Raw genomic sequence first — 57,671 nt, 5'->3', positions numbered from 1 at the left:
CATGGCTTCCCCACCTGGGCCGCCCTGACGCAGGAGCTGGCGGACCGCGCCCGCACCATGGAAGAGCGCGTCCGCCTGTTCCTGGAAAAGGCGGTCAACCGCTACGGCACCGATCCCGCCACCCGGAAATGGGGTGACTATGAGCGCGATGGCGGCAGCCGGGGCGTTGTGGCCGCCCGCCTGCTGGCGCGGCATCCGGAGATCGCGCGGGCCAGCATCCACACCGCGGTGGTGGCGCACGACCTGGACACGGTGCGCGCCTTCCTGGCCAAGGACCCCGCCCTGGCGCGAGACCGCAGCGACTTCGACGGCTGGACACCCCTGGCCCACCTGGCCTATGCGCGCCTGCCCCTGGAAACCGTGGAGCCCAACGCGCTGGTCCTCGCCACCCTGCTGCTGGACGCCGGCGCCGACCCGGATGCCGGCTGGTCGGAAAGCCCCGAGTTCACGCCCCTGGTCGGGGTTATTGGTGAGGGCGAAGGCGGCCAGGCGCCGCACCCGCAGGCGGAGGCCTTTGCCGGGCTGTTGATCGACCGTGGCGCCGATCCCCTGGCCGCCCAGGCGCTATACAACACCTCGCTGGCCGAGGATTCGATCCGGTGGCTAGAGTTCCTGTGGACGCGATCGGTCCGGCGGGGGGAGACGGCCAAATGGACCGGCCCCGCGCCCCAGGCCCTGGGCGGGGAAAAATCCCGCAGCGCCGTCGCCTATCTGCTGGGCAATGCCGTGGCCAGCAACCACCCGCGCCGCGCGGCATGGCTGCTGGAGCATGGCGCCAGGGCAGACGACATCAACTTCTACTCCCGCCAGCCGGTCATGAAGCATGCCGTCATGGGTGGCCATGGCGCCATGGTGGACCTGCTGGTGCGGCACGGCGCGCGGCGTCCGCAACTGACCGAGGACGAGGTGTTCGTGGCCGCCGTCGCCACCGGCGACACCGCCACCCTGCGCCTGCTGGCAGAGGCGCATCCGGAGTTCCTGCGGGCCATCGCCCCGGTGAAGGTCGCCCTCGACACCGGCCGCACCGACATGGTGGAGGTCCTGCTGGACCTGGGCATGTCGCCCGACGTGGCCGACGACCACAACTGCCGCGCCCTGCATTTCGCCGCCCATGCCGGCGCGGTGGCGGCGGCGCGGCTGCTGATCGCCCGGGGCGCGGAGGTCGATCCCTTCGATGGGCGCTATGGCGGCAGCCCCCTCACCCACGCCGTCTATCATGGGCAACGGGAGATGGTGGATTTCCTGGCCGGGCACAGCCGCAATTTCCGAGGGCTATGTTTCGCTGGCAAAATTGATCGGCTGCGGACGCTGCTGACCGAGGAGCCTGACCGCGCCAACCGCCAGGACCGGCCGGGCGAGCCCGCCCTGTTCTGCCTGCCGGATAACCAGGAGACGGCGGTGGAGCTGGCGGGCCTGCTGCTGTCCTTCGGCGCCGATCCCACCTATCGCAACCCCCTGGGCCAAACGCCGGCCGAGGCCGCCCGGCGCCGGGGCCTGGACGATGCCGCCGACGTGATCGAGATGGCGGCGGAAGAATGGACCCCTCGCTAGAATGGTGTCCTCCTTCCGCCTGTGGTGGCAGCCGATGCGCCTTCCCGTTGTTGTCCTCTGCCTGGTCATGGCGATGCCCGCGGCGACAGTCGCCCGGCCGTCGCCCTGGCCGGGCGGTGCGCCTGAGGTCGACCCGGGACAGGATTTCTTCCGCCACGCCAATGGCGGCTGGCTGGATGAGGTGGCCATACCGCCGGACCGCCCCGGCTATTCCACCGCCACCCAGCTGACCGAAACCGCCGAAGCCCGGGTGCACGAACTGCTGGAGGGCGCCGCCCAGGCGGGAGCGCCGGCGGACGGCGAGACGGCGCAGGTGGGCGCCTACTACGCCGCCTTCATGGATGAGGCCCGGGTGCAATCGCTGGGCGGACGGCCCCTGCACCCCGATCTGATGCGACTGCGCCTGGCCGCCACCCGCACGGCACTGGCGGAGGTGATGGGCCAAGCCAACGCCAGTTTGCACGGTTCGTGGTTCCAGCTATCGGTGGATCGCGATAGCCGCGACGCCGCGCGCCACGCCCTGTACCTGGGCCAGGGCGGGTTGGGTGGCCTGGACCGGGCCTTTTATACGGAGGCAGGCAACGCACCCCGGCGCGCGGCCTATCGCGCCTACATCGCCCGGCTGCTGACCCTGGCGGGGTGGCCGCAGGCGGACTCGCGGGCCGAGGACATCCTGGCGCTGGAAACCAACATCGCCGCCGCCAGCTGGACCCCGGCGCAGCAGCGGGACGAACGCGCCATCTACAACCCCATGAAACCGGCGCAACTGGCGCGCATGGCGCCCGGTTTTCCTTGGACGGCGTACCTGGCGGCCGCCGGCCTGGGCGGCGTGGATCGCATCGTGGTGGTGGAGCGGACCGCCCTGCCGGCCCTGGCGCACCTGTTCGCCGTCACGCCCCTGCCGGTGCTGCGCGCCTGGGCCGCCTTCCATCTGGTGGACAATGCGGCGCCGTTCCTGGCCAAGGAGTATGCCGACGCCTGGTTCGATCTGCATGGCCGCACGGTGGAAGGCAAGAAGGCGCCGCCGCCCCGCTGGCGCCAGGCCTTGGCCCAGGTGTCGGGCGGCGGCTGGAAGGACATGGCCCACAGCCGGGGCGCCCTGGGCGACGCGGTAGGGCGGCTTTATACCGCCCGCTGGTTCGATCACGCGGCGCAGGCGACGCTGGCCGCGCTGGTCAACCGGATCAAGGCCACGGTGAAGGAGCGCATCGCCGCCTCCGCCTGGATGTCGGGGCAAGCCAAGGCCGAGGCGACGCGAAAGGTGGACGCCTACCGCGTCCTGATCGGCGCGCCGGCCACGGGCGACCGGTACGACGGTCTGGTCATGCGCAAGGACGACCTGTACGGCGATGTGGTGCGGGCCACGGCCTTCACCTGGGAGCAGGACCGGCGCCGGTTGGCGCAGCCGGTGGACCCGCAAGCATGGGCCATCACACCGCAGACGGTGAACGCCTACAACGACGGCGCGGCCATGACGGTGGTGTTCACCGCCGCCCTGCTGCAGCCGCCCGCCTTTGACGCCAAGGCCGACCTCGCGGTCATCTACGGCGGCATCGGGGCTATCATCGGGCATGAGCTGACCCATGCCTTCGACGACCAGGGCCGCCTGTTCGATGCGGCCGGCCACGCCCGCGATTGGTGGACCAAGGCGGATACCGCCCGCTTCACGGCGCTGGCCGACCGCCTGGTCAGCCTTTATGGCACCTGTCAGGTGGCCCCGGGGCTGACGGTCAACGGCCGCCTGACCCTGGGGGAAAACCTGGCCGACGTGGGCGGCCTGCAACTGGCCTTTGAGGCCTACCACGCCGCCCTGGCGGAGGGGGAAGCGCCCGTGGTCAATGGCCTGACGGGCAACCAGCGCTTCTTCCTGGCGTTCGCGCAGCTGCGCCGGGGCAAGCGCCGGCTGGAGGCGCTGCGCAACGACGTCGCCAACGATCCCCATACCCCGGACACCTGCCGCGTGAACCAGGCCGTGCGCAACCTCGACGGCTGGTATCAGGCCTTTGGCGTGGGACCGGGCGCCCCCCTGTACCTGCGGCCGGAAGACAGGGTGCGGATCTGGTAGGCGGTCACAGCCACGAGAAATCGAAGCGTGGGCGGAAGCCCAGCACGGCGGCGGCGCGGCTGGCGTCGTACACCCGGTCCAGCCGCGCGGGCAGCGGCCAGCCCCGGCGGTCGAACAGGGCCGCCACCCGGGGCAGACGGGCGCGAATCAGCCCGGCGGCCTCCGTCGCCAGCGCCGGGGCATCCTCCCGCTGGAAGGGGGTGAGGGCTGAGATGAGGAAGGTGCCGGGCACGATCCCCGCCGCCGCGTGCACATGCGCCGCTGCGGCGTCGGCCATGCTGAGCCCCCGGTGCAGACGGTGGGCGGCACGCACCGGGACGGCCTCGCGGAAACAGCGGGCGATGCGCAGGATCGCCAGGCCTCGGGCGTAGCGGGGGCCGGCCTGGGTGCATAGGTCCTCAGCCGCCCGCTTGGTCTCGTCATAGATGTCGCGCGGCCGGACGGGCGTCCCCTCATCCACCCAGACCAGGCCACCCGGCGGCGGCACCAGGCTGTGACCGTAGAGGGAGGTGGTGGAGGTGTAGACGACGCGCCCCACCCCAGCCTCAGCCGCCAGGCGCAGCAGCGTCGCCGTCGCCCGGACGTTCACGCGGTGGAAGTCGGCATCCGGCAGCCGCCCCACCTGGGGCGCATGCAGCGCCGCGACGTGGATGACGGCATCCTGGCCTTCGACCGCCCGTGCCAACGCGTCGGCATCGGCCACGTCAGCCTGGATATCCGTGGTGGCGCCGGGCCGAACGTCCAGCCCACGCGCCGTCCAGCCGCGCGTCCGCGCCTGGCGGACGATGGCGGCGCCCAGCGGGCCGGAGGAGCCGGTGACGAGGATGCGCATGGTGGCGGAACCCCAAAAAGCGAACGGGGGACAGGTTTCCCCGCCCCCCGTCTATACCAGGAACGTTTCCCTCAATCGCCGGGCGCCGACATCCGTCGGCTAGGCTTCCTCAGTTCCCAGTCCACTGCGTTCCCCGGAAACTTCCGGCGGCCCCACTTGGGGCCTACAGCGGCATGAGTCACAACCCCCTGCCGCTGTGCACCTATACGCCGCGGCGGCGCTCAGCGGCGCCAGGCCACGACCGTCTGCTGCTGCGTGCCCAACAGGTCAGAGCCCAGGCGCATGACGTCGCCGGCCTTCAGGTACTCAGGCGTCGGCTTCACGCCCATGCCCACGCCCGGCGGGGTGCCGGTGGTGATCAGGTCGCCCGGCTGCAGGGTGATGAAGCGGCTGATGTAGCTGACCAGCGTCGCCACGCCGAAGATCATGGTGCTGGTGTTGCCGGTCTGGCGGCGGGCGCCGTTCACGTCCAGCCACAGGTCGATGTTCTGCGGATCGGCAATCTCATCCGCCGTCACCAGCCAGGGACCGACGGGGCCGAAGGTGTCGCAGCCCTTGCCCTTGTCCCAGGTGCCGCCCCGCTCGATCTGGTACTCACGCTCGGACACGTCGTTGACCAGGACGTAACCAGCCACATGGCTGAGCGCATCGGCCTCGTCGACATAGCGGGCGGTCTTGCCGATGACGATGCCCAGCTCCACCTCCCAATCGCTCTTCACGCTGTCCTTGGGCAACATGACATCGTCATTGGGGCCGTTCAGGCAGCTGATGGCCTTGGTGAACAGCACCGGCTCCTTCGGCAGGGGCAGGTTGGATTCAGCGGCATGGTCGGCGTAGTTCAGGCCCACGGCCAGGAACTTGGGCGTCCCGGTGTAGGGCACGCCCAGGCGCGGGCTGCCGGACACGACGGGCAGGCTGGCGATGTCCAGCGCCGCCAGGGCGGCCAAGCCCCCGGCCGACAGCTGGGCGGGGCCGATGTCGGCCACATGGCCCGAGAGATCGCGGATCTGGCCGGCGGCATCCAGCAGGCCGGGTTTCTCCTGGCCCACCGGGCCGTAACGCAGCAGCTTCATGGGAAGTCCTGTCCCTGATTAGAAAGGCGCTCTGTTAGCGGTCGCAGTTTTCTTCCAATCTGACACCGCTGGCAATGCCGATCCTTTCATGGCGCCCCCCGCGTTACTGGCCGTTGCGGATGTAATCCGCCAAGCCCTGCGCCAGATGATCGTACAGCAGACGCACGCGCCGGCTGGACTTCAGGTCCGGATGCATGACCAGCCAGGTGTCGAGGTCGAAGCCCAGGGTGCCGGGCAGCAGGTGCACCAGGTCAGGGTCGCGGCGTCCCAGCCCCACCTGGCAAATGCCGATGCCGAAACCGGCGCGGATGGCGGCCAGCTGGGCCACGTCGCTGTCCGCGCGGAAGGCGAAATGCTCGCGGCCGAAATACCGCCCCCGGGCGCGCAGGGTGCGGATGACAGCCGTTTCGGTATCGAAACCGATCAGGCTGTGGCTGGCGAGATCGTCCCAGCAGGCCGGGGTGCCGTGCATTTCCAGATAACGTCGGTGGGCATGGAGCCCCAACGCGATGACGCCCAGGTGCCGGGCCACCAGCGCGCCTTGCGTGGGGCGCACCATACGGACGGCAATGTCGGCGTCGCGCCGCAGCAGATCCTCCGTCTCGTTGGACAGGGACAGCTCAATCGCCACCTTGGGATGGTCGCGGCGGAAGGCGGCCAGGATGGGGGGCAGCACCTCCACCCCCACCACCACACTGGCCGTGACACGCACGCTGCCCGCCACCTCATCCGCCGGGCCCGACGCCGCGCGCAACAGGGCGGCCGCGGCGGCGGCCATCACCTCGGCATGGGCGCGAAGCTCCAGCGCCGTCTCGGTCGGCGTCAGGCCTTGGGGAGAGCGGGTGAACAGGGTGGCGCCCAGCGTGCGCTCCAGCTCCTCCACATGGCGGCCGACGCTGGGCTGAGTCAGCCCCAGCGCGCGCCCCGCCGCCGACAGGCTGCCCTCGCGCAGCACCGCGAGGAAGGAGCGGTAGAGTTCCCAACCGGGTTCGTGCTTAGCCATAAATTTACGTATATCAACTCAACGGCCTTACGCAATTCCGTTTATCTATCCGACCCGTCACCTTCCCGGCATCGCAATGACGCCGACGGAGGAAAAGATGGCGACGACGAACGGCAAGACGGTTCTGGTGATTGGGGCCAGGGGCGGCGTGGGGGGTGCCGTGGCTGCCCGCCTGCTGGCCGATGGCTGGACGGTGAAGGCCCTGGCAAGGGGCCAGGGAGCGGGGGGTCGCGGGTCACGGCCGGACTTGGCCGCCGCCCAGTGGATCCAGGGCGACGCCATGAACGCCGCCGACGTGGCCCGGGCCGCCGCCGGCGCCGATGTCATCGTCCATGCCGTGAACCCGCCGGGCTACAAGGACTGGGACAAGCTGGTGCTGCCCATGATGGACAACACCATCGCCGCCGCCAAGGCCGTGGGCGCCCGCATCGTCCTGCCGGGCACAGTGTACAACTACGGCCCCGACGCCCAGCCCGACCTGACCGAGGAGTCGCCGCAGAACCCAGTCACGGTGAAAGGCGGCATCCGCGTGGCCATGGAGCGGCGGCTGCGCCAGGCATCGACCGAGGGTGCCCGCGTCCTGATCCTGCGCTGTGGCGACTTCTTCGGGCCCCACGCCGGCAACAACTGGTTCGGCCAGGGGCTGGTGAAACCAGGCAAGGCGGTCACGTCCATTCCCTACCCCGGCCCACACGCCGTCGGCCACGCCTGGGCCTATCTGCCCGACGTGGCGGAAACGGTGGCCCGCCTGCTGGCGCGGGAAAACGAGCTGGCGACCTTCGAGACCTTTCACTTCGGCGGCCATTGGCTGGAGGCAGGGGCGGAGATGGCGGCATCCATCCAGCGTGTGGTGGTGGCGCGGGGCGGCGCGCGGCCGGCCGTCACGGCCTTCCCCTGGTGGCTGGTGACCCTGGCCTCCCCCTTCGTCACCGTGTTCCGCGAAATGCGGGAGATGCGTTACCTGTGGCAGCGGCCGGTGCGGCTGGAGAACGCCAAGCTCAAGGCTTTCCTGGGGGCCGAGCCCCATACGCCGCTGGACGTGGCGGTGGCCGCAGCCCTGACGGATTTGGGGTGTGTGCCGGCGTGACGGCGCAGGGTCCGGGCTGGACAAACGTACCTGCTTCCACCATCAAATTTTTATTGGATACAAAATCCATGGGCAGGAGCAGGGAATGAAAAAGATGGCAGGAGCGAAATGGGCGGCGGCGGCGCTCGCCGCGGTGCTGATGACCGGCGCGGCGACCCAAGGCTGGGCCGAGGACAAGAAGGACAAGGGCGGCGAAGACGCGCCCAAGCCGGGCAAGATCGCGGAGCAGATCGAGGCGGCCACCGCCCGCGCCCCCATCACGGAGACGGCCAAGAGCAGCGCCCACAGCGTCACCATCCGGGGCAAGAGCATCCGCTACCAGGCGACCGCCGGCACCCTGACCATCCGGGACGACAACGGCAAGCCGACCGCCAGCGTGTTCTACGTCGCCTACACGGCCGAGGGCGCGCCGGCGACCAAGCGGCCCGTGACCTTCCTCTACAACGGCGGCCCAGGCTCGGCCAGCCTGTGGATGCACATGGGGCTGGGGCCGGTGCGCGTGCGCACCAGCGCGCCGGACAACACGCCGCCGGCGCCCTATGTCTATTCCGCCAATGAGGACAGCATCCTGGACAAGACCGACCTGGTCTTCATCGATGCCGTCGGCACCGGCTATTCCCGCCCGCTGGGCGACGCCAAGGACAAGGACTTCTGGGGCGTGGACCAGGACGTGGACGCCTTCGCCCGCGCCATCAACCGCTACGTCACCATCAACAACCGTTGGAACTCGCCCAAATTCCTGTTCGGCGAGTCCTACGGCACCACCCGCTCGTCCGCCCTGGCCAACCGGCTGCAGCAGGACGGCATGGACCTGAACGGCGTCGTGCTGCTGTCGTCCATCCTGAACTACGGCATCCGCCAGCCGGGCTTCGACAACATCTTCATCTCCTACCTGCCCAGCTACGCCGCCACCGCCTGGTACCACAACCGCATCGCCAACAAGCCCGCCGACCTGGCCGCCTTCCTGCAGAAGGTGCGGGACTACGCGCGCGGCCCCTACACCGTGGCGCTGGCCAAGGGCCAGGACATCACCCCGGAGGAAGAGGACGCTGTCGCCAAGCAGCTGTCGGCCTACACCGGCCTGCCGGTCCCCTTCCTGAAGCAGGCCAAGCTGCGCGTCAGCCTGCAGCGCTTCCGCAAGGAACTGCTGCGTGACGAGGCCAAGACGGTGGGCCGCCTGGACAGCCGCTTCCTGGGCGTGGATATCGATTCCGCCGGCGAGGGACCGGAGTACGACGCCTCCTCCAACGCGGTCACCAGCGCCTTCATCTCCAGCCAGCGCGCCTACATCAACGGCGACCTGGGCTATAAGACCGACCTGGACTATCGCCGCAGCGCCGACGGCGCCATCGGCCAGTGGGACTGGCACCACAAGATCGAGAACCGGCGGATGGAAATGCCGGACGTGGCCCTGGACCTGGCGCAGGCCATGCGTCAGAACCCGCACCTGCAGCTGCTGTCGCTGAATGGCTGGTACGACATGGCCACCCCGTTCTTCGGCACGGAATACGACATCGGCCACATGGAGCTGGAACCGGCGCAGCGGAAAAACGTGACGTTCAAGTATTACCCCTCCGGCCACATGGTGTACCTGAACCCCGAGGCGCTGAAGCAGATGGTGGCCGACCTGGACGCCTTCTACGACAAGGCGGCGCCAGCCGCGCCGTAAGGCTTCCCAAGAGGCACCGCGACCAGCCAGCGGCATGGGAGCCATGCCGCTGGTAGCCCGCGACTGCGGGCGCCGGAGCGAGCACCGCAGGGCGCAGCGAGGAAGCCAAGCCAGCGGATGCTGGCGCCCGGCGCATGAGGGAACACTAAAATAAGGTCACGATGTCGCCCCCCAAGCAACGGGCTGGACAGCGGGCTTGCCATCAAACATCAAACAATTTGATGACAACCCGCAACAGGGAGCTTGGGGATGCGTAAGACGATCGTGGCGTTGACGGCAGTGCTGCTGACCTCCGTCGCCGTGGCCGGATGGGCTGATGACAAGAAGGACAAGGGCGGCGACGACGACGCGCCCAAGGGCAAGGTGGCGGAACAGATCGAGGCGGCCACCGCCCGGGCACCCGTGACCGAGACGGCCAAGACCACGTCGCATACCGTCACCATCAAGGGCAAGAGCATCCGCTATCAGGCGACGGCCGGCACCCTGACCATCCGCGACAATGACGGCAAGCCCACGGCTAGCGTCTTTTACGTCGCCTACACGGCCGAGGGCGCACCGGCGGCCAAGCGGCCGGTGACCTTCCTCTATAACGGCGGCCCCGGCTCGGCCAGCCTGTGGCTGCACATGGGGTCCTTCGGGCCCATCCGGGTGCGCACGGCCAGCCCGGACAACAACGCCCCCGCGCCCTATACTTTCACCGCCAACGACGACAGCCTGCTGGACAAGACCGACCTGGTGTTCATCGACGCCATCGGCACCGGCTATTCCCGCCCCCTGGGTGAAGCCAAGGGCAAGGATTTCTGGGGCGTGGACCAGGATGTGGACGGTTTCGCCCGCGCCATCAGCCGCTATGTCAGCCTCAACAACCGCTGGAACTCCCCCAAATTTCTGTTCGGGGAGTCCTACGGCACCACGCGGTCGGCGGCCCTGTCCAACCGGCTGCAGCAGGATGGCATGGACCTGAACGGCGTCATCCTGCTGTCGTCCATCCTGAACTACGGCATCCTGCAGCCGGGCTATGACGAGGGCTACATCGCCTTCCTGCCCAGTTACGCCGCCACCGCCTGGTACCACAACCGCATCCCCAACAAGCCGGCCGACCTGGCCGCCTTCGTGCAGCAGGCGCGTGTCTTCGCGCGCGGCCCCTATGCCGCCGCCCTGGCCAAGGGCCAGACCATATCGGCGGAGGAAGAGGACGCCGTGGCCAAGCAGCTGGCCACCTTCACCGGCCTGTCTCCGGACTACCTGAAGCGCGCCAAGCTGCGCATCGACCTGTTCCGCTTCCAGAAGGAGCTGTTGCGCGACAAGCGGCAGACGGTGGGCCGCTTCGACAGCCGCTTCCTGGGCGTGGACACGGACGCCGCCGGTGAGGGGCCGGAGTACGACCCCTCCGACAGCGCCATCAACAGCGCCTTCATCTCCAGCCTGCGCGCCTATCTGGCGGGCGACCTGGGCTATAAGACGGACCTGGAGTATCGTGCCGGGTCCGACGACGCCAACGAGCAGTGGGACTGGCACCACAAGGTGCCCAACGTCGGCAAGCTGGAGGTGCCGGACGTAGCGTTGGACCTCAGCCTGGCCATGCGCCAGAACCCGCACCTGCAGCTGCTGTCGCTGAACGGCTATTACGACATGGCGACGCCGTTCTTCAACACGGAGTACGACATCAACCACATGGCGCTGGAACCGGCGCAGCGAAAGAACGTGACGTTCAAGTACTATCCGTCCGGGCACATGATCTACCTGAACCCGGACGCGCTGAAGCAGCTGGTCGTCGACCTGGATGCCTTCTACGATAAGGCTACCTCGGGCGGCGCATAAGAGCGGACCGCTTTACCCTGGCCCAACAAGCACTTGCCCGGTGATGGGCTTGGCCTCATCTTCGATCCATTCCGCCGCCGACGTCCCCCGGGATGCCGGCGGCCAACAACGATTGGGGTAAGCGATGCGCGCTGCCGTTCTGGCATTGACCGTGATCCTGGGCACGACCTCCCTCACGGCGGCGGCCCCGCCCCCGCCGGCCACCAGCCCGGCCGCCCCCCTGATCGAGCGCGCCAAATTCTTCGGCAACCCCAGCCGCACCCAGGGCAAGCTGAGCCCCGACGGCAAATGGCTGTCCTGGATCGCGCCGCGCGACGGCGTGCTGAACATTTGGGTGGCCCCCGCCAGCGACCCCACCAAGGCCAAGGCCCTGACGGCGGAGAAGACCCGCCCCATCCGCCAGCATTTTTGGTCCCCCGACGGCAAGATGATCCTGTTCGTCAACGACAAGGGCGGGGACGAGAATTTCGTGTTGTACGGCGTCAACGTCGCCACGGGCGAACAGCGCACCCTGACGCCGCAGGAAAAGACGCGCGTCGACATCATCGGCACCAGCCACCACATCAAGGACCGCATCCTGGTTGGCCTGAACAACCGCGATCCCAAGTGGTTCGACGTCTACAGCCTGGACTTGGCCAAGGGCAAACTGACCCTGGTGTTCAAGAACGAGGGCTATGCCGGTTTCGTCGCGGACGAGTCCCTGAAGCTGCGCCTGGCGGCCAAGTCGCGGCCCGATGGCGGAACCGACTTCTTCCGCGTGGCCGACAATAAGGTTGAAGCCCAGCCGCTGGGTGCGGTCGGGCTGGATGACAGCCTGACCACCAACCCCCTGGGCTATACCGAGGACGGCAAGACGCTGTACTGGATCGATAGCCGCGGCCGCGACACCGCCGCGCTGATCGCCCAGGACGCCGCCACCGGCACCACCCGGGTGGTGGGCCAAAGCGACAAGGCCGATGTGGGCGACGTCCTGGCCGATCCCAAGACGGGGGTGATCCAGGCCTATGCCATCGACTATCTGCGCACGGAATGGACGGCGCTGGATCCCAAGATCGGCGCGGAACTGGACTTCCTGAAGTCTCAGCTGAAGGGCGACATCCACGTCACCAGCCGCACCGACGACGACGGCGCCTGGACCGTGGTGGTGGATCCGGTCACGGCGCCGGCGGCGACATACCGCTTCGACCGCAAGGCCCACACCCTGACCAAGCTGTTCGTGAACCGGCCGGAGCTGGAGGGTGCCGACCTGGCCGCCATGCACCCGGTGGAGATCAAGGCGCGCGACGGTCTGACGCTGGTGTCCTACCTCACCCTGCCGGCGGGCAGCGACGGCAAGGGCGATGGGCATCCCGACCAGCCCCTGCCCATGGTGCTGTTCGTGCATGGCGGCCCTTGGGCGCGAGACGGTTACGGCTACAACGGCTATCACCAGTGGCTGGCCAACCGGGGCTATGCCGTGCTGTCGGTCAACTATCGCGGCTCCACCGGCTTCGGGAAGAACTTCATCACCGCCGGCAACCTGCAATGGGGCCGCAAGATGCATGACGACCTGATCGACGCCGTCGACTGGGCGGTCAAGCAGGGCATCACCACCAAGGACAAGGTGGCCATCATGGGCGGGTCCTACGGCGGCTATGCCACCCTGGCCGGCCTGACCTTCACCCCCGACGCCTTCGCCTGCGGCGTGGACATCGTGGGCCCCAGCAACCTGGCCACCCTGCTGAAGACCATCCCGCCCTATTGGGAGGCGGGCAAGCAGCAGTTCTACAAGCGCATGGGCGACCCGACGACGGAGGACGGCCGCCAGCTGCTGCACGACGCCTCCCCCCTGTTCAAGGCGGCGGATATCAAGAAGCCGCTGCTGATCGGCCAGGGCGCCAACGATCCCCGCGTCAACCAGGCGGAGTCGGACCAGATCGTGAAGGCGATGAAGGAGAAGAACATCCCCGTCACCTACATCCTGTTCCCCGACGAGGGCCACGGCTTCGCCCGGCCGGAGAACAGCATCGCCTTCAACGCCGCCGCCGAACAGTTCCTGGGCGCCTGCCTGGGCGGCCGGGCGGAGCCCTTCGGCGCCGCCTTCAAGGGCTCCAGCATCACCGTGCCCGACGGGGCGCAGTTCACGCCGGGACTGCAGGCGGCGCTGGCGGCCAAGTAAGCGTGTGACGGGGGAAGTAATGGGGCACGGGGGGGTGATGGGTATGGCGGGGGGTTGGGCGCGGGCGCATCGGGTAGGCATGGCGGCGGCCCTGCTTCTTTTCCTGTCCCTGCCGACCCTATCCCTGCTGGCGGCGGCGCAAACCGCCGCCGACAGCCCACCCACCGTCACCATCACCGGCAACCGCTTCACCGTCGAGACGCTGACCCAGGCGACGGAAGGTTTCGTCCAGGACCATGGTCATCCCTCCCCCCGGTTGAACCAGCTGACCCGGTGGGAACGTCCCGTCTGTCCAGAGGCGATCAACGTGCCGGCCGACGTGGCCGCATTTCTCACCACCCGCATCAAGACGGTGGCGGGCCAAGTGGGCGCGCCGACCCGGGACGGCTGCAAGCGTGATATCGAGATCATCTTCTCCGATACGCCCCAGGCCGTGATGGATGCCGTCGCGGATAAACGCTCATTCCTGCTGGGCTATCACTTCGTCAACCAGACCAAGGCGTTGAGCAAGGTCACCCAGGCCATCCAGGCATGGTACGTGACCGCCGTGCGCGACGGCGCCGTCACCGTGGTGGACGACCCGTATTACGCCTCAGGCATGCATTCCGACGATCCCTTGAAGGACCAGTTCCACGGCAACGGCGGCAGCCGGCTGTCCCACGACATGGCCAGCGTCTTCGACAATATCGTCGTGATCGTGGACACCACCAAGATCGAGGGAGAGACGTTCGGCAGCCTGGCCGACTACCTGGCCATGCTGGTCCTGGCCCAGCCGGCCAGCGCCGTGGACCAGTGCAACCCCCTGCCCAGCATCCTGAGCCTGTTCTCCGACGCCTGCCCATCGGCACAGCGGGTCCGGTCGCTGAGCCCGGCGGACAAGGCCTATCTGGAGGGGCTCTATTCCGTCGCCCCGGACGCGACCGGCAGCCTGCAGCGCGCCACCATCGCCACCCATATGCTGGACAGCCTCAAGACCAGCACCCTCGCCGCAGACGGCGGGACACCCGCGGCGAAATAATCCATGCCGATGCACCCCCTGCATCCGGCGCGCCAAACGACTTTTACCACGTCAGCGGGTTGACGCCGGATAGACGGCGATAGAGCTGAACGCGCGACCGTCATGCGCGGGAACGGCCGTGATCTGGGGATAGAGCGCGGTTGCGGCGCGAATGCGCGCGATGGCCGTCTGTATTTCGGAGCGGTTTTCGCCAATCAGGAACCGCATCATCCAAGGCTTCTCCGCCGGCCGCGCCAGCCCTTCCATCTGCCAAACGAGATCACCGACGAAGGCATAGCGCTTCCCCGAGGGCAAGTTGACGAAGACGACGACCGAGTCCGGCGTATGGCCGGGCGCCGGTACGATCACGACCGAGCCGTCGCCGTAAACATCATGGCTGCTTGGGAAACCGAGATAGGCACCGCCGTCGAAGTGATAGGCCTGATAGCTGACCGCGTGGAAGCTGTTGAGCACCTCGGTACCCTCACCATGCGAGTCGATAAAGCGCTGGCCGGCATCATCCACCAGTACGGGTATACCGTGGAAATCATCCACGCCGCTGATGTGGTCCCAGTGTGCATGGGTTGGAATGATCGCGGTAATCGTGTCGGCCTGCACCCCGGCCAACTGATCGATGATGGGCGTGCCAAGGTGGTGAGGCGACTGTTGGAGCGATGGCAGCAGTTTGAGTTGCTGCTCGACATTCCGCCCGAACCCCGTGTCGATCAGCAGGTTTCCCTTGGGATGCCGCACGAGCACGCCGCTCGCGGCGAATGCGCGCTTCTCGCTCCACGAACCGCCCCGAAATGCCAACGCCGCGGGGGTTTCGTATGTCCCTGTCGGCATCACGCTGATCGACATGGCCGCCGGAGGCGTGGCTGACGGCAGCGCCCCGACATCGACTTGCGGCACGTCGAGCCGGATCGGAGCGAAAGTCCAGGCGAACGAAAGCAGCGCCACCATGAGCACTATCGCGAGCCCGATCAGCGTGCTGTTGATCGGGCGGCGGCGCATCCGCGCCAAGAGCGCGTTCCCGCCTTCGATAGCTTGAGCCATTGATCTGCCTTTCGTGTAACAATAACGCATATTATCGCTACAACGATAATGACGACTATCGTTAGGAGTCAACACGCATGAGGGATTGGTCCCCCGATCATCCGCGAGCGAAGGTGATGGCGCGCAAGCGCGCTGCGATCGTGGCGGCCGCCGAGCAGGCGTTCGTGCGGGACGGCTATGCGGGCAGTGGAATGGAGAGCATCGCCCGTGAGGCTGGCGTTTCCATCATGACGCTGTACCGCCATGCTCGAACCAAAGACGATCTGTTCGCCGCGGTAATGGAAAGCGCGTGCCACCCGGCCGATATGGAAGAGTCGGTCAGGATCGAAGATGTTTTGAAGAAGTCGCTCGCGGACATTCTTCTCTTTGTCGGCGTGATGTTCCAGGAGCGTATTCGTGGCGCGAAGACGACCAACCTGCTCCGGGTCGTCATGACCGAGATACGACGATTTCCACACCTTGGTGCGCTGGCATACGATGGCCTGATCAATGCACACGTCGAAAGGCTGGACTCTTTCCTGTCAACTCGGGCCGAGACATCCGGGGTGCCGGCGGAGCGACGGCGCAAGATCGGCCATGATTTCTTCGAGCGGTTGGTCGGTCTCGATGACTATCGTGTGCTGCTTGGGCTGCCGGCCCCGTCGGCGCAGGACATGCGCAGGCGGGCGGAACTGGCCGCCCGGGAAGCTGTTGCGGAGTTGGGGAGGGAGCAACCCGCTTCCAATCCGCACGAACCTTGAGGCGCCAATCCCTTCCTGACCTGATCGGTCCCGAGCGCCGGTTCATCCCCGCCCCCGCCAAAAGCGCCTAACGATCTTGTTAAAATCGATGTTGCGATCGTTTCTCATTATCAGTATCAGGGTGCCGACCGATCCTGACTGAATAATGGAAACACGATGAAAAAGTGCGCCGTGTCGATGCTTGCCCTGTTGGCGGCGATGCAGGCCCCCTTGCGGGCCCAGGCCACGGAAGCGATGGACGCTGCCGTGGACACGACGGCCGCCGCCACCGACGCCGGCCAGGAAAAGACCCTGGACGACATCATCGTGAGCGGCACGCAGGCCCCCTCCTTCAAGGCGGAGGTGGTGCAGGTCGGCGCCTTCCGGAATCAGTCGCTGCTGGACACGCCGCTGACCGTCGCCATCCTGCCGCGCGCCTTGCTGGACGCGCAGGGGGCGCAGGGGCTGGACGACGCGCTGCGCAACACGCCCGGCGTGACGCAGCAGTCCACCAGCCCCCTGACCAGCAACAACTTCGTCTCGCGCGGCGTGCTGATGAACGCCCGCACCAACTATCGCCTGAACGGGTCCTTGCCCATCATCAACCTGGGGCCCATCCCCATCGAGAACAAGCAGCGGGTTGAACTGCTGAAGGGCGTGTCGGCGCTGTACTACGGTATCAGCACACCGTCAGGCATCGTCAACGTGGTGACCAAGCGGGCGGGGTCCGACCCCGTCACCAGCTTCACCCTGAACGGCGACAACAACGGCAGTTTCGGCAGCGGCTTCGACATTGGGCGGGAGTTCGGCGACCACAACGAATACGGCGCCCGCATCAACGGCTATGCCTCGCGCATCGGCACGCCGGTGAATGATGTGGACGGCCGGCGCTGGTTGATGAGCGGCGCCTTTGACTGGCGCGCCAATGAGCGCCTGACCTTCAAGCTGGACACCGAATACTACCGCCGTGAGATGGATGAGCCGGGTGGCATCACCCTGCCCAGCGCGGTGGGTGCCAAGGGCGGCAACGGGGGCACCATCATCCTGCCGTCCATCCCGGACCCCAGCCTGCGCTTCGCCCCACTGAACGCGCCCTACAACACCTGGGCCACCAACGTGGTGGGCCGGGCCGACTACGCCATCACCGACGACTGGTCGGCCCGTGCCGAGTTCGGCGTCGCCTCCACCAGGCGGCAGCGCACCATCGCCAACCTAGGGTCCATCAACCTGGCCACCGGCGCCGGCACGGTGAGCGGGACGTACACGCCCGACCAGGAATATCGCAACCAGAACCTGCGGTTGGAGGTGTCTGGCAAGCTTGACACAGGCCCGGTCAGCCACGAACTGCTGGTGGGCTTCAGCCGGAACCGGCAGACCCAGGAGGACCAGCACCAGCAATCCTACACGGCGGTGAAGCAGAACCTGTACGACCCGCTGACCATCCCCTATGACAGCCTGAAGTTCACCACCACCAAGCTGAACGCCGGCAGCGTGAACATCGATACCGGCGGCTACGTCATGGACATGGCGCACCTGGGCGATCACTGGCTGCTGATCGCCGGCGCCCGCTATGTCGATTACGACACCGCCTCCGCCGCCCGAAACTATGCCGTGCAGACGGTCACCCCGACCGCCGGGCTGGTTTACAAGCTGACGCCCAAGTCCAGCCTGTACGCCACCTATATCGAGGGCCTGGAAAGCGCGGGCACGGCACCCGACGGCACGACCAACGCCGGCACCATCCTGGACCCCGTGGTCAGCAAGCAGGTGGAGGTGGGCGGCCGCATGGAAGTGGGCGGCGCCATGATGTCGCTGGCCTGGTTCCACATCGACCGGGGCCTGGCCTACACCGACATCCACAACACCTACGTCCTGAACGGACAGGCCATCCATCAGGGCGTCGAAGCCTCCGCCCAGGGGGAGGTGCTGCCCGACCTGTCGATCATGGTCAGCGGCCAGTACCTGAACGCCCTTCAGGAGAACACCGGCAGCGTCTACCAGGATGGCCGGCGGGTGGAGAACACGCCGCGCTGGTCCGGTTCCATCTTCGCGGAATACCATCCGGACCTCCTGGACGGCGTCGGCCTGAACGCGGGTGTCTACTACACCGGCGATCGCGCGGCGGATGCGCAGAACCGCGCCACCTTGCCCGCCTACACGACGCTGAGCCTGGGGGCCAGCTACAAGACCCAGGTGCAGGGGAATGGCCTGACCCTGCGCGTCAACGCCGACAACGTGACCAACGAGCGTTACTGGGCCACCGGCGGCCCCACGCTCTACTCGGGCATGCCGGCCACGGTGCGCTTCTCCGCCACGCTTGATTTGTGAGGTCCTCAGGCGCCGGAGTTGTTCGTTTTCCTCGGGCGCCGGCAGGCCCGTCCAAGCCTTTGGCCGCCCTCGTTCCGCTCCTCCGGTGCTCACTCCGGCGCCTGCGGTCACAGGCCGAGCGACCAAAGATTGTCGTCAGCGCCCCCGGCATCGATTCTTTGATGCTGGGGCATGGCTGCCCTTGAAATTTCATGAGCGTGTTCGCTTGACACGCCCGGCCGATGCCGCTTTTATCCTGGGCATCATGACCGACACCACGACCACCCTGCTGCTTCTTATGAACCCGGCCTCCTGAGAGGACCGGGGATTTCGTCATAAGTTTGCGCAAGGTTCGTGAGTTTACCACATGTCGTGTCACGTCGCCCCCAGGGGCTCTTCTGCCAAGACCAGCATCGCCGCCGCCAGCGCCCAGCCGCTGACCCTCGCCGCGCGCCTGCTCCTTACCGGCGGTCGCCGGGCCTGACGGCCATCCGGCGGCTGTACCCTTGGCCGTATTCACCCCCCGACTGAATACATTGCAGCAGAGACGCCCTGACCATGTTGCGCGATCCCTCCACCAAGTACCGCCCCTTCGCCCACGCCGACCTGCCCGACCGCACCTGGCCGTCACGCACCATCACCCGGGCGCCGCGCTGGCTGTCCACCGACCTGCGCGACGGCAACCAAGCCCTGATCGACCCCATGGACGCGGAGAAGAAGCAGCGCTTCTTCGACATGCTGGTGAGGATCGGCTTCAAGGAGATCGAGGTCGGCTTCCCCTCCGCCTCGCAGACCGAATTCGACTTCGTGCGCAGCCTGGTGGAGGGCGGCAAGGTGCCCGACGACGTCACCATCCAGGTGCTGACCCAGGCGCGGCGCGACCTGATCGAGCGCACGTTTGAGAGCCTGCGCGGCGCCCCCCGCGCCATCGTCCACATGTACAACGCCATCTCCCCCTCCTGGCGCCGCATCGTCTTCGGCATGGACCGGGCGGGCATCAAGGACATCGCCGTCAAGGGCGTGACCATCATGCGCGAGCAGGCGGAGAAGTATCCCGAGACCGACTGGATCTTCGAATATTCGCCCGAGACCTTCAGCACGGCGGAGCCCGATTTCGCCCTGGAGGTGTGCGAGGCGGTGCTGGACGTGCTGCAACCCACGCCGGACAAGCCCGTCATCCTCAACCTGCCGGCCACGGTGGAAGCCGCCGGCCCCCACATCTACGCCGACCAGATCGAACGCTTCTGCCGCCAGATCAGCCGCCGCGACAGCGTCATCATCAGCGTCCACCCGCACAACGACCGGGGTACGGGCGTGGCGGCGGCGGAACTGGCGGTGCAGGCCGGCGCCGACCGTGTCGAAGGCTGCCTGTTCGGCAATGGCGAGCGCACGGGCAATGTCGATCTGGTGACCCTGGGCCTGAACCTGTACACCCAGGGCGTGGACCCGGGCCTCGACTTCTCCGACATCCAGTCGGTCGTCCAGACGGTGCAGTACTGCAACCAGATCCCGGTGCACCCCCGCCACCCCTATGCCGGCGAACTGGTGTTCACCGCCTTCTCCGGATCGCACCAGGACGCCATCAAGAAGGGCTTCGCGGCGCAGGCCGGCCGCAACGATCAATTCTGGGACGTGCCGTACCTGCCCATCGATCCGACCGACTTGGGCTGCGGCTATGAGGCGGTGATCCGCGTCAACAGCCAGTCGGGCAAGGGCGGGATCGCCTGGGTCATGGAACAGGACAAGGGCCTGAAGCTGCCCCGCCCCCTGCAGATCGATTTCAGCCGGGTGGTCCAGGGCTATGCCGACGAGACCAGCCGCGAGCTGACGGCGGCCGACATCTGGTCCATCTTCCAGGACACCTACTGCCTGACCGGCCTGCAGCGTTTCGAACTGATCGACTATCAGGAGACCGGCACCGCCGGCAGCAAGGAGCGCGTGTTCGCCGGCCGGATCAGCGTGGGCCGCGAGGAACGCAGCATCAGCGGCCGGGGCAATGGCCTGCTGTCCAGCGTGCTGGCCGCGCTGAAAGCCGACTGCGGCGTGGACCTGGACATCGTCGATTACCAGGAACACGCCATCGGCCACGGCGGCGACGCCCGCGCCGCGGCTTACGTCGAATGCCGCACTGGCGACGGCCGCAAGGTCTTCGGCGTGGGCATCGACACCGACGTCGCCACCGCCTCCGTCCGCGCCGTGCTCAGCGCCGCCAACGGAGTGGGCTGAGCAACCAGGGTTCAGGGCCGTCCCGCTTGCGGACGGCCCTGCCCCGGCGCCCGCGCGAAATCGATGAAGGCGCGCAGGGCGGCGGGCAGGTGCCGGCGGCTGGGGTAGTAGAGGAACAGGCCGGGGTAATAGGGGCACCAGTCTTCCAGCACCCGCACCAGGCGGCCCGACGCGACCAGTTCGGTTATCCGGGCGTCGAACACATAGGCCAGGCCCATGCCGGCCAAGGCCGCGTCCACCATCAGATCCTGGTCGCTGAGGGTCAGGGGGCCATCGACCTCCACATCCAGCGCCACGCCCGCCCGCTCGAATTCCCAGCGATAGAGCACGCCGTTGAGGAAGCGGTAGCGGATGCAAGGTAGGCCGCGCAGATCGTGCGGGGTGGCCGGCACCGGATGGCGTTCGAAATAGGTGGGCGATCCCACCACAGCGAAGCGCTGGCGGGGGCCTAAAGGTACCGCGATCATGTCGCCGGCGATGCTCTCGCCGAAGCGCACGCCGGCGTCGAAGCCGCCGGCCACCACATCGACCAGCGCGTCATCCACTACCATCTCCACCCGCACGTCGGGGAAGGCCGCCAGGAAGCGCAGCACGAGGGGCAGCAGCACCAGCCGCGCCGCCGCCTGCGAGGCATTCAGGCGCAAGGTGCCCACGGGCTGGCCACGCAAGCTGTTCAAATCCTCGATGGCGTCATGGATGTCCAGGAAGGCCGGGCGGATGCGGACGTACAGCCGCTCTCCCGCCTCGGTCAGGGCGACGCTGCGCGTGGTGCGGTTGACCAGGCGCAGATCCAGCCGTTCCTCGATGGCGCGCAAGGCGTGGCTGAGGGCGGATGGCGTCACGCCCAGTTCCACCGCCGCCTTGCGAAAGCTGCGATGGGTGGCGATGGCCAGGAAGACGGACAGCTCCGCCGGATCGATGCGTTTCATAGGCCGATATTATTGATGAAGTTGTCTCATCAGGCTAACGCAAATTCCTTGGATTAATTCATCAGATGCGCGGCGCTAGCTTTCCCTTCGTCAGCCGGCGGCAATGGGCCCCGGCCCCTAAGCAAAGGAGAGCATCATGCGTGTCTGGTTCATCACCGGGGCGTCCCGGGGTTTCGGCGCCCTGATCACCGAGCAGGCCCTGGCCGCCGGCGATGCCGTGGTCGCCACCGCCCGCGACCCGTCCACCGTCACCGCCCGCTTCGGATCCCTTCCCCGCCTGTTGGCCGCCAAGCTGGACGTGACCGACGAGGTGCAGGCCCAGGCGGCGGTGGACCAGGCCGTCAAGACCTTCGGCCGCATCGACATCCTGGTGAACAACGCCGGCTATGGGCTGCTGGGCGGCGTGGAGGAAGCCAGCGGGGCGGAGGTGGAACGCCTGTTCGCCACCAACGTCTTCGGCCTGCTGGCCGTGACCCGCGCCGTGCTGCCGCATATGCGCCGCCAGCGCGCCGGTCACATCATCAACCTGTCGTCCATCGGCGGCTATCAGTCCTTCATCGGCTGGGGCGCCTATTGCGCCACCAAGTTCGCAGTGGAAGGCCTGACCGAGGCGCTGGCGCTGGAGGTCGCCCCCCTAGGCATTCATGCAACCGTGGTGGAGCCCGGCTTCTTCCGCACCGACTTCCTGGATGACCAGTCGCTGTCGCGCACCAAGGCGCAGATCGAGGATTATCACGCCACGGTAGGCGGCATGCGCGACTTCGCCGCTGGCGCCAACCATGCCCAGCCGGGCGATCCGGCCCGCCTGGCCCAGGCCTTCATCGCCCTGGTGAACGCGCCGCAGCCGCCCGTGCGCCTGCCACTGGGCAGCGACACGGTGGCCGCCATCGAGAAGAAGAACGCCTTCGTGGCCGGCGAACTGGCGCAGTGGCGGAAGGTGGCGCTGTCCACCGACTTTCCGGCCGGCGCGTGAGCAGACGGGGCGGCCCTTCGAGGAGGGCCGCCCCGTCGCTATTGCGCCTGATCGCGCGCGAACTGCTGCGCGCACAGCCCTTGCGGCTGCCAATCCTGGATCAGGGTGGTCGGCGGCCGGGCGGCATCGTGCAGGATGAGGGCGAAGCCATGGCGCGGCGCCGTGCCGATGGCCATGAGCAGCATCGGCGGGCCACCTTCGATGACCAGGCTGTTGCCCGGTCCCCGCTCCTGCCGGGCACCGGCCGGCGTCTCCAGGCATGTATCCCCGGTCAGCGCATAGAAGGCCTCCGGCCCTGAATGCACATGCAGGGGCGCCGTCATGCCGGGCGTGAAGACCGACCGCAGATATTCCGCCGAATAGGAGGCAGCGGAGGTCACCGGTAGGGGCCCGATGTCCGCCATGTGCGTACCACCCTGCGGGGGCCGCCATCCTCTCCCTTCGATGGTGAACAGCCAGACCTTGCCGAAGGCGGCGACGACGCTGCCCGTCTTGCTGGCCACCGCCTCCGCCGCCGCCTTGGAGGGGAAGGTGTCCAGGTGCCAATAAATGTCGCCCCCCGGCAAGGCGGCGATGTTCTGGTGGGCCATCAGGCAGGCGGGGCCGGCCGCCTCCTCCACGCCGCAAGGCCGGGCGGTCGCCTGTCCGAAGGCTGGACCAGCCATCAGCGTGGCGGCGATAACAGCCCCGACAGCATATGCTTTGCCCATAAGCCACTCCCCTCTATGGATGGCGCAGCATGTCCATCCCAAGGGCGGGGGCGCAATATCTCCGGGTAGATACAACTTTTCGTGGGGTCATGAGGTGGGGTAGGTCGCGCCGCGCAAACCTGCCTCCTGCCCGCCACCACTTGCCTACGCCGCGCCCTTTTCCGCCTTGCGCGCGGTGAAGCGGTTGACCGGAACCTCCAACCCCAGATTGTCGCGGAAGGTCTCGCCCTCATACTCCCGCCGCAGCAGGCCACGGTCCTGGAGGATGGGCACCACCGTTTCCACGAACACGTCCAGCTGCTTGGGCAGCGCCTCGAAGAAGACGAAGCCGTCGGCGGCCTTGGCGTCCAGCCACTGCTGGAACTTGTCGGCGATCTGTTCCGGCGTGCCGACGAAGTTGCCGCGCGGTGTGGCGAAGCGCTGGGCCACCTGGCGCAGGGTGAGGCCGTCGCGCTTGGCGGCGCTGACGATCTTCAACACGCTGCTCTGGTTGCTGTTGAGGCCGACGGCGGTCACGTCCGGGAAGGGCGCGTCCAGGTCGTACTGGCTGAAATCGTGGTCGTTGAACGGCCGGCCCAGCATGGACAGGGCGTTCTCGATGGACACCAGGTTGGCCAGTTCCTGGTACTTCGCCTCGGCCTCCGCCTCGGTGGCGCCCACCACCGGCGCCACGCCCGGCAGGATGAACACCTTCTCCGGGTCGCGGCCGAAACCGGCCGCCCGCGCCTTCACGTCGGCGTAGTAGGCCTGCGCCTCCGCCAGATCATCCTGGCCGACGAAGATGGCGTCGGCGTGCCTGGCGGCGAAGTTCTTGCCGTCCTCCGACGCGCCGGCCTGGAAGATCACCGGCTGGCCCTGGGGCGATCGGGCGATGTTCAGGGGGCCCTTCACCTGGAAGAACTCCCCCTTATGGTCCAGGGTGTTGAGCTTCTTCGGGTCGAAGAAGACGCCGCTTTCCTTGTCATGGACCAGGGCGTCATCCTCCCAGCTGTCCCACAGGCCCTGGACCACATCCAGGTATTCGGCCGCCAGGCGATAGCGCTGGTCATGGGCCAGGTGCTGGGCCTTGCTGTAGTTGGCGGCGCTGCCCTCCAGCCAGCTGGTGACCACGTTCCAGCCCGCCCGGCCGCCGCTGATATGGTCCAGCGAGGCGAACTGGCGTGCCACGTTATAGGGCTCGCTGTAGCTGACGGTCAGGGTGCCGACCAGGCCGATATGGCTGGTGGCGCCGGCCAGCGCCGACAGGATGGTCAGCGGCTCGAACCGGTTCAGATAGTGGGGGCTGGACTTCTCGGTGATGTAGACGCTGTCGGCCACGAACAGGAAGTCGAACTTGCCCTTCTCCGCCACCTGCGCCTGGCGCTTGTAGAAGGCGAAGTTGGTGCTGGCGTCGGGCTGGGCGTCCGGATGGCGCCAGTCACCCCAGGTGCGGCCAACGCCGTGAAGGATGAAACCCAGTTTCAACTGCTTGCCCGCACTCATGATCGCCTCCGCTGAAATCAAGGCGGTCAGCATCCGGGCGGGACCGGCGCCACACAAACGAGTCTTCTCAATGAGACCGTTGAGTGGCGCCGGAACCAGTCGTGTTCCCTCAAACGTCGGGCGGCCACATCCGTGGCCTTGGCTCGTCCTCACATTCCGGTCCGCTCCGCTCCCCAGAATGCTCCGGCGGCCGCCGTCGCGGCCTACAGCGTCCCTGGACCTAGGCCCAGGGACGCTGAGGTCAGAACTTCTCCACCCACGGGCGCAATTCCACCTCCCAGGTCCAAGCGCTGCGGTGCTGGGTGTGGATGTGCAGGTATTCCCGGGCGATGGCGTCAGGGTCCAGCCATTTGTCCGCCGGCCCGTCTTCGCCGGGTTTGGACCAGCTGCTGGCCACGCCACCGTCGATGACGAAGTGGGCAACGTGGATATTCTGCGGCGCCAGCTCGCGCGCCAGGCTTTGCGCCATGCCGCGTAAAGCGAACTTTCCCATGGCGAAAGGGGTGGAACCCGCCAGGCCCTTCACGCTGGCGGTGGCGCCGGTCAGCAGGATGCTGCCCCGGCCCAGCACGCGCATCCGCACCGCCGCCGCCTGGGCCACCAGGAAACCGGCGTAAGCGGAGACGCGCAGGGATTCCAGGACCTGGGCAGGGTTCAGGTCCTGCACCGGCCCGCGGGCACGGGCACTGGCGTTGAACACCACCAGTTCCGGCACGCCCAGGTCGGTGTCGACCTGTTCGAAGAGGCGGGCCACCGCCTCGGGTTCGGCGGCGTCGACGGCGTAGGCTTGCGCCCCCGTCTCCGCCACCAGGTCCGCCAGCTTGTCCGTGTTGCGTGCGGCCAGCGCCACGCGGAACCCTTCCCTGGCCAACAGGCGGGCGAGCGAAGCGCTAATGCCCTTGCCCGCGCCAACAATCAGTGCCGATTTCCCCGTCATGATGCGTACTGCGCCTCACCGTTGCCGAAGGACCAGTTCTCCTTGGGTACCTCGACCAGGTTGATGAACACGTCCTCGCGCCGCAGCCCCAGCCGGGCGTGCAGGCCATCGGCCACCGCCTTGTAGAAGGCCTTCTTCACCTCCAGCGTCCGGCCCTGGTTCAGGGTGATTTGGATGATCACCGTGTCGCGGGTGCGGTGGATGCCGAGGTAATTGGCGTCGGCCACGAAGTCGCTGTCACCATGTTCGGTGATTATCTGGAAACGGTCATCCTTGGGCACGTTCAGGGTGCTGAGCATGGCCTCATAGATCACCTCGCCGATGGTGTGGCGGTATTCGGCGGACTTGCCTTTGACCAAGTCGATGCGGGCGAGCGGCATGGGATGTTCCTCCGGTTGTGGGCGGCCCTCAGCGGGACACCCAAATACGAGCATGCCGCATTTATGGGTAATTGCCCATATGATCGTTGACAGCGCCGCCGCGGGCGCGCCTGATACGCTGGTGCCCGTCTCCACCAGGACCATTCATGCCTAACACCGCCCCCCTTGCCGCCGACCTGTCCGAACCCACGCAGTGCAACTGCGCCGCCCTGCGCCAGGCCTCCCGCCGCCTGACCAAGTTCTATGACGCCGCCCTGGCGCCCACGGGGTTGGGCATTAATCAGTACTCCATCCTGTCCCGCCTCAACCGCCATGGACCCAAAAGCATTCAGGATTTGGCGGCCCTGCTGGCCATGGATCGGTCCACCCTAGGGCACCTGCTGCGCCCGCTGGAGAAGCGCAACCTGGTGCGCCTGACGATCACGCCGGCGGATAAGCGCCGCCGGGTGCTGGTGCTGACGGCGGAGGGGCAGGATCTGATCGCCCAGGCCCAGCCGCTATGGGCAGCGGCGCAAGCGCGGTTTGAGTCCGCCTTCGGCGGCGACAACGCCCTGACCCTGCGCGCCGTGCTGCGCCAGGTGGAAACGGCGGAACTGTCGGAAGCGCCTAGTAACACCACCAGTTCCGATCAGTTCTGATTGAATAAAATGCCATGTAATTGATAGCAAGATAGCGGCAGAACGCCGCAGGCCGCCGGCGCGCGACAGGATACAAGGTTAACGGGGGTAGCAATTGGACAGGTGCACCCCATGTCCTCTTCCTACAATGGGGTATCTCTTGTGGGAAATGGACAGGGGCCCCAGCGCAATCCGCTTCAGGAGCCGCCATGCCGCGTCTTGTCGATCTTTCCTTGCGCACCCGTATATTCTCCGCCTTCGCTTTGGTCTTGCTGGTGACCTTGGGCCTGGGGCTGTTCGCATTGGAGCGCCTTTCCCGCATCGAGGCGGCCGCCGCCGACCTGGGAACCGACGCCCTGCCCTCCATCGTCGCCAGCAATGAATTGCTGCAGGGCGTGCTTGAGGCCCGCCGCTTCCAGCAGGGCATGCTGCTGTCCACCGATGACGCGGCCCGGGCGGAACAGGAAAAGACGGTGACCCAGGAACTGGACCGCGTGGCCAAGGGCCGCCGGGCCTACGACCCGCTGATCACCATCGAGCGGCCGCAGATGGACCAGTTCGATACGCTGTGGCCGCGGTTCCTCGCTTCCTCCACCCAGGTCATCGACGCCTTGCACAAGGGCGACCGGGAAACGGCGCTGAAGCTGTACGCCGGCGAAAACCGCGAGCAGACCCGCGCCCTGGTCAAGGTGCTGACCGAGGCGGCGGACCTGAACTACCGCGCTGGACAGGACGCTTACGCCCAGCTGAGCCGCACCACCGGCATCTCGCGCCTGGGCACGCTGCTGGCGCTGGCCGTGGCATTGGCCGTGGCTTTTGCCGCCGGCGCCATCATGGTGCTGACCACCGGCCGCCCCACCCGTCAGCTGACAGCCGTCATGACCCGGCTGAGCCAGCGCCAGCTGGACACCGCCATCCCCGGCGCCGACCGCCAGGATGAGATCGGCGCCATGGCACGCGCTGTCCAGGTGTTCCGCGACGGCCTGGTGGAGGCCGAGCGCCTGGCCACCGTCCAGCGCGAGGCGGAGGCGGCCAAGGCCCGCCGCGTGGCCGCCATCGACAGCCTGGTCAGTGATTTCGACCGCCAATCCTCCCACATCCTGCGCCAGTTCAGCGGGGCGGCCGCCGAGTTGGATACGGCCGCGCAGAGCATGTCCGGCGTGGCGGAGGAGACCAACCGCCAGTCGGCCAGTGCCGCCGCCGCCGCGGGCCAGACCACCGCCAACGTCCAAACCGTGGCCGCGGCGGCGGAGGAGATGGCGGCCAGCATCGCGGAGATCAACCGCCAAGTGGTGCACGCCCAGGCCATCGCCGGCCGCGCCAGCGCGGACGCGCGCGAAACCATGGCCACCGTCGCCGGACTGACCGACGCCACCCAGCGCATCGGCGAAGTGGTGACCCTGATCCAGACCATCGCCGAACAGACCAACCTGCTGGCGTTGAACGCCACCATCGAGGCCGCGCGCGCCGGGGAGGCCGGCAAGGGCTTCGCCGTCGTGGCGGCGGAGGTGAAGGGCCTGGCGAACCAGACGGCCAAGGCGACGGAGGACATCGCCGCCCAGATCACGGCGGTGCAGCAGGTGTCATCCCGCACCTCCACCGCCATCCAGGCCATCGGCGCGGTGATCGAGGAGGTAAACAGCATCTCCACCTCCATCGCCGCCGCCATGGAACAGCAGGGCGCCTCGACCACGGAAATCAGCCGCAACGTGGGCCAGGCCGCCACCGGCACCCAAGGCGTGGCAGATGCGCTGGGCGCCGTGACAGAAGCCGCGGGCCAGGCCGGTGCCGCCGCCACCCAGGTGCTGGGCGCCGCCCATGACCTGTCGGAACAATCCGGCGTGCTGCAGGACCACGTCAGCCGCTTCCTGGCGGCCATCAAGGCGGCTTGATAACGGAACCCGGCGGGGGGGCGATCACCCCCGCCGGGTTCACCTGTCAGGGCAGCGACACCACGTTATTGGCCAGTGTCAGTTCCGGCTGGTCCAGCCCCACCCGCACGGTAGCACCCTGCGCCTTGAAGCTCTTGGGCAAGGGCAGCGTCACCTCCGCCGTGCGCGGCACCAGATCCAGGGGTGCCGCCAGCGCCGGCACGGGCGCCGTCGCCACCACCGTGCCGCTGGCGTCGACCAGTGACAGGATGCCGGCCGGCGCGGCGGCCCCGCCCAGGCTGTGCACGGTGGCGTGCAGCACGCCTTTTTCCACTCGCACATCGTCCCGGCCGATGCCCAGGTCGGGCCGGGTTTCCACCGGCGTGGTCGCCTGGTCCAGCGTGAACTCCAGCACCGTGGTCTGATGCGGCTGGAACACCAGGTCCACGCCGGCGCTGCGTTCCAGATCCACCGCCTTGGTCGTGGCCTCACCGGTGATGGCGTCACCTTCTCCGGTCGCCGCACCACTGACCATGCGCCAGTGGCCGGCGGTGACGTTCCAGGTGGTCATGCGCGCCGCCTGCGGCCGGTCGGACAGGTTGTGGGCCACCACCTTGAAATGGTCGCGCGTGGCGCCCGGCAGCAGGATCGCCACCTGCTCCGCCCCATCCGGCTCAGCGAAGCGCCAGCTGACGGTGTGGCCGGGGTAGAGATAGTTGCGGCGCAGCGCCACGCCGCCCAGGCGTTCCCGCTGCAGGACATCGTTGGGCAGGTCCACCCGGTCGGACCACCAGTGCCCTTCGGTGTTCATGTACATCGTCTGCGACTTGGACTGGATGGCGGCGGCGTGCAACTCCTCCAGCCAGCGCTTGTCACCCGTCATCTGCCAGGCAATATAGGGCGCGAACCCGCTGTCGCCCCGCAGGGTCGCCGGCCCGGCCTTGTCGGCCTTGGCGGTCATGGCTTCGCCCCAGTCGTCACGGCGGCCCAGCACGTCGATGGCGTTCTCGTTCAGCTCATCGACGGCGCGCGGTCCCGCCTGGGCCACGCGCGACAGGATGGGGCTGAGGTACTTGGCGTCACCGGTCCAGCGGTAACTGGCCCAGAAGGTTTGCATGGCCCCGACCTCCCCCACCGCCTTGGCGAGGTCCCCATCCCGCTCCGCATCCGTGCGCCAGTTGATTTCCGCGGGGAAAGACAGGGTGCCGTCCTTGCCACCCGGCTTGCCGTGAGCGAGATAGCCGTCGGCCAGCCCTTGGATCAACGCGCGGGCCTTGGGGTTGGCGTTGTAGATGCCCATGAGGATGGCGGGATGGGTGATCATGAAGGAATGGGGCTTTTGCCACTCCCACGGCCCCTCACGGTAAGCCTGGGTGCCGCTGAACCAGTTGGTGGCGAAGTGCACATGGCCGTTGGGATTGGGCAGGATGATGCGCTCCGCCAGCGCCTTGGTGGTGGCCATCAGCCGCTCCACCGTGCGCGGCTCGCCCCAGTTCAGGTACAGCGCCTCACTGTTGCTGTTGATGCCTTCCTCATAGGAATGCAGCTCATCGGTGGCGATCGTGCCCAGGCCGTTGGTGATCATGCCGTTGCGGTACTGCGCGTCGATCAGGGCGCGCAGCGAGGCGGTGATCTTGTCCGGCTCCACGCCCATCAGGGCCAAACCGGGCCACTGCTCCGTCAGGTCGGTGTCGTCGGAGATGCCGCCGCCGAAATCGCCGTAGGGCACCTGGCGCTCATCGATCCACCAATCGACAAAGCGGCGCACCAGCTTCATGTCTTCCACTTGGCGGAAGGCCCACAGGGGCACGCCGGCCGGCGCCTGTGGCTGGGCGAAGGCGGGCCAGCCCTGCGCGCCATAGCTCATGTCCGCCCAGTAATAGCGGCCCAGCAGGTTGTCCGGATCCACGCGCAGCAGGTCGCTGACATCACCGAAGAGGCGGCGGTACAGGCGCTGGCGCTTGGAGGTGGTGTGCTCCTCCACCAGAAAGCCCCAGTTGTCCTTCACCTGGTTCAGGCGGTCGGCGATGTGCTCCACCTTCGCCTGCTGCCGGTCCTTGAACACCAGGCGGATGCGGGCGCCGTCCAGGCTGTGGGCGGTGAAGTCGGGAGCGGCCGAGGCGACGGTCAGGTAAAGGCTGTCGTTGGTCAGGATGCGATCGCGCGTGTCCAGCCACAGGGTGCGCGCCTGGCCCGGCTTGACCGAGACCGACACATCGATCAAGTCGCGATCCGGCCAGATAGGGTCCTTGACCTGAATGTTCAGGGGGATCAGCCCGTCCTTGCCCGGGGCGACACTCAGCGCCGGCAGGTCGATGGCGATGCCGTCCAGACCGTCGTGCATATTCTCCCAGCCATAGGCCCAAGCGCGCATCAACGGCTGCGCCACCGGCGGATCGCCGAAGCCGGAGGGGATGAGGACATGCACGATGGGCATGCTGGCGCCGGCTTCCGCCGCCCGCTTGCGCACCGGCGCCTCGTTGGGCAGGGCCACAACCGTGCTGCGCTCGTTGGCCGGATAGCGGCCGGCGATGTAGCCGCGCAAGGCCGCCAGGTTGTCATAGTCGGGGGCCGCATCGGCGCGAATGGTGTAGCTCAGCTTCACCGTGCCTTGCGGCTCCGCCCCCGCCGTCACGTTGTAGGCCCAGATCTCCTGGATGGGGGTTTCCTGGGCCATGTTGGTGAAGCGCAAGCGGCCGCCCTGGCGGGTGTCGAATTGATCCACCGTTCGCACCGGCCCCTGGCGGCGCTTGGCCAGCAGGGTGAACGCGCCGTCCGCGCCGGCATAGTCCAGGCTGCCGTACGCGGCCCCCCTTATCTCCACACGGTTGAAAGGCTCATCGGGGAGCGCCAAGTCCAGCGCCTGTCCACCCTCCACATAGGTGTTCCAGTCCGGCAGGGTAAAATAGTCATTGCGGCCGGGCAGGCGGGACCGGTTGTAGACACCCGGCCAAGTCGTCTCATTGATGCCGTCGGTGGCCTTCCACATCCATTCCTTCTTGTCCTTGGCATCGGCGAACTCGACCTTGCGGATGGCTGTCACCGGCGCCGTCAGCAGGGGCGGCGCCTTGTCCTCCCAGCCATAGCGATGCAGCCAGGCCTGGCGCGTGGCCGCGTCGGGCCCGGCGCCGGGTGCCGCGCCCAACATCTCGTTGCGCGCCAACGCCGCCATGTCGGCCGGCGCCAGCATGTGGTCGTAGATGCGGATTTCATCGACATCGCCGCCGCGCATGAAGCTGTAGCGGCTCTGCACCTGGTGGGGGGAAATGGTGCGTCCGGCCAAGCCGAACTGGTCCAGCCCAACGTCGTAATCGCCCTTGGCATCCTGGCGCGCCACTTCCTTGCCATTCAGATACAGGCGCACGCCCGTCGTCTCATCCCAGGCGAAGGCGATGTGGGTCCAGGCGTCGGGGGCCGGCGGCGTGTCCAGTGTGAAAGAGACGCGGGTGCGCGCCAGGTTGGCATCGGTGACGAAGGCGTCGAAGCCGTGGCCGTTCCAGTCAATGCGCAGCCAGGCCATGTCCCAGCTGGTGTGGTCGGCGAAGCCCACGCGGAAGATGACGAAGGGCGCCACCCCCATCGGATAGCGCGACCGCCAGAAGAAGGAGAGCGTGCCGCGCTGGGCGTAGATGTTGCCCGGCGCGTCCCAAGCCAGCACGCCATCGTCCGGCCACTCGATGGCGCCGCCGGACACACCGGTGGGGACGATCTTCACCTTGTCCTGGAAATTCGGCACGGCCTGCCCGCCGGCGACATCGGCGACGAAGCCGCTGTCGGCCGATACGCGGAACAGCAGGCCGCCGGCCTCGGCAGCCGCACGCACCGGCAGCGGCAGGATAGTTGTGGACAGCAGGCACGCAGCCAACGCCCGGCTGGCCTTGGTCATCCCGGACATGATCCCTCCCCTGGGTCCCGGCACGTCAGGGCGCCGGCTTCTTCTGGTCGGAAGCAAGGCTAAGCCATAATTGACACCGGTGGCAATTACCGGTTTCGGCCCCGAAGCGGGTCGCTTCGCCGCAGGGGTTGGCGTGCCGCCCCAGCCCTCGCCACCTGCATCCAGGCTCAAAGAAAAAGGCTCGCCTATTGGGGTAGCCAGAAAGAAACGGACGCGCATCAATGCAAACAAGCAACATTAATACGTTAATTAATGAACGCTTAAGGCCGCCTTCCAATACTTCACATCATCTTGACCACCCGGAGGCCCTTGATGTTTTCCAACATCCGAATCCTGTGGAAGATTGTCATCATCGTCGCTGCCATGGCCCTGGCGGCGGGCGGCATCGCCGCCGCCGGCCTGCTCGGGTTACGCACCATGGCGGACAACGCCACCGAGATTCAGGCCGCCGGCAACGCCGCCACCCTGAGCGCCCGCATGAGCCGGGAGCTGTCGACCATCAACCGGCTGGAATACCGGGTACTGGCCCTGCCGGAGGAATGGGAGGACGCGGCCAAGGCCAGGGACGTGGCCACGGCCACCCTGCAGGGCCGGCTGGACGCCCTGGAAAAGCTGGTGACCCCGGATGAGCGGCCGCAGCTGGACGCGGTGCGCGCGGCCTATGCCGACTACGCCCCGGTGATGGCGACGCTGTTCGACAAGGTGCGACAGGCCCGCGACGGTGGCGGCGGCTCCCGCACTGGCCTGGTGGACGCCATCCACGACTCGCGCGCCCATGTCGCCGCCTTGCAGGACAAGATGAAGGCGCTGGTCGATACGCTGGAGCAGCGCTCCGTCGCGGTGAATGAGCATGCGCAGCGCGCGGCCCGCATGGCCACCCGCCTGATGGTGCTGTTCGCGGCAGTGGGCATCGCCGCCGGCCTGGCGGTGGGCTGGCTGGTGGCCCGCCACGGCTTGCTGCGTCCCATCACGCTGGTGGTGGGCAGCCTGCGCGCGCTGGCCGACGGGAAGCTGGAGGCCGAAGTGCCCTGCGCCGACCGGGGGGATGAGATCGGCGACATCGGCCGCGCCGCGCTGGTGTTCCGCAACAACGCGCGGGAGGCTGACCGCCTGCGCGCCGCCCAGGCCACCGAGCAGCAGGCCAAGGCCCGCCGCGCGGAGGCGCTGGAGGGCCTGGTCGCCCATTTCGAGGCGCAGTCGGCCGACCTGGTGCACCTGCTGGCCAGCGCCGCGACGGAGATGGAGGCCACGGCCACATCCATGGCCGGCCTGGCCGACCAGACCAACCAGCGGTCTGGCGCCGTGGCCAGCGCCTCGCATCAAGCGGCGCTAAATGTGCAGACGGTGGCCGCCGCGACGGAGGAGCTGGCCTTGTCGGTGAAGGAGATCGCGCAGCAGGTCAGCCATTCCCGCGACATCGCCGACAAGGCGCAGGTGGAGATGGAGGACACCCGCACCACCGTGGCCCAGCTGGCCGACGCCGCGCAACGCATCGGCGGCATCGCCCAGCTGATCGCCGGCATCGCGTCGCAGACCAACCTGCTGGCGCTGAACGCCACCATCGAGGCAGCACGGGCCGGAGACGCCGGCCGGGGCTTCGTCATCGTCGCCAACGAGGTGAAGTCGCTGGCGACGCAAACCTCCAAAGCCACGGATGAGATCGCGGGCCGTATCGCCGAGATCCAGGCCCTGACCGGCCGCACCGTGGGCGCCATCGACCACATCAACGGCACCATCGCCACCCTGTCGGAAATCGCCGTGGTCATCGCTTCGGCCGTGGAGGAACAGACCGCCGCCACCAACGAGATTGCCCGCAACGTGAACGAGGCGGCCCAGGGCGTGGGCGACGTCTCCACCACCATCACCGACGTGAACCACGCCGCCATCACCACCGGCGACGCCGCCGGCCAGATCGTCAACGCGTCGGGCCAGCTATCCCGCCGGGCGGAAACACTGAACCGTGAGATCGCGACGTTCATCAGCGGTGTGAAGGCGGCTTAGTCCACCCCCAATCGCCGGGCGGCAGTCGCGGCTCAGGTTTTCCGTCTTCGCTTGCGGCCAAGTGGCCTTAACCAACTCCCGCCTTGGAGGGCGCCGGCGATCCCCGTATGGTGCCACCGGTTACCGCCCCATAGCTGGAGCCCACGACATGCAGTCCCTCTATCGCGCCGCCGACGACCGTTACGAAACCATGCCCTATCGCCGCTGCGGGCGCAGCGGCCTGGATTTGCCCGCCATCTCGCTGGGGCTGTGGCACAACTTCGGCGGCGCCGACGTCTTCGAAACCGGCCGCGCCATCCTGCGCCGCGCCTTCGACCGGGGTGTCACCCATTTCGACCTGGCCAACAATTACGGCCCGCCCTACGGCTCGGCCGAGGAGAACTTCGGCCGGGTGATGGCTGGCGACTTCAAGCCCTACCGGGATGAGATGATCATTTCCACCAAGGCCGGCTACGACATGTGGCCCGGCCCCTACGGCATCGGCGGATCGCGCAAGTACCTGATCGCCAGCCTGGACCAGAGCCTGCGCCGCATGGGCCTGGACTATGTCGATATCTTTTATTCCCACCGGGTGGACCCGACCACCCCGCTGGAGGAAACCATGGGCGCGCTGGCCCAGGTGGTGCGCCAGGGCAAGGCGCTGTACGTCGGCATCTCCTCGTACTCAGCCGACATGACGGCCAAGGCCGCCGCCCTGCTGAAGGAAATGGGGACGCCCTGCCTGATCCATCAGCCCAGCTATTCCATGCTGAACCGCTGGATCGAGGGCGGTCTGTTGGAGACGCTGGAGGGCAGCGGCATCGGCTGCATCGCCTTCTCCCCGCTGGCGCAGGGTCTCCTGTCCAAAAAGTACCTGAACGGCGTGCCGGCCGACGCCCGCGCCGCCAAGGGCGGGTCGTTCAAGGAAGACCTGCTGACCCCCGAGGCGCTGGAGCATGTGCGCGCCCTGAACGCCATCGCCGAGCGGCGGGGCCAGACCCTGGCCCAGATGGCGATCGCCTGGGTGTTGCGCGACCCCCGCGTCACCTCCGCCCTGATCGGTGCCCGGACCGTGGCCCAGTTGGACGACAGCCTGGACGCCCTGAACAACCTGGCGTTCACGGACGCGGAACTGGCGGAAATCGACGCCCACGCCGTCGATACCGGCCTGAACATCTGGCAGCGCTCCTCCGACGCCAGCACGCCGGAGTGAGCAAATAAAGAGATGCCCGCGCCTCAGACGGGGCGCGGGCATCCAGTATGGCGGTGCGGGCGGGGGGCCGCAGGTACCGCCCATGGGGAGGAAAGCGACGGGTGATGGGGAGTGGGGGACATCCCGTCGCCGCAAGGGAAAGCTACCTCAGGTGGCGGGGGGTGTTCTTGCACGCCTCAGGGATATTTTGTCTGAAAGGAGCGCCATGTCGGGCCCACAGGGTCAGGCCAGGAGACGCGCCATCTCCACCTTCACGGCCGGCGCCTGGTGTAACAGCGTCCGGTCCTCTTCGTCGTTCAGGTCCTGACGGCGGAAATACTCGTCATCCAACTGTTCCCGCTTGTGCGGATGGCCATCGGCCACCTGGGCGCGTCCCCGCGCCCGCTTGCGCTCGAACTCGGCCCGCGACTTGACGGAGTAGTGGTGGATGTAGAGCCGGTCATGGGAAATGGCGGGGGTGAACCCGTCGTCGCGCAACGTGATCGGCTGCCCTCCGTCATCGACATAGTGGAAACCATCCCGCAGGCGGCCGGAATGGATGATCATGCGATCCAGCGCCGCGGTCCGCACCAGACTCTTCATATGGACATGGCCGTGGTACGTCGCCGGAGCGCAGCGGGTGAAGCGCTCGATCACCAGGCGCCCATCGGGTTCCTGGTGACCGCTGGATCCGAAATACCGCCAGTTGAGCGCCACCGCCCCCACAGCCGGATCCCGGCCGTAAGAGGTCGCCAGCGTGGGCAAGGGCAGCCCCGCCCGGCTGACGACGAATTCATCGGCGTCGATGAACAGGGCCCAGTCCGTCTCCGCCGCGTAGTAGGTCACGAAATGATTGTAGGCCCGCAACTGCGGCCCCACCCTCATGTCGCCCCACCAGTTGAACTCCCGCAGATCGGAAAGCGACAGGACCAGATCCCGTGCCTCGAAGTGGGTCAGGGCGCTGCTGCTGGGCGCGGACGGCCAGTCAATGACGGTGATGCCGGCCCGGCTGGCGATGCGGTCCAGCACGGCGCGCGTATCGTCGGTGCTGCTATTGTTATAGATGACGAAGTGCTCGATGCCCAACAGGCGGTAGTACGCCACCCATTCCAGCAGGAAGGCGCCTTCGTTCTTGACGATGGCGCAAATGGTGACACGAGGCGGGTTTGCATCCACGCCTTGCCTTATCCGTGTCGCCTGCCCACGCCACTGCCAATCATCCGCAAATTTTATTGTTGGCATATTGTTTGTAAAGCGGGGGCGCCGCGCGTGGTTTATTCCAGGTATTTTATAAGTCGCCTCCGAATGGCGGGACCATCACCCCTTCGCCCTAACCCACATTGCATAATAATGACAAATTTGCGACGGCCCGCCCTTGGCCGGGCCCCGACTTAGCGTTCAATGCGGTAGACGAAAGCGTAGTCACCCGGTGCCCGCTTCGGCACCGCCAGATGCAGACCATCCTCATCCTGATGGAAGGAGAGGGCCTGGCCGGCCCCACCATCCAGCAAGGTGACAGCCTTCACCGCCACACCGGCCGGAAGAGCGTGGATGGTGGCCTCCCCGCCCTCGGGCCAGCCCAGCTCAATGGCGTAGAGGGTGTCGCCCTTGGTGGTGAAGCGGAAGTCCCCGGGTCCGAAAGGCCTGTCGGTCTGCCCTTCCTTGAACGAGCCGCTGGCCATCCGGGCGGGGCCCTCGCCGAACTGGCGCCAGGGCCGGGTGCCGTAGATCGCCTCGCCATTGGTCTTCAGCCAGGCGCCTATGGCCAACAGCCTGTCCTGCGCCTCCTGCGGGATGGTGCCGTCGGCGCGGGGACCGATGTTCAGCAGCAGGTTGCCGTTCTTGGACACGATGTCGGCCAGCAGATGGATGATCCGCTCCGGCGACTTGTACTGCTCGCCCTCGATATAGCCCCAGCTGTAGTCGCCCAGCGAGGTGCAGGTCTGCCAGACGCGGGGCTGGATGTCCGGCATCAGCCCCCGTTCCACGTCGGCCACGCCGCTGCCCGCCGCCAGCGCCCCCTCTTTGTAATTCACCACCGCCGAGGCGCCGCGCCGCCCTTGGGTATTGTAATAATAAGCCAGGAACTTGGGCAGGGTGGCGCGAAAAGCCGGGTGGCTGATCCACCAGTCGAAATAGATGAGGTCGGGGTGGTAATCCTCCACCAGCTCCGCCGTGCGCGCCGTCCAGTCGTCCAGCCATGCCTGCGAGACATAGGTGAAGTCACCCGTCAGCTGGGCATCGCCCGTGTCTTCCGCCGTCAGCCGCGCCTCCGCCGGGCCATAGAGGTCGGCGTAGCGCGGGTCGTTCACGTCGGAGGGGATCTTGCGCCCCTCACCGAAGAACCAGTCATGCTCCGCCCGGTGTGAGGACAGGCCCAGGTGCAGTCCCTGCGCCCGCACCGCCCGCACCAGGTCGCCGATCAGGTCGCGCTTGGGCCCCATGCGCAGCGCCGACCAGTCGGATAGGCGTGTGGCGTACATGGCGAAGCCGTCATGATGTTCCGCCACCGGCACCACGTAGCGGGCGCCGGCCGCCCGGAACAGGGCGGCCCAGGCGCGGGGGTCGTACTTCTCCGCCTTGAACAGGGGGATGAAGTCCTTATAGCCGAACTTGTCCGGGGTGCCGTAGACGGCTAGGTGATGCTGGTATTCCTTGCTGCCCTGGATGTACATGCGGCGCGAATACCATTCGCTGCCGAAGGCAGGCACGGAATAGACGCCCCAGTGGATGAAGATGCCGAACTTGGCATCCGCATACCATTCCGGCACCCGCCAGGTCCTCAGGGATTCCCAGTCCGGGCGGAAGGGACCGGCGGCATCGCCCGCCGCCACCTTCTTCAGCAGAACCTCGCGCTCATGCGCCGCCTTGGCCGAGCCCTGGCGCCAGGCCGCGTCCTTCTGCGCCGGGGTCAGCGCGACTGCGGTGGGGGACACACCCTGGGCAAGGGCCGGGGCCGGCAGGCAGATCATCGCCAGCAGGCCGATGGCGTGCCACGAGCGGCGCCAGCGGATGGAGGGGCGCGTCATGGGTCGGTGGTCCTCCTGCGTCATCAATGGGCCTTCATCACCAAACGGGGCCAGCCTCGCATATCCGCGCCGCTCAGCGAACCCGGACCGTCGCCTTGGCCCGTTGGCCGGCGGCGTCGATGACGGCGATGTCGGCGAAACCGATGCCATCGGGAATCCAATCCGCCCCCTCACCGCTCGCGCTGTCCGGAAGCGGCAGGCCATTGACCAGCCAGCGCAGCGGTGGCCGACCGCCCAGAGCCTCCAGCGGCACCGGCACGGGCGCGCCGTCGCGGCCGGGCGTGCGCTCGAGCTCCGCCCCATCCGGCGGGAAGGCGATGCGCAGCGGGGCGGCGGCCGCGGCCAGGCTGCCACCAGGCGTCCCCCGATCGAACAGGGCCAGGGCCGGCGGCAGGGCGTGGCCGGGCCCGGCCTCCAGCACCCCGGGTGGCGGCTCGGGCGGCGTGCCCCGGTCGGGCAGCAGGTCCACCAGGCGGAACAGCAGGGGGGCCGCCATGTCGCGGCCGGCGGCGCCGGGCCGGGGCGTGCCGTCCGGCCGCCCCACCCAGACCCCCACCACATGGGTCGGGGTGAAGCCGACCGCCCAAGCATCGCGGAACCCGTAGGACGTGCCCGTCTTGTAGGCGACCCAGCGCTCGCCCACCGCCGCCCGCCCATCCGGCCGGGGCGTGCCCGACAGGATGTCCGCCACGTACCAGGCGGCCACCGCGCCCATCAGCCGCTTGGCCGGCCGTTTGGTCCCCGGCGCCTCCGACGGCGTCAGCACCAGCGGCCGGGCCTGGCCGCCATCGCCCAGGTCAGCGTAGAGATTGGTCAGATCGGCCAGGCTGAGCCCCAGGCCACCCAGCGCCAGGGGCAGGCCGGGGGCTGCGTCCGGCCGGGGCAACATCACCTGCGCCCCCACCTCACGCAAGCGGCCCAGGAAGCGGGCGGGCCCCAGCCGATCCAGCACCTTCACCGCCGGCACGTTCAGCGACTGCTGCAAGGCCTCGCGCACCGTGACCAGGCCATGGAACCCGCCGTCGAAATTGCGCGGCGCGTAGTCGCCGAACACGGTGGGCACATCGTTGATGCGTGTCTCGGGATGCAGCGGCAGCGCCTCGAACCCTAGGCCGTAAAGGAAGGGCTTCAGCGCCGACCCGGGGGAGCGTGGCGCCGCCGCCATGTCCACCTGGCCGAAGGGGCCGGTGAAGCTGCCCCCGACATAGGCGCGCACCTTGCGGCTGCCGATCTCCATCACCAGGACCGCCACCTCCGCCGCCGGCTCCAGCGTATCCTGGGTTCCCCGCACCGTGGCCTCCACCCGCCGCTGCAGGCCGGCGTCCAGCGTGCTGGCGATGACGCTGCCCGGCAGCGCGGCACGGCGCAGACGATCGGCCAGGTGGGGCGCGAGGAACGGCAGCGGGCGGCGGTCCGTCGGCAGCGGCTCCGACATGCCTTCGCGCGCCGCCTGCCGGCTCAGCACACCCTTGGCCGCCATGCGGCGCAACAAGGCGTCGCGCCCGGCCCGGGCCGCCGCCGGTGCCAAATCCGGCCGGCGCTTGGTGGGCGATTGCGGCAGGGTCACCAGCAAAGCCGCCTGCCCGGGGGTCAGCGCCGCCGGCGGCCGGCCGAAATAGGCCAACGATGCCGCCCGCGCGCCTTCCAGATTGCCGCCGAAGGGCGCCAGGGTCAGGTACATGCCCAGGATGTCGCTCTTGGAATAGTGCGCCTCCAGCTGCAGGGCCCGGGCCATCTCCACCAGCTTGGACACCACGGTTCGGGGACGCGGTTCCAGCAGGCGCGCCACCTGCATGGTGAGGGTGGACCCGCCGGAGACGATGCGGCCGTGACGCAGGGCCTGACCCGCCGCCCGCGCCAGGGCCAGCGGATCGACACCGGGATGGTGATAGAAGCGATGGTCCTCATAGGCCAGCAGCATCGCCAAATAGGTGGGGTTGGCCTCGGTGGCACTCATGGGCAGCCGCCAGGCGCCGTCCGCAGTGATGAAGGCGCGCAGCACCTCCCCGCCCTCGTCCGTCACCAGGGTGGACCGCTCCTGCCAGCGCCGCAGGTCCGGCGGGAACAGCCGGTCCAGCGCCACGACCAGCAGGGCGAGCGCCAGCACCCCGGCGCCCAGGCGTGTACCCCAGGGGACAAAGCCCTGGCGGGCCAGCCCCCAGCGGGTCAATCGGGCACGCCATTCCGGCGTCACGGCACGGCGTCCACCACCGTCCGGCCGGCCGCGGTGCGGGCGATGGCCGCCGGGTCGTACATGTCCTGGGTGGAGGCCGGCGGCAGGGCGAACTGCCCCGGGGTCACCGCCCGCACCACATAGGCGAAGCGGAAATTCTGGCTGGGCCCGGTATCCTCGTCCGCTTCTCCACCGCCATCCTCGTCCTCATCCTCGTCCCGGTAGATCCAGGAGGGCTGGCCAGCGTCCAGCACGCCGACGAAGCGGTCGTCGCGCGCCTCCGCCACGGCGGCGCGGCTGAGGTTCTTCAGCCAATCCAACGCCTTCCTGCCCTTCTTGGCCGGGCGCAGCACGCTCTCGATCTCCCACCCCGCCGGCAGGGGATCGACCGTCACCAGGGTGCGCTTCACATGCTGCTGCAGCACACCGGTCAGCACCACCACCAGCCGCGTGTTGCGGGCGACGTGGTCCGTGCCGGCGGGCTTGCCATCCATGGTGTAGACCTCCTTGGTCAGGCTGATGCCCTCCGACACCGGGCCCGGGCTTTCCTTGGGCACGCCGCGCATCTGCACCGTGCGCCAGACGGCGGCCGTACCGCTGTTGACGACGCCGAAGCCGGCGGCCAGCTGTGCCGGCGTGGGGCTGTAGCTGAGCGCGCGGCCGGTGGCGGCCTTGGCATAGCCGGTAGTGGTCAGGGAAATGGGCTGCCCCTTGGCCAGGATGGCCTGCGAGGCCAGCAGCAGCCAGCTTTTCTGATTGGTGTTGTAATACCAGGGCTCCTTCAGGCTCAGCAGCGCGAGGTGCAGTGCCGCCTCCTGCAGGGGGGCGTTTCCCGCCTCGGCCGCCACCGCCAGGGTGGCGGCGGCGTCGCGCAGCGGGCTGCTGTAATAGTCGTGCGAGCCCTGGCCCAAGTGCTTGCGCGCCCGTTCGAACGCCACCTCCGCCCGTGCCTTATCACCGGCGGCCAGCAGGGCGGCCCCCAGCTGGGCGTAGGCCAGCGGGCCGTTGGACAACTGCTCCGCCGTCACATCATGGATGTAGCGCAGGTTGGCCGGGGTGGCGTGGCCGCTCCGGGCCAGCAGGTACTGGCCGTAGACCATCGCCTCGCCGTCCGCCCCCCGCGCGTCCACGCCCCGGTCGGTCGCTTGCGTCACCCAGTCGGCCAGGGACTGCATGGCCACGTCCGGCACGAAATAGCCGGCGGCCCGCGCGCGGGTGAGGAAATCGAACACATACATCTGCAGCCAGGGTCCGCCCAGGCCGTCGCCCGCGGACCACAGCCCGAACTCCCCGGTGCTGTCCTGGCGTTGCAGCAGACGATCGATGGCCGTGTTCACCCGGTTGTCCGGATCCTTGACGTTGCCTTCCAGGCCCAACTGACGCGCCAGATCGCGGAAGGCCACCAGCGGCAAGGCGCGACTGGTGGTCTGCTCGGTGCAGCCATAGGGGTAGAGGTCCAAGTCCTTCATCAGGCCGGGCACGTCGATGCCGGGCAGATTGGAATAGGATAGGGCGACGCTGCCCGTGCCGGGCAAGAACAGGTCCAGCAGGTTGGACGGCAGGGTGTAGGCCTCGCCCGGGGCCTGCTGGCGCTGCTCGGCCATGACGATGGGCGCCTCCGCCGGACGGATGGTAATGGGCCAGGACCGTTCCAGCCTCACCCCGCCCGGCCCCTCAACCGCCAGGGTCAGGCCGCCGATGCCGGCCGGGCCGCCCGCCAGGGCCACCGGCTGCACCACCCGCTGGCCGGATGTCAGCGTGATGGTGCGCTTCGCATCCCCCGCCAGCTTCAGGGCGCCGTCCGCTGTCAGGGTGACGCGGTAGTCGCCCGCCGCCCCTTCCAGGTTGTGCAGCAACAGCGTACCGGCGGCGGTGTCGTTGGGCGCCAGGAAGCGCGGCAGGATGACCTCCGCCACCACGGGATCGCGCACCGTCATGGCGCCTTCGGCCATGCCCATGCGGTCCTTGTCCAGGGCCACCGCCATCAGACGCAAGCTGCCGTTGAAGTCGGGAATATCCAGCGTGACCTTGGCGTGGCCCTTGTCATCCAGCGCCACCAGGCCCGAGAACAGGGCCACGGTGCGGGTGGGTACCACCGGCAGGCCCACCCCGCCGGGTGAACCGCCGTCACCGCCCTGGCGCAGCACGCCGGTCTGCCCTGCCTGGCTTTCCAGAAGGCGGCCGTAATCATCGCGCATCTCCGCCCCCAGCTTGCGCTTGGCGAAGAAATGGGCCAGCGGGTCGGGGCTGCGGAAACGGGTCAGCTGCAGGATGCCCTCATCCACCGCCGCCACGGTGACGTAGGCACCGGCCTTGGCCCCCGCCGCCGTCACCTGTACATCGACCTTCTGCCGGGGACGCAGGGTCTTGGGCGCGTCGATGCTGACCGCCAGCGCCTTGGCCCCGGAATCCACCGGAATCCAGGCCAGGCCCACGGCCCGTACTGGCTGGTGGCCCACATCCTTGTCCGCCGGCCGGATGAAGGAGATGAGGGCGTAGGCGCCGGCCCCCCATTCCGCCTTCACGGGAATGTCCACCGTCACCGGCTCCGCGCCCGTGGCGCGCGTGGCCAGGATGCGGACCTCCTGTCCGGCAATGGCCACCTGCATCTGGCCGGCGAAGGGCGGCTCGATGCGCAGGTGCGCCGTCTCCCCCGCCGCGTAGGCCGCCTTGTCCAGGGCGGAGGGCACCACGTCCGGCGCGTCGGTGCTGGCGCCCGCCATGTACCAGCCGCTGTAGAAGGATTGGGTGGTGACGGCGCCGGTGGCCGGATTCTCCACCAGCAGGCGATATTCGCCCCACTCCAGGCGCTGGCTGATGCGCGCCGGCTTGGCGCCGTCCAGATCCAGCGTGCCGTTGGCCACCGTGCGGTACTGCACGCTGGTCTTGTAGGACCACTGGAAGCCGCTGCGATACCAGGTGTAGTGGCGGTCGGCTTGCGCCAGGACATAGCGCACGCCCTTGGCCGCCTGCGGCACGCCGGCGGCGTCCACCGCCAGGATGTCGAAGTCGGCGCTGCCCCCTTCCCGCACCCGGCGGTTGGCGAACAGGGGCCGGATGCCCACGAAGCCGGCGCGATAGGTGACCGGCAGGGCCATCTGGTCGCGCGTTACCCGCCCGCCCGGCTCCACCACCGCGGCGGTAATGACGGCGTGCAGGGGGGCCGTGGCGGTCCCGGCCTCCGGCACCGGGAATTCCACCGACGCCTTGCCGGCGCCGTCGGTGTGGGTATCGACCGCCGGGGCCGTCTGCGGCTCGAACTTGTCGTCATCGCGGCCGAAGGCGAAGTCGGACCATTTGGCGAAGGGCTTGGGATCGCGTTCCAGCCGCACCTCGCCCCCCACCGGCAGGTCGCCAGCGGCGGCGCCATAGAGGAAGCGCGCCTCCACCGGCATCGTGGCCGGCTGGCCCGCCGCCAGCGCTGGAGTCGCCGGCTTGCCGATGGCGACTTTCAGCCGCTCCGGCACGAAATCCTGCACGTCGAAGGTGCCGCTGCCAACCACCGCATCGCCGCCGGCGACGTATAGGTTGATGGTCCATTCGCCGCGCGGGGCGGCGGCGCTGATGGGAATATCGACCGTGCCGGCGCCGCTGCTCAACTTGGCCGTCAGGTGGGCGGCCTCCACCCCGTCACTGCGGCGGACCACGGCGGCCACCATGTCCACGGCGGCGGTGCGGATCTGGGCGTCGCGCAGCACGAAAGCGGCGTGCACGGTCTCGCCCGGCCGGTAAACGCCGCGCTCGGTATAGACATAGGCGTCCAACGGGCCCGGGTCCGGGCGGCCGTCGGCCCCGCGGGCACTGAAGTCGAAAGCGGCCCGCTCCAGCGACAGGGCCGCGAAGTCGGCCGGCGTGCTGGCGAAGGGGATCAGCGAGGGGCCACCGGCGAAGGCCTCCACCAGCGCCGGACGCGCCCCGCCCTTGCCCCGCAGCAGCCCCATGGGGAAACGGGCGATGCCGTCACCGTCGGTCTTGGCCTCGCCCAAGGTGCCGGAATCGTGCGCCAGCAGCACCACCCGGGCGCCAGCCAGCGGCGTGGCCTTGGCCAGGGAGCGGGCGACGACCGTCAGGCCGTCACCCCCGGTCAACGCCGTCAGCGCCATGTCCGTCTCGACCAGCCAGCGTGCCGCGGTGCGGGCCTCACGCTGGTCATAGGTCGCGTTGTCGCGGTCCTTCGCCAGCTTCTCATCCTCGACCACCAGCAGATAGGCGCCGGGCTGGCGGTCCTTCAGCACCTGGTCCAGGGGGAAGTTGGTGATGGTCCGCTTATTCTGCGCGCCTTTGGTCTCCATGGTGCCGGTCCAGACGGGCCGCACCTTGTCGTTCACCAGGCTTTCCACGCTCCAGCCCGTCGGGTCCTGGTTCAGGGACAGGTTGGCCAGCGCCGTTTCCGGCGCGCGATAGAGGCCCAGCGTCACCCGGGCGATGTTGACGGTCTCCACGGCCACGCCGGCGTTGCCCACGCGCGGCAGGACATAGCCCGTGCCGGCGATGCGCACGCTGCCTGGCAGGTCATGCATCGTCAGGTGGAAGGTGAGGTTCCTGGGCAGGGTGTTGCCATCGGCGGCGGGCAGGCCGGCGCGGACGGTGACCGTGTAGGCCTTGCCCGGCTCCAGCCCGCTGACGCACAGCTGGCGATCATTGGCGGTGACGGCCACGTCCCCCACCGGCTCCACCGCCACGAAGCCGGATAGGTCGCCATGGTTCTCGGCCAGTGCGCCGTTGAACCAGACGCAGGCGCCGGTGGCGTCGGTGTCGCTTTGCGCCAAGTTGCCCGAGGGCGCCAGGGGCCCGGCGGCCAGTGCGGGCGCGCACATAAAAGGGGCGGCCAAGGCCAGGGCGGCGGTGACCAGGCGGGCGGCGAACGCGGCACAGCGTCTCATGCGAGACCCCGGGATATGAGGGGAGGATACGGACGGCGGAAGTGCCGCGCCGGTCGATCGTTGCGGCGGCTTTGTGGCGGCGTCAAGGCGGATCCGCAATCATAGCGTTCATCGCCATCAGGGTTATGACGCGCAGCCAGCTTGCCATTCCACGGGCCACGATCCGGAACGCGTGAAAGCCCACCTGAGGGGTCACAAAGCGGGCTGGGCGGGTGGAAAGGATGACGGCGGCGGCCTGTCCTAATCCTGGTTTCCCGGGCGGAGTCGCGGTGAGGGCATCCTTGAAAATGCGCATTGTGTCCGGACGGACGATGCCCCACCATCCCGGCCCATAAACTTGTAAATTTAAATAAGGAATTGCCCGGATGTCCGCGCCTGTGCCCCCCCGCACCGCCGACCTGCACCCGTCGCTGGGCGCCAGCCTGTCGGGCACGAACCTGGAGCGGGCGGGGGATCACAACCAGCGGGTCATGCTGCAGGCCATCCGCGTCAGCGGCCCCATCACCCGGGCGGAGCTGGCCACCATCACCGGCCTGACGGCGCCGGCCATCGCCAACATCACCAAGCGCCTGCTGAACGACGGCCTGATCATGGAAGTGGGGCGCCTGCACGGCGCGCGCGGCCAGCCGGCCATGCGCCTGGCCATCAACCCCGACGGCTGCTATTCCATTGGCGTCAATATCGACCGCGACCATGTTACCGTGCTGGTGCTGGACCTTCTGGGCCAGGTGCGCCATCGCGCCACCCTGGACGTGGAATTTCCCCTGCCCGACACCGTGACCGCCTTTTTCAAGGAACAGGTGGACGCCCTGCAGGCTGGCGGCACCTTCCCGCAGGACCGCATCGTCGGCATCGGGGTCGCCATGCCCGACGACCTGGGGCGGGTGAACCTGCCCAACCGCCCCGCCAGCTATGAAGCCTGGAACACCGTCAACGTCGCCCGGCTGTTCTCCGCCATCCTGCCCCTGCCGGTGTTCCTGGAGAACGACGCGGCGGCGGCGGCCCTGGGCGAACTGCAGTTCGGGCACGGTCTGCGCGATCCCAGCTTCTTCTACATCCTGATCAGCCGGGGCCTGGGGGGTGGCATGGTCATTGATGGACAATATTTCCGCGGCGCCCAGGGCCGCAGCGGTGAGATCGGCTTCCTGCCGGTCTCCTCCCCCCGCACGCCGGCGACCTCCTTGCAGGAGGCGGTGTCGCTGTCGGCCCTGTTCGGCTTCCTCAAGGCCAACGGCTATCCGCTGTGCCAGCCGGACGAACTGGCCGGCCTGGACGCCGCCGGGCAGGCTCTGGTCGCGCAGTGGCTGGACCTAGCGGCGGAATTGCTGACCGTGCCCATCATCGCCGTCAGCTGCCTGGTGAACCCGGAAGCCGTCTTCCTGGGCGGGCGCCTGCCCACCGCCCAGCTGGACCGTCTGGCCCAGCTGATCACCGAGCGGCTGCAGGCCCATGCCGGCACCATCCCGGTCATTGCCCCGGTCTACCGGGCCGCCACCGCCATGGACGCGCCGGCGGTGGGGGCCGCCATCCTGCCCTTCAACGACCGCCTGCTGCCGTCGCGCACCGCCCTGATGAAAACGGCCGCCGCCTGATGGGCCCTCGCGGGGCAGCTCTGAACCATCTAAAAGATTAATATTTCAATTTTAATTTTTAACGAACCGCTTTATGGTCCGCCTCGGTGGCCGGCCGTAACGATTGCCTCGTGCGGGACAACGGCAAAAGAGAATAAAAGGCCCACATACCAAGGGTGTTCGCATGCCGTCAGCAGCTCTCCTCGACGCCGCCGCCGTGCGCGGCCAGCTTAAGGCCTGGCTGGTGGAGCAGGCTTATCCCCTGTGGTGGGAGGTGGGGGCGGATGGACGGCACCTTCGTCGAAGAGGCCGCCCCCGCCAGCAGCTTCTACCACATCGTCTGCGCCATCCAGGAACTGGACCGGGCCCTGGGCACGGCGGGCCATCCCGGTTGATCCCGGCCCAGCACCGCATTAGCCTCGCCGCACAAGCAATAACTGGGGCAGTGACAATGCGGCATTTGATCGTCCTGATGGGGCTGCTGACGGCCACGCCCGCCCTGGCGGCGGTGGAGCGGGTGGAGATCACGGAGCGCACGGTGCTGGCCGATGGCATCCCCTTCGGCACCGTGGGCCCCTACGAGAAGATCCGGGGCACGGCCTGGATCGCGCTGGACCCCGCCCTGCCGGCCAACGCGCGCATCACCGACCTGGGCCTGGCGCCCAAGGACGGCCACGGCCATGTCGTCTTCGCCACCGACTTCCTGATGCTGCGCCCCACCAACGCGGCCGGCCGCAACGGCGCCCTGTTCTATGACGTCAACAACCGGGGCGGCATCGCGGCCCTGGGTCAGGTCAATGGTCACGGTCCGGCGCACAACGACCCCACCACCCTGGCCGACACCGGCAACGGTTTTTTCTTCAAGCGCGGCTACACCCTGCTGTGGTCCGCCTGGACCTGGGACGTGCAGCCGGGCGGCCCCGGTGACAAGCCCTTCATCCTGAAGCCGCCCGTGGCGCGGGAGAAGGACGGCAAGCCCATCCTGGGCAAGGCGGCCTATGAGTTCATCGTCGATAAACCGGCCGAGGCCGCAGCTTACGTCGGCATGAAGGGCGTCCCCTACCCCTTCGCCACCGAAGGCGCCCCCGACGCCGTGCTGACCGAGCGGGACGCACCGGACGCGCCGCGTCATCCCATCGCGCGCAGCGCCTGGACCTTCGTGGACAACCCCGATGGCGGCCTGCCGGTGGAGGTGCGCATGAAGGGCGGCTTCCAGACCGGCAAAATCTATGAGGTGGTCGTCCCCTCCCGTGATCCCTACGTGGTGGGCGTGGGCTTGGCCGGTATCCGCGACCTGCTGTCCTTCTTCAAGACCCAGCCCTTCGGCGGGCAGCAGCCGCTGGACCGCGCCCTGATCTTCGGCATCTCGCAGTCCGGGCGCGTCATCGATACCATGCTGTACAATGGCTGGAACCGGGATGAGGAAGGCCGCCCAGCCTTCGACGGCGCCTATGCCCAGGTGCCCGGCGCCGGCAAGGGTGCCTTCAACCAGCGCTTCGGCATGGCCACCCGCCACTTCAGCCCGCTGGTGGAGCAGATCTACTTCTCCGACGCCTTCCCCTTCACCACCACGCCCTCCACCGACCCGGTGACGAAACAGACCGGGTCCCTGCTGGACGGCGCGCGGGCGGCAGGGCCGCTGCCCAAGATGATCTTCGCCAACACCTCGGCGGAGTACTGGAACCGCTCCGCCTCCCTGCTGCACATCACGCCGGACGGCGAGGCGGACGCCGCCATCGACCCGTCCGCCCGCATCTACCTGCTGGCGGGGTCGCAGCATTACGTCGGCCGCAGCCATGAGCGCTGGCCATACACCGCCTGCGTCAACACCACCAACCATTATCCGGTGGAGCGCGCACTGGTGGTGGCGCTGGACAACTGGGTGCAGGGCAAGGCGGCGCCGCCGGACAGTGCCGTGCCCACGCTGGCGGACGGCACCCTGATCAGCGCCGACGCCTACAAGGCCGCCTTCGCCAAGGTGCCCGGCCTCACCCCGCCGCTCAGCCCCCTGATGCCGCCGCGCCTGGATTTCGGTCCGCGCTATACGCAGGGCATCGCCGATACCGTGCCCCCGGCGCGGGGCCAGCCCTATCCCACCCGCGTGCCCGCGCCCGACGCCGACGGCAACGATCGGGGCGGCATCCGACAGGTGGAGCTGGAAGTGCCGCTGGGTACGCACACCGGCTGGAACCTGCGGGCGCCGGAGACCGGCTTCGGCGCCTACCAGGGCCGTTTCGATGGGTCTTTCGTGCCCTTCGCCCGCACGGAGGCGGAGCGCGCGGCCGCCCAGGATCCTCGGCCGTCGCTGGCCGCCCGCTATTCCACCCGCCAGGATTTCCTGGACAAGGCGAAGGCCGCCATCGCCCGCGAGGTCGCCGCCGGCTGGGTGCTGGCGGAGGAGGCGGACAGTCTGCTGGCCGACCAGGGTGCGCTGTACGACCGCATCATGGCCCACGACCCGGCCGATGCCGGCTGCGGCTATCTCTTTCCCGGCTGAGCCGCACCTGGTCGCGACGTGAGCGCCCGGTGGGAAAAATCGCTTCGCCGAGCGCAACGCTCATTCCCGGAATAATCTAGGGATTCCAATATCCCTACCCGGATATGGTGGAAAATTGCCGCTGTTCACCGGGAAGGGATATCCATGTCGATGACCGCCAAGACCAATTGGCCCCACATCGAGGCGGCGCTGGACCAGCTGCTGGATTTGCCCACGAGCAGCCGCTCGGCCGCCCTATTGCGTCTGGCCGGCGATGACGCCATCGTCCTGGCTGAATTGCGCACCCTGCTGGCGCAGGCAGAGCGGGATGAAACGTGGCTGGACCGGCCCGCCGCCCTTGGCCCTGCCGACGGCATCGCACCGCCTCCCTTTAATGGACTGTCGCCGGGCCAGAGGGTCGGCGCGTATCGCATCATCGGCGTCATCGGCCGGGGCGGCATGGGGGAGGTCTATCGCGCGGAACGGGCCGACGGCCATTTCGAGCAGCAGGTGGCCCTGAAGCTCATCCGGCGGGATGCCATCGACCATATCGACCGCTTCCAGGCGGAGCGGCAGATCCTCGCCACCCTGGACCACCCGGCCATCACCCGCATCCTGGACGGCGGACTGCATGACGGCCAGCCCTACATGGTCATGGAACTGGTGGAGGGGCAGTCCATCACCGCCTGGTCCCGCGATTGCGGGATCGGGCTGGACGGCCGGCTCACGCTGTTCCTGGCTGTCTGCGACGCGGTGGCCTACGCCCACCGCAACCTGATCGTCCATCGCGACCTGAAGCCCGGCAACGTGCTGGTGACGCCCCAGGGGCAGGTGAAGCTGCTGGATTTCGGTATCGCCAAGCATATCGTCACCGGTGACGGTGGCAGCCCCGAGACCCTGCTGGCGCCCCTCACCCCCGGCTATGCCGCGCCGGAGCAGCTTCTGGGCGGCCCGGTCAGCACGGCCACCGACGCCTATGCGCTGGGCATGCTGCTTTACGAATTGCTGGCGGGCTCGCGGCCCTGGACGCTGGAAGGCATGCCCCTGGCGTTGGCCGTCCGCGCCGCCTTGCAGGAGGTGCCGCCGCCCCTGTCCCAGTTCGCCGCACGGTCCGATGGCGCCCCGCCAGTCCCCGTGAAGGATCTGACGGGCGACCTGGACGCCATCGTCGCCAAGGCCCTGCGCAAGGAGCCCAGCCAGCGTTACCAGACCGTCGACGAGCTGACCCGCGACATCCAGCGCATGCGCCAGGGGCGGCCGGTCTCCGCGCGCACCGGATCCCGGCTGTATGTCATGGGCCGCTTCGTTAAGCGCCATCGGCTACCCATGGCGGCGGCCGGCCTGCTCACCCTGGCCATCCTGGGGGGCCTGGGCGGTGTCACTTGGCAATATTTGCGAGCGCAACAGCAGGCCAATCGCGCCGAAACCATCAAGAATTTCGTGTTGAGCCTGTACAGCGGCCGCGATCCCGGTTTCCCCAAGGACAAGAACCGCCGCGACGTGACGGCGGAAAAGCTGCTGGACCTGGGCGCCGACCGCATCGGTCGCGAGTTCGCGGGCGATCCCGAACTTGAGCTCGAATTGTACACGTTGACGACCCAGCTCTACGAGGCTTTGGATGACCGCGACCGGGCGGCGCAAATAATCGAGAAAAAGGTCGCCGCCGCCCGCGAGGCGTATGGTGAGGCGACCCCCATCGTCATCGACGCCATGCTGGCCCAATGTGCGGACGCATGGCGAGCCGGCGACCTGGCCTCCGCGCAACGGCTTTTGGACAAGACGGACGTCCTGCTCCGCGCCGCGGGCAAGAGCGCAGAGGACATCCGCCCGCGCTGGTGGCTGAACAAGGCGCAGATGTTGTCCAAGCAGGAAGCCGGCAGCGCCGCGCACCTGGCCGCCCTGGATGAGACACTGAAATCCTTCGAACGCTACGCGCCCGACCATTTGTTCCATGTGACAGCGTTGCAGGCGGCGGGACTGGCGCAGGCACAGGTCGGGAATTTCGAAAAGTCCGCGGCCCTGTTCCAGCAAGCCCTGGACCATTTCAGTGCCCTGCCGGCCACCGAGCAAGACAACGACACCCTGATCACCTTGCTCTATAACCAAGTCAGCGTGTTGCAGCGCACCGGGCGTCTCGATGACGCGCGCAAGAACCTGGAAAGGGTGTCGGCTTTGGCCTTGGAATCCCAGGGCGTCTCCGCGCCCTATTGGATGAGTCTCGCGCAGCTGGCCCGGATGCTGGAGCTGCGGGGGTCGCGGGCCGAGGCCATGGCACAATTCGCCAAGATGCTGGAGGTGTTGCCCAGCAACCCGCCGTCGCCGGCGGACTATTCCAACATCGCCCGGCTCATCCATGCCGAACGCTTCATCGTTGAAGGTGTGGCGGCCGAGGCTCTTCCCTTTCTGGAAGAGTTTGAAGCACGCCTGATGACGACCGGCGGCCTGGGCGCCACGGCGCGGCGGGTCCATGCCCTGCTGGGGCAGGCCTATGATCAGCTGGGCCGGGCCGGGCAGGCGCGGGGCGAGTTCCAGAAGGCCCTCGACGCCTACGCCGCCACCCCCGCCAATCCAGAGGCGCAGGATTTGCGCGGCCGGTGGGGCTGGTTCCTGCTGGACCAGGGTGATCCCGGCGCCGCTGGGGTTTTCGACGGGATCGTGGCCGAAGCGGACCCGATGGCCACGGTCTCCATCGCGCCAACGCTGGCCTGGGCCGGCCGGGCCCGCCTGGCGTTGGCTTCGGACGATATCGCGGCGGCGAAGGCCGCGGTGGACCAGGGATTCACCGCCTATCAGCAAATCCGTGCCCTGCACGACGTGCGCATCCACACCACCTTGTTGCTGACCCGCAGCGCGGTGCGCCTTGCCGCCGGCGACAAGGCAGGGGCTCGGCAGGACGCGGCTCTGGCGCTGGCCGACGCCCAGCGGACCGACGCACCGGACAGCCCCGCCATCCGCCAGGCGCGCAACGCCGTGATCGCGGCCGGGGCGTGAGGGGGAGCGAATGCCTATGGACATGTCGACGAACGCGACCCAGGACTGGGAACGCATAGAGGCGGCCCTGGACCATCTGCTGGACCTCCCCGCAACCGAGCGGCCGATGGCCCTGCTGCATCTGACCGGGGGCGACGCCGGGCTGCTGGCTAAGTTGGAACGACTGCTGGACCAGATGGTCCGTGACGAGACCTGGCTGGACCGGCCCGCGCTTGAGGGTCCGGGTCACTTCGACCCACCCGGGACGGCCCCGGCCGTGCCTTTCGCCAGCCTGGCGCCGGGCCAGCGCGTCGGCGCGTATCGCATCATCGGCGTCATCGGCCGGGGCGGCATGGGGGAGGTCTATCGCGCGGAACGGGCCGACGGCCATTTCGAGCAGCAGGTGGCCCTGAAGCTCATCCGGCGGGATGCCATCGACCATATCGACCGCTTCCAGGCGGAACGGCAGATCCTCGCCACCCTGGACCACCCGGCCATCACCCGCATCCTGGACGGCGGGCTGCATGACGGCCAGCCCTACATGGTCATGGAACTGGTGGAGGGCCAGCCCATCACCGCCTGGTGCCGCGATCGCGGGATCGGGCTGGACGGCCGGCTCACGCTGTTCCTGGCTGTCTGCGACGCGGTGGCCTACGCCCACCGCAACCTGATCGTCCACCGCGACCTGAAGCCCGGCAACGTGCTGGTGACGCCGCAGGGGCAGGTGAAGCTGCTGGATTTCGGCATCGCCAAGCGCATCGTCAGCGGCGAGGAAGGCGACCCCGAGACCCTGTTGGCGCCCCTCACCCCCGGCTATGCCGCGCCGGAGCAGCTTCTGGGCGGCCCGGTCAGCACGGCCACCGACGCCTACGCCCTGGGCATGCTGCTCTATGAGTTGCTGGCCGGCGCTCGGCCCTGGACGCTGGAGGGCATGCCCCTGGCGCTGGCCGTCCGCGCCGCCTTGCAGGAGGTGCCGCCGCCCCTGTCCCAGTTCGCCGCGCGGTCCGATGGCGCCCCGCCGGTGCCAGTGAGGAAGTTGGCAGGGGACCTGGACGCCATCGTCGCGAAGGCCCTGCGCAAGGAGCCGGGCCAGCGGTACGGGACCGTCGACGCCCTGGCACGGGATGTGGAGCGCATGCGCGACGGCCTGCCCGTCACCGCCCGGTCGGGGTCTCGGCGCTATGTCTTAGGGCGCCTCATGAAACGTCATCGCCTGCCCCTGGCCGCCGCCGGCTTGCTGGCCCTGGTCGTCCTGGGCGGCTTGGGCGGCGTCACCTGGCAGTATTTGCGGGCGCAAAAGGCCGTAACCCGGGCGGAAACCATCAAGGCCTTCGTGCTCAGCCTCTATGCCGGCCACGACCCCGGCTTCCCCAAGGACAAGCAGCGCCGCGACGTCACGGCGGAAAAGCTGCTGGACCTGGGCGTCGATCGTATCGAACGGGAATTCGCCAAGGACCCGGAACTGGCGTTGGAACTCTATGGCATCACCAGCGACCTCTATACCGCGCTGAGCGATCCGGAGCGCACCGCGCAGGTTGTGGAAAAGCGGGCCACGCTAGCGCGCAGGGTCTATGGCGAGAGCCACCCCTTGGTCATCGAGATGATGCTGCGGCAGACGTGGAACGCCATCATGGCCGGCGACCTGCCCCAGGCAAACGACCTGCTGGCCAGGACGGATACTCTGCTCCGTACGTCCGCTCAGGATAAATCCGCGGTGCGTGCCTACTGGCTGCTATGCAAGGCGGAGGCGCTGCATGGCGCCCCCGGCACCGTCGCGGTCCGACGTGGATATGTCGACCAAGCGGTGGCCCTTTACGAACAGTACGCGCCGGACCACCCCTTCTATCCCTCGGCGCTGCAGAGCGCCGCTATCCTGCACAAACGGATGGGCGACTATGCCGACGCCATCGCCCTATACGACAAGGCCCTGGCACGCTTCAGCCAGAGCGGCGACAACGTCACCCTGGTCTATATCCTGATCAACCGGGCCAACGCCCTGGAACCTGCGGGCCGGCTGGACGAGGCCCAACAGAGCTATGAGCGGGCCGCTGCCGTGGCGCTGGACACCGTGGGGCAAGGTGGCATCTACTGGACCGCCCAAGCTCGCTTGGCCACGCTGCTGCACCGGGAGGGACGGCGGGATGAAGCCATGGCCCTGTTCGAAAGCCTGACCAAGGTGGTGCCACGGGAGGCGAGCGCCGATCAGCTGCCGGAGATGGTGTGGCAGGCCTATGCCGAGGCCCTGACCAATGAGGGCCGTGCCGACCAGGCCATTCCTATCCTGGAGCGCTTGCGCGCCATTTTCGAGAAGCGCCGGACCGATGAGAGCATGCTGCGCATGCTGTGCTCCCAGTTGGGCAGGGCCTACGGCATGGTTGGGCGCGCCAGCGAGGCCCGGGAACTGCTGACCCGGGCCGCCGCCGACTTTGCGGAGGCGGAACCCGGCAGCTTCGAGTTGCTTGAGGCGGAAGGCCGACTGGGCTGGTTCCTGCTACAGGACGGCGACCAGGACGGCGCCAGCCGGGCCTTCGATGCCATCCTGGCGTTGCAGGGGCGGGTGCAGCCGGCTTCGCCCAACGTGGCCTTGGCCTGGGCCGGCCGCGCCATCCTGGCCTTGAGGTCGGGGGACAAGGCGGCGGCAATGTCGGCAGCGGAGCAAGCTTTCGCCGCCTACGACGAGGTGAAGTCCCTCCACAATGTCCGCATCCATACCAGCCTGCTGCTGACCCGCAGGGCGGTACGCCTAGCTGACGGCGACCGGGCGGGCGCCGCGCGCGACGCGGCCACGGCGCTGGCCGAGGCCCAGCGCACCGACGCACCGGACAGCCCGCTCATCCGCCAGGCCCGCGATGCGGTGGCCGCCGCCGAGGAGAAGAACCAGGCCCATTAAAAAATTTATATGCCCCCTGTCCGGTTTGATCCGGCCGCCGGGTTTTCCTTCGGGTGAGTTATCCCGCCGAACAGAGTGCCCAGCAAAGGAACCTCGGCGCCACCTGGAAGGAAGTCCCGGACATGTCGTATCCCGCCCTTCAGGCCGATTATCCAGCGGCCGCCTTGAGCCTGCCCCATCCCTTTCCCGCCGACGGAGGCGCCGACGATGCCGCGGACCTGTCCGTCAGCGACAGCGCCGGCCTCGGGGGCCACAAGACTAGCGGCCAGATCGCCCAACTGGCGCGGCGCTTTCATCTGCCGGCAGGCCCCCGCCTGTCGGTCGATTGCCGTCATGCCGACGCCAGCCTCAGCGTCACGCGCCTGCACTCGCCGGCTGACGATCACCGTCCCACCCTGCCGTTCGATCCGGAGGACACCTTCCTCGTCCTGCTGCAACTGGCCCCCCTGCCCCACCACCGCGCCTGGCGGGAGGGACGGGAGGCGCCCGTCAACGCCTATGCCGCCGGCGGGGTCTCCATCGTACACCTGGAACAGCGGCCGCGCTGGCTGATGACCACCGCCTTCGACATGCTGGCGATCTGCGTGCCCCGGGCGGCGCTGAACGAGCTGTCCCGGCGTTATGACGCCCGGCTCATCTCGACCCTCGCCTGCCCCGGCGGCAAGGTGGACGAGGACGCCTTGCGCCTGGGTGCTTGTCTGCTGCCCGCCCTTGAGCACGGTGCCGGCGGGGCGTTCTTCGTGGAACACGTCATCCTCGCGCTCTGCACCCACATCGCCCAGCGCTATGGTGGATTGGAACACCAGGTCCGCGCGCGGGGCGGCCTCAGCCCACGCCAGGAACGGCTGGCCAAGGAAATGCTGCTGGCCTCCGTTCAGGATGGACGGTCCTTGCGGGAAATCGCAACGGGGTTGGGCCTATCCCCGGGCTATTTCCTGCAGGCCTTCCGCCAGTCGGTGGGGGAGACGCCGCATCGCTGGCTGACGGCCTGCCGGCTGGAACATGCCAAGCGCCTGCTGGCGGAATCCACGATGCCCTTGGTGGAGATCGCCATGGTCTGCGGCTTCAGTGACCAGTCCCACCTCACCCGCGTCTTCACCCAGCATGTCGGCAAGCCGCCGGGGGCGTGGCGACGGGGTCTGCGGTAGGATAGGGGGATCAAGGGGCCGGCTTGACCAAACGGGGGTCTGCCATCGGAAGGGGCGCGGATGTTGGTGCACCGCGGTAGAGTGTGGCTATGCTAGCCCTGTGGCGGCCGTCCGCCGCACCCCACGCCACCGCCGCCCCGCCCGCCCCATGTCCCCCGCCCGCCCCATGTCCGACACCCTCCAGGATTTGATCGTCCCCAGCGATGATCCAGAAGTCGTCCGCACGGCCGACGCCCTGCTGCCGCTGTTCTATGAGGACCTGCATCGCCTGGCACGACGGGAACGGCGGCGCCTGCCGGCCAGCGACACCTTGCAGACCACGGCCTTGATCCATGAGGCCTACCTGAAGCTGCGCGGGACCGCCGGCTTCAACGACCATAGCCACTTCCTGCGCGCCTCCGCCCTGGCCATGCGCCATGTCTTGGTGAACCGCGCCCGCGACCGCTTAGCCGCCAAGCGGGGCGGCGGGGCCGCGGCCCTGCCCCTGGACGACGATCTGCTGGCGCACGGGTCCGCCGAGAGTGACGCGCGCATCCTGGAAGTGAATGACGCCCTGGGCCGTCTGGCCACCCTGAACCTGCGCCTGGCGCGGGTGGTGGAATGCCGCTTCTTCGCCGGCTATAGCGAACTGGAAACCGCCCAAGCCCTGGGCATCACCGACCGCACTGTGCGGCGCGACTGGACCAAGGCCCGCGCATGGCTGCTGCACACCCTGTCCATGGATGCCGGGCGGTCCATGGATGCCGAAGGGGGCGCCGGCCATGGCGACAAGGCCCGGTTGGAACCGGCCTGAGCGCCGCCAGCCGGTTTCCTGTTCCGATGCGATCGCCCGGGGCCCAAAAAGCGAAACCCCCGCCTGCGCAATGCGGGCGGGGGTTTTGGGATTTGGTTGCGGGGGCAGGATTTGAACCTGCGGCCTTCAGGTTATGAGCCTGACGAGCTACCGGGCTGCTCCACCCCGCGGGAATGTGTGCTGGGGGAGGCGGGCATTGCGATGAGGG

35 protein-coding genes and 1 tRNA gene (1 of these 36 only partly in view) are annotated in these 57,671 nt (G+C 68.2%); 21 read left to right on the top strand and 15 right to left on the bottom strand.

What is annotated here, in order from left to right; all coding sequences use genetic code 11:
• Positions 1 to 1,551 carry the 3' portion of an ankyrin repeat domain-containing protein gene (locus P5F91_RS11860; protein WP_277907249.1) on the top strand. Its footprint begins 180 nt before the window's first position, so only the last 1,551 of its 1,731 coding nucleotides appear in the window; its start codon lies beyond the left edge, outside the window; the stop codon is at positions 1,549 to 1,551.
• Between the two features lie 34 nt (positions 1,552 to 1,585).
• Positions 1,586 to 3,616, top strand: coding sequence for a M13 family metallopeptidase (locus P5F91_RS11855; RefSeq protein WP_277907248.1), 2,031 nt, complete (start codon positions 1,586 to 1,588; stop codon positions 3,614 to 3,616).
• Between the two features lie 4 nt (positions 3,617 to 3,620).
• Here the strand turns inward: P5F91_RS11855 and P5F91_RS11850 are convergent, their stop codons facing one another.
• From P5F91_RS11850 to P5F91_RS11840, 3 genes are all read right to left on the bottom strand, one after another.
• Positions 3,621 to 4,448 (bottom strand): NAD-dependent epimerase/dehydratase family protein, encoded by an 828-nt coding sequence (locus P5F91_RS11850; RefSeq protein WP_277907247.1) that lies wholly within the window; start codon positions 4,446 to 4,448, stop codon positions 3,621 to 3,623.
• Between the two features lie 221 nt (positions 4,449 to 4,669).
• Positions 4,670 to 5,521 carry a 2,4-didehydro-3-deoxy-L-rhamnonate hydrolase gene (locus P5F91_RS11845; RefSeq protein ID WP_145609718.1) on the bottom strand — a complete coding sequence of 284 codons (852 nt, stop codon included), beginning with the start codon at positions 5,519 to 5,521 and terminating at the stop codon, positions 4,670 to 4,672.
• 103 nt (positions 5,522 to 5,624) lie between these two features.
• Complete coding sequence (locus tag P5F91_RS11840) at positions 5,625 to 6,524, bottom strand: LysR family transcriptional regulator (protein ID WP_145609719.1); 900 nt, start codon at positions 6,522 to 6,524, stop codon at positions 5,625 to 5,627.
• A gap of 97 nt (positions 6,525 to 6,621) precedes the next feature.
• Between P5F91_RS11840 and P5F91_RS11835 the strand changes: the two genes are divergently transcribed.
• The 5 genes from P5F91_RS11835 to P5F91_RS11815 all read left to right on the top strand — a co-directional run bounded on the left by P5F91_RS11835 (position 6,622) and on the right by P5F91_RS11815 (position 14,277).
• On the top strand, positions 6,622 to 7,611 hold the full coding sequence (locus P5F91_RS11835) for an NAD-dependent epimerase/dehydratase family protein (protein ID WP_145609720.1): 990 nt from the start codon (positions 6,622 to 6,624) through the stop codon (positions 7,609 to 7,611).
• 85 nt (positions 7,612 to 7,696) lie between these two features.
• Complete coding sequence (locus P5F91_RS11830) at positions 7,697 to 9,280, top strand: S10 family peptidase (protein WP_277907246.1); 1,584 nt, start codon at positions 7,697 to 7,699, stop codon at positions 9,278 to 9,280.
• A 249-nt stretch (positions 9,281 to 9,529) separates the two neighbouring features.
• Positions 9,530 to 11,101 carry a S10 family peptidase gene (locus P5F91_RS11825; RefSeq protein WP_145609722.1) on the top strand — a complete coding sequence of 524 codons (1,572 nt, stop codon included), beginning with the start codon at positions 9,530 to 9,532 and terminating at the stop codon, positions 11,099 to 11,101.
• A 124-nt stretch (positions 11,102 to 11,225) separates the two neighbouring features.
• Positions 11,226 to 13,259 carry a S9 family peptidase gene (locus tag P5F91_RS11820; RefSeq protein ID WP_145609723.1) on the top strand — a complete coding sequence of 678 codons (2,034 nt, stop codon included), beginning with the start codon at positions 11,226 to 11,228 and terminating at the stop codon, positions 13,257 to 13,259.
• Positions 13,260 to 13,302: 43 nt separating this feature from the next.
• Complete coding sequence (locus tag P5F91_RS11815) at positions 13,303 to 14,277, top strand: hypothetical protein (RefSeq protein ID WP_277907245.1); 975 nt, start codon at positions 13,303 to 13,305, stop codon at positions 14,275 to 14,277.
• 51 nt (positions 14,278 to 14,328) lie between these two features.
• Here P5F91_RS11815 and P5F91_RS11810 read toward each other — a convergent pair whose 3' ends face one another.
• Positions 14,329 to 15,312 (bottom strand): MBL fold metallo-hydrolase, encoded by a 984-nt coding sequence (locus tag P5F91_RS11810; RefSeq protein WP_186454636.1) that lies wholly within the window; start codon positions 15,310 to 15,312, stop codon positions 14,329 to 14,331.
• Positions 15,313 to 15,389: 77 nt separating this feature from the next.
• Here P5F91_RS11810 and P5F91_RS11805 point away from each other — a divergent pair, with 77 nt between their 5' ends.
• From P5F91_RS11805 to leuA, 3 genes are all read left to right on the top strand, one after another.
• Complete coding sequence (locus P5F91_RS11805; protein WP_277907244.1) at positions 15,390 to 16,052, top strand: TetR/AcrR family transcriptional regulator; 663 nt, start codon at positions 15,390 to 15,392, stop codon at positions 16,050 to 16,052.
• 177 nt (positions 16,053 to 16,229) lie between these two features.
• Positions 16,230 to 18,359 carry a TonB-dependent siderophore receptor gene (locus P5F91_RS11800; protein ID WP_277907877.1) on the top strand — a complete coding sequence of 710 codons (2,130 nt, stop codon included), beginning with the start codon at positions 16,230 to 16,232 and terminating at the stop codon, positions 18,357 to 18,359.
• Positions 18,360 to 18,896: 537 nt separating this feature from the next.
• Entirely contained in the window at positions 18,897 to 20,564 is a 1,668-nt protein-coding gene (gene leuA / locus P5F91_RS11795; protein WP_277907243.1) for a 2-isopropylmalate synthase, read from the top strand.
• Between the two features lie 11 nt (positions 20,565 to 20,575).
• Here the strand turns inward: leuA and P5F91_RS11790 are convergent, their stop codons facing one another.
• Positions 20,576 to 21,493: a LysR family transcriptional regulator gene (locus P5F91_RS11790; RefSeq protein ID WP_145609729.1), complete on the bottom strand. Its 918-nt coding sequence runs from the start codon at positions 21,491 to 21,493 to the stop codon at positions 20,576 to 20,578.
• Between the two features lie 136 nt (positions 21,494 to 21,629).
• On the opposite strand from P5F91_RS11790, the gene P5F91_RS11785 reads away from it, so the two are divergent.
• Positions 21,630 to 22,466: an oxidoreductase gene (locus P5F91_RS11785; protein ID WP_277907242.1), complete on the top strand. Its 837-nt coding sequence runs from the start codon at positions 21,630 to 21,632 to the stop codon at positions 22,464 to 22,466.
• 38 nt (positions 22,467 to 22,504) lie between these two features.
• On the opposite strand, the gene P5F91_RS11780 is transcribed toward P5F91_RS11785, so the two are convergent.
• From P5F91_RS11780 to P5F91_RS11765, 4 genes are all read right to left on the bottom strand, one after another.
• A complete protein-coding gene (locus P5F91_RS11780; protein WP_277907241.1) occupies positions 22,505 to 23,176 on the bottom strand; it encodes a hypothetical protein in 672 nt (223 codons plus the stop codon).
• A 144-nt stretch (positions 23,177 to 23,320) separates the two neighbouring features.
• Positions 23,321 to 24,658 carry an LLM class flavin-dependent oxidoreductase gene (locus P5F91_RS11775; protein ID WP_145609732.1) on the bottom strand — a complete coding sequence of 446 codons (1,338 nt, stop codon included), beginning with the start codon at positions 24,656 to 24,658 and terminating at the stop codon, positions 23,321 to 23,323.
• Positions 24,659 to 24,899: 241 nt separating this feature from the next.
• Complete coding sequence (locus P5F91_RS11770; protein ID WP_145609733.1) at positions 24,900 to 25,595, bottom strand: SDR family NAD(P)-dependent oxidoreductase; 696 nt, start codon at positions 25,593 to 25,595, stop codon at positions 24,900 to 24,902.
• Entirely contained in the window at positions 25,592 to 25,975 is a 384-nt protein-coding gene (locus tag P5F91_RS11765) for a tautomerase family protein (RefSeq protein WP_145609734.1), read from the bottom strand. The genes P5F91_RS11770 and P5F91_RS11765 overlap by 4 nt, the downstream gene beginning before the upstream one ends.
• Before the next feature lie 146 nt (positions 25,976 to 26,121).
• Here P5F91_RS11765 and P5F91_RS11760 point away from each other — a divergent pair, with 146 nt between their 5' ends.
• Positions 26,122 to 26,613 (top strand): MarR family winged helix-turn-helix transcriptional regulator, encoded by a 492-nt coding sequence (locus tag P5F91_RS11760; protein ID WP_145609735.1) that lies wholly within the window; start codon positions 26,122 to 26,124, stop codon positions 26,611 to 26,613.
• A 188-nt stretch (positions 26,614 to 26,801) separates the two neighbouring features.
• A complete protein-coding gene (locus P5F91_RS11755; protein WP_277907240.1) occupies positions 26,802 to 28,484 on the top strand; it encodes a methyl-accepting chemotaxis protein in 1,683 nt (560 codons plus the stop codon).
• Between the two features lie 46 nt (positions 28,485 to 28,530).
• On the opposite strand, the gene P5F91_RS11750 is transcribed toward P5F91_RS11755, so the two are convergent.
• Complete coding sequence (locus P5F91_RS11750) at positions 28,531 to 32,358, bottom strand: LamG-like jellyroll fold domain-containing protein (protein ID WP_277907239.1); 3,828 nt, start codon at positions 32,356 to 32,358, stop codon at positions 28,531 to 28,533.
• A gap of 312 nt (positions 32,359 to 32,670) precedes the next feature.
• Here P5F91_RS11750 and P5F91_RS11745 point away from each other — a divergent pair, with 312 nt between their 5' ends.
• Both P5F91_RS11745 and mgrA read left to right on the top strand, forming a co-directional pair.
• Positions 32,671 to 34,359, top strand: a complete 1,689-nt coding sequence (locus P5F91_RS11745; RefSeq protein ID WP_277907238.1) for a methyl-accepting chemotaxis protein — start codon at positions 32,671 to 32,673, stop codon at positions 34,357 to 34,359.
• Between the two features lie 148 nt (positions 34,360 to 34,507).
• Positions 34,508 to 35,551, top strand: a complete 1,044-nt coding sequence (gene mgrA / locus P5F91_RS11740; RefSeq protein ID WP_277907237.1) for an L-glyceraldehyde 3-phosphate reductase — start codon at positions 34,508 to 34,510, stop codon at positions 35,549 to 35,551.
• 222 nt (positions 35,552 to 35,773) lie between these two features.
• Here the strand turns inward: mgrA and P5F91_RS11735 are convergent, their stop codons facing one another.
• From P5F91_RS11735 to P5F91_RS11720, 4 genes are all read right to left on the bottom strand, one after another.
• Positions 35,774 to 36,706 (bottom strand): glycosyltransferase family 2 protein, encoded by a 933-nt coding sequence (locus P5F91_RS11735; RefSeq protein ID WP_186454637.1) that lies wholly within the window; start codon positions 36,704 to 36,706, stop codon positions 35,774 to 35,776.
• Positions 36,707 to 36,921: 215 nt separating this feature from the next.
• Positions 36,922 to 38,559, bottom strand: a complete 1,638-nt coding sequence (locus tag P5F91_RS11730) for an alpha-L-fucosidase (RefSeq protein ID WP_246134287.1) — start codon at positions 38,557 to 38,559, stop codon at positions 36,922 to 36,924.
• Between the two features lie 73 nt (positions 38,560 to 38,632).
• Positions 38,633 to 40,753 (bottom strand): penicillin-binding protein 1C, encoded by a 2,121-nt coding sequence (gene pbpC, locus P5F91_RS11725; protein WP_277907236.1) that lies wholly within the window; start codon positions 40,751 to 40,753, stop codon positions 38,633 to 38,635.
• Positions 40,750 to 45,615: an alpha-2-macroglobulin family protein gene (locus tag P5F91_RS11720; RefSeq protein WP_145609741.1), complete on the bottom strand. Its 4,866-nt coding sequence runs from the start codon at positions 45,613 to 45,615 to the stop codon at positions 40,750 to 40,752. Before P5F91_RS11720 ends, pbpC begins: the two co-directional genes overlap by 4 nt.
• A 365-nt stretch (positions 45,616 to 45,980) precedes the next feature.
• On the opposite strand from P5F91_RS11720, the gene P5F91_RS11715 reads away from it, so the two are divergent.
• The 6 genes from P5F91_RS11715 to P5F91_RS11690 all read left to right on the top strand — a co-directional run bounded on the left by P5F91_RS11715 (position 45,981) and on the right by P5F91_RS11690 (position 57,463).
• The gene (locus P5F91_RS11715) at positions 45,981 to 47,207 is read left to right on the top strand and encodes an ROK family transcriptional regulator (RefSeq protein ID WP_145609742.1); all 1,227 of its coding nucleotides are present in this window, start codon (positions 45,981 to 45,983) and stop codon (positions 47,205 to 47,207) included.
• Positions 47,208 to 47,637: 430 nt separating this feature from the next.
• Complete coding sequence (locus P5F91_RS11710) at positions 47,638 to 49,683, top strand: alpha/beta hydrolase domain-containing protein (protein WP_277907235.1); 2,046 nt, start codon at positions 47,638 to 47,640, stop codon at positions 49,681 to 49,683.
• Between the two features lie 144 nt (positions 49,684 to 49,827).
• Positions 49,828 to 52,653: a serine/threonine-protein kinase gene (locus P5F91_RS11705; RefSeq protein ID WP_145609745.1), complete on the top strand. Its 2,826-nt coding sequence runs from the start codon at positions 49,828 to 49,830 to the stop codon at positions 52,651 to 52,653.
• A 16-nt stretch (positions 52,654 to 52,669) separates the two neighbouring features.
• The gene (locus tag P5F91_RS11700) at positions 52,670 to 55,522 is read left to right on the top strand and encodes a protein kinase domain-containing protein (protein ID WP_277907234.1); all 2,853 of its coding nucleotides are present in this window, start codon (positions 52,670 to 52,672) and stop codon (positions 55,520 to 55,522) included.
• Positions 55,523 to 55,644: 122 nt separating this feature from the next.
• The gene (locus tag P5F91_RS11695) at positions 55,645 to 56,670 is read left to right on the top strand and encodes a helix-turn-helix transcriptional regulator (RefSeq protein WP_277907233.1); all 1,026 of its coding nucleotides are present in this window, start codon (positions 55,645 to 55,647) and stop codon (positions 56,668 to 56,670) included.
• A 166-nt stretch (positions 56,671 to 56,836) separates the two neighbouring features.
• Positions 56,837 to 57,463 carry an ECF-type sigma factor gene (locus tag P5F91_RS11690; protein ID WP_277907232.1) on the top strand — a complete coding sequence of 209 codons (627 nt, stop codon included), beginning with the start codon at positions 56,837 to 56,839 and terminating at the stop codon, positions 57,461 to 57,463.
• A gap of 93 nt (positions 57,464 to 57,556) precedes the next feature.
• Here P5F91_RS11690 and P5F91_RS11685 read toward each other — a convergent pair.
• Positions 57,557 to 57,633: transfer RNA gene (locus P5F91_RS11685), tRNA-Met, on the bottom strand.
• Between the last annotated feature and the right edge of the window lie 38 nt (positions 57,634 to 57,671).

This window comes from Nitrospirillum amazonense, from assembly GCF_029594735.1.
In the GTDB taxonomy this organism is placed as follows: domain Bacteria; phylum Pseudomonadota; class Alphaproteobacteria; order Azospirillales; family Azospirillaceae; genus Nitrospirillum; species Nitrospirillum amazonense.
Note: the sequence above shows the minus strand (reverse complement) of the source record. Positions and strands in the feature narration are given on the sequence as shown.

Bases quoted from the DNA above. Each gene is read 5' to 3' on its own strand.
- P5F91_RS11760 (WP_145609735.1), top strand. From the start codon at position 26,122: ATGCCTAACACCGCCCCCCTTGCCGCCGACCTGTCCGAACCCACGCAG.
- P5F91_RS11820 (WP_145609723.1), top strand. From the start codon at position 11,226: ATGCGCGCTGCCGTTCTGGCATTGACCGTGATCCTGGGCACGACCTCC.
- P5F91_RS11715 (WP_145609742.1), top strand. From the start codon at position 45,981: ATGTCCGCGCCTGTGCCCCCCCGCACCGCCGACCTGCACCCGTCGCTG.
- P5F91_RS11730 (WP_246134287.1), bottom strand. From the start codon at position 38,559: ATGACGCGCCCCTCCATCCGCTGGCGCCGCTCGTGGCACGCCATCGGC.
- P5F91_RS11855 (WP_277907248.1), top strand. From the start codon at position 1,586: ATGCGCCTTCCCGTTGTTGTCCTCTGCCTGGTCATGGCGATGCCCGCG.
- P5F91_RS11775 (WP_145609732.1), bottom strand. From the start codon at position 24,658: ATGAGTGCGGGCAAGCAGTTGAAACTGGGTTTCATCCTTCACGGCGTT.
- P5F91_RS11790 (WP_145609729.1), bottom strand. From the start codon at position 21,493: ATGAAACGCATCGATCCGGCGGAGCTGTCCGTCTTCCTGGCCATCGCC.
- P5F91_RS11745 (WP_277907238.1), top strand. From the start codon at position 32,671: ATGTTTTCCAACATCCGAATCCTGTGGAAGATTGTCATCATCGTCGCT.
- P5F91_RS11785 (WP_277907242.1), top strand. From the start codon at position 21,630: ATGCGTGTCTGGTTCATCACCGGGGCGTCCCGGGGTTTCGGCGCCCTG.
- P5F91_RS11720 (WP_145609741.1), bottom strand. From the start codon at position 45,615: ATGAGACGCTGTGCCGCGTTCGCCGCCCGCCTGGTCACCGCCGCCCTG.
- P5F91_RS11700 (WP_277907234.1), top strand. From the start codon at position 52,670: ATGGACATGTCGACGAACGCGACCCAGGACTGGGAACGCATAGAGGCG.
- P5F91_RS11765 (WP_145609734.1), bottom strand. From the start codon at position 25,975: ATGCCGCTCGCCCGCATCGACTTGGTCAAAGGCAAGTCCGCCGAATAC.
- P5F91_RS11850 (WP_277907247.1), bottom strand. From the start codon at position 4,448: ATGCGCATCCTCGTCACCGGCTCCTCCGGCCCGCTGGGCGCCGCCATC.
- P5F91_RS11755 (WP_277907240.1), top strand. From the start codon at position 26,802: ATGCCGCGTCTTGTCGATCTTTCCTTGCGCACCCGTATATTCTCCGCC.
- P5F91_RS11750 (WP_277907239.1), bottom strand. From the start codon at position 32,358: ATGTCCGGGATGACCAAGGCCAGCCGGGCGTTGGCTGCGTGCCTGCTG.
- P5F91_RS11825 (WP_145609722.1), top strand. From the start codon at position 9,530: ATGCGTAAGACGATCGTGGCGTTGACGGCAGTGCTGCTGACCTCCGTC.
- P5F91_RS11695 (WP_277907233.1), top strand. From the start codon at position 55,645: ATGTCGTATCCCGCCCTTCAGGCCGATTATCCAGCGGCCGCCTTGAGC.
- P5F91_RS11835 (WP_145609720.1), top strand. From the start codon at position 6,622: ATGGCGACGACGAACGGCAAGACGGTTCTGGTGATTGGGGCCAGGGGC.
- P5F91_RS11780 (WP_277907241.1), bottom strand. From the start codon at position 23,176: ATGGGCAAAGCATATGCTGTCGGGGCTGTTATCGCCGCCACGCTGATG.
- P5F91_RS11690 (WP_277907232.1), top strand. From the start codon at position 56,837: ATGTCCGACACCCTCCAGGATTTGATCGTCCCCAGCGATGATCCAGAA.
- P5F91_RS11805 (WP_277907244.1), top strand. From the start codon at position 15,390: ATGAGGGATTGGTCCCCCGATCATCCGCGAGCGAAGGTGATGGCGCGC.
- P5F91_RS11810 (WP_186454636.1), bottom strand. From the start codon at position 15,312: ATGGCTCAAGCTATCGAAGGCGGGAACGCGCTCTTGGCGCGGATGCGC.
- mgrA (WP_277907237.1), top strand. From the start codon at position 34,508: ATGCAGTCCCTCTATCGCGCCGCCGACGACCGTTACGAAACCATGCCC.
- P5F91_RS11830 (WP_277907246.1), top strand. From the start codon at position 7,697: ATGAAAAAGATGGCAGGAGCGAAATGGGCGGCGGCGGCGCTCGCCGCG.
- P5F91_RS11800 (WP_277907877.1), top strand. From the start codon at position 16,230: ATGCTTGCCCTGTTGGCGGCGATGCAGGCCCCCTTGCGGGCCCAGGCC.
- P5F91_RS11770 (WP_145609733.1), bottom strand. From the start codon at position 25,595: ATGACGGGGAAATCGGCACTGATTGTTGGCGCGGGCAAGGGCATTAGC.
- P5F91_RS11710 (WP_277907235.1), top strand. From the start codon at position 47,638: ATGCGGCATTTGATCGTCCTGATGGGGCTGCTGACGGCCACGCCCGCC.
- leuA (WP_277907243.1), top strand. From the start codon at position 18,897: ATGTTGCGCGATCCCTCCACCAAGTACCGCCCCTTCGCCCACGCCGAC.
- P5F91_RS11840 (WP_145609719.1), bottom strand. From the start codon at position 6,524: ATGGCTAAGCACGAACCCGGTTGGGAACTCTACCGCTCCTTCCTCGCG.
- P5F91_RS11705 (WP_145609745.1), top strand. From the start codon at position 49,828: ATGTCGATGACCGCCAAGACCAATTGGCCCCACATCGAGGCGGCGCTG.
- P5F91_RS11815 (WP_277907245.1), top strand. From the start codon at position 13,303: ATGGCGGGGGGTTGGGCGCGGGCGCATCGGGTAGGCATGGCGGCGGCC.
- P5F91_RS11845 (WP_145609718.1), bottom strand. From the start codon at position 5,521: ATGAAGCTGCTGCGTTACGGCCCGGTGGGCCAGGAGAAACCCGGCCTG.